58 protein-coding genes, 1 tRNA gene and 1 pseudogene are annotated in these 57,671 nt (G+C 35.8%); 41 read left to right on the top strand and 19 right to left on the bottom strand.

Annotated elements, in window-relative coordinates:
• Nucleotides 1-365 precede the first annotated feature (365 nt).
• The 6 genes from ACFQ18_RS12530 to ACFQ18_RS12505 all read left to right on the top strand — a co-directional run bounded on the left by ACFQ18_RS12530 (nt 366) and on the right by ACFQ18_RS12505 (nt 8,348).
• The gene (locus ACFQ18_RS12530; protein ID WP_047183922.1) at nt 366-1,829 is read left to right on the top strand and encodes an MDR family MFS transporter; all 1,464 of its coding nucleotides are present in this window, start codon (nt 366-368) and stop codon (nt 1,827-1,829) included.
• A 185-nt stretch (nt 1,830-2,014) separates the two neighbouring features.
• Nucleotides 2,015-2,965, top strand: a complete 951-nt coding sequence (hprK, locus tag ACFQ18_RS12525) for an HPr(Ser) kinase/phosphatase (RefSeq protein WP_047183923.1) — start codon at nt 2,015-2,017, stop codon at nt 2,963-2,965.
• A gap of 225 nt (nt 2,966-3,190) precedes the next feature.
• Complete coding sequence (locus tag ACFQ18_RS12520) at nt 3,191-4,630, top strand: PTS mannitol transporter subunit IICB (protein ID WP_204798425.1); 1,440 nt, start codon at nt 3,191-3,193, stop codon at nt 4,628-4,630.
• Nucleotides 4,631-4,645: 15 nt separating this feature from the next.
• Complete coding sequence (locus ACFQ18_RS12515; RefSeq protein ID WP_379566468.1) at nt 4,646-6,730, top strand: BglG family transcription antiterminator; 2,085 nt, start codon at nt 4,646-4,648, stop codon at nt 6,728-6,730.
• A gap of 19 nt (nt 6,731-6,749) precedes the next feature.
• Nucleotides 6,750-7,187 (top strand): PTS sugar transporter subunit IIA, encoded by a 438-nt coding sequence (locus ACFQ18_RS12510; RefSeq protein ID WP_047183925.1) that lies wholly within the window; start codon nt 6,750-6,752, stop codon nt 7,185-7,187.
• Nucleotides 7,188-8,348 carry a mannitol-1-phosphate 5-dehydrogenase gene (locus ACFQ18_RS12505; RefSeq protein WP_047183926.1) on the top strand — a complete coding sequence of 387 codons (1,161 nt, stop codon included), beginning with the start codon at nt 7,188-7,190 and terminating at the stop codon, nt 8,346-8,348. It abuts the gene before it with no gap.
• Nucleotides 8,349-8,458: 110 nt separating this feature from the next.
• Here the strand turns inward: ACFQ18_RS12505 and ACFQ18_RS12500 are convergent.
• The 7 genes and pseudogenes from ACFQ18_RS12500 to ACFQ18_RS12470 form a co-directional block, all read right to left on the bottom strand.
• Nucleotides 8,459-9,692 (bottom strand): annotated as a pseudogene (locus tag ACFQ18_RS12500) (MFS transporter).
• A gap of 14 nt (nt 9,693-9,706) precedes the next feature.
• Nucleotides 9,707-10,135 (bottom strand): MarR family winged helix-turn-helix transcriptional regulator, encoded by a 429-nt coding sequence (locus tag ACFQ18_RS12495; RefSeq protein WP_379566465.1) that lies wholly within the window; start codon nt 10,133-10,135, stop codon nt 9,707-9,709.
• Between the two features lie 281 nt (nt 10,136-10,416).
• Nucleotides 10,417-11,172: an amino acid ABC transporter ATP-binding protein gene (locus ACFQ18_RS12490; RefSeq protein ID WP_047183927.1), complete on the bottom strand. Its 756-nt coding sequence runs from the start codon at nt 11,170-11,172 to the stop codon at nt 10,417-10,419.
• A gap of 21 nt (nt 11,173-11,193) precedes the next feature.
• Nucleotides 11,194-11,910, bottom strand: a complete 717-nt coding sequence (locus ACFQ18_RS12485) for an amino acid ABC transporter permease (protein ID WP_225344073.1) — start codon at nt 11,908-11,910, stop codon at nt 11,194-11,196.
• A 12-nt stretch (nt 11,911-11,922) separates the two neighbouring features.
• Nucleotides 11,923-12,630 carry an amino acid ABC transporter permease gene (locus tag ACFQ18_RS12480; protein WP_047183928.1) on the bottom strand — a complete coding sequence of 236 codons (708 nt, stop codon included), beginning with the start codon at nt 12,628-12,630 and terminating at the stop codon, nt 11,923-11,925.
• A 21-nt stretch (nt 12,631-12,651) separates the two neighbouring features.
• Nucleotides 12,652-13,524, bottom strand: coding sequence for a transporter substrate-binding domain-containing protein (locus ACFQ18_RS12475; protein ID WP_047183929.1), 873 nt, complete (start codon nt 13,522-13,524; stop codon nt 12,652-12,654).
• A 214-nt stretch (nt 13,525-13,738) separates the two neighbouring features.
• On the bottom strand, nt 13,739-14,890 hold the full coding sequence (locus tag ACFQ18_RS12470; RefSeq protein WP_047183930.1) for an acyl-CoA dehydrogenase family protein: 1,152 nt from the start codon (nt 14,888-14,890) through the stop codon (nt 13,739-13,741).
• Nucleotides 14,891-15,116: 226 nt separating this feature from the next.
• Between ACFQ18_RS12470 and ACFQ18_RS12465 the strand changes: the two genes are divergently transcribed.
• Together ACFQ18_RS12465 and ACFQ18_RS12460 are read left to right on the top strand one after the other, a co-directional pair.
• Nucleotides 15,117-15,581 carry a flavin reductase family protein gene (locus ACFQ18_RS12465; protein WP_047183931.1) on the top strand — a complete coding sequence of 155 codons (465 nt, stop codon included), beginning with the start codon at nt 15,117-15,119 and terminating at the stop codon, nt 15,579-15,581.
• 163 nt (nt 15,582-15,744) lie between these two features.
• Nucleotides 15,745-16,287: an NADPH-dependent FMN reductase gene (locus tag ACFQ18_RS12460; RefSeq protein ID WP_047183932.1), complete on the top strand. Its 543-nt coding sequence runs from the start codon at nt 15,745-15,747 to the stop codon at nt 16,285-16,287.
• Nucleotides 16,288-16,389: 102 nt separating this feature from the next.
• Here ACFQ18_RS12460 and ACFQ18_RS12455 read toward each other — a convergent pair whose 3' ends face one another.
• On the bottom strand, nt 16,390-16,719 hold the full coding sequence (locus ACFQ18_RS12455; protein ID WP_047183933.1) for a hypothetical protein: 330 nt from the start codon (nt 16,717-16,719) through the stop codon (nt 16,390-16,392).
• A 126-nt stretch (nt 16,720-16,845) separates the two neighbouring features.
• Here ACFQ18_RS12455 and ACFQ18_RS12450 point away from each other — a divergent pair, with 126 nt between their 5' ends.
• The 4 genes from ACFQ18_RS12450 to ACFQ18_RS12435 all read left to right on the top strand — a co-directional run bounded on the left by ACFQ18_RS12450 (nt 16,846) and on the right by ACFQ18_RS12435 (nt 21,558).
• On the top strand, nt 16,846-18,549 hold the full coding sequence (locus ACFQ18_RS12450; RefSeq protein ID WP_204798424.1) for a sulfate adenylyltransferase: 1,704 nt from the start codon (nt 16,846-16,848) through the stop codon (nt 18,547-18,549).
• Between the two features lie 366 nt (nt 18,550-18,915).
• The gene (locus ACFQ18_RS12445) at nt 18,916-19,191 is read left to right on the top strand and encodes a hypothetical protein (RefSeq protein ID WP_047183935.1); all 276 of its coding nucleotides are present in this window, start codon (nt 18,916-18,918) and stop codon (nt 19,189-19,191) included.
• Nucleotides 19,192-19,456: 265 nt separating this feature from the next.
• Nucleotides 19,457-19,858 (top strand): hypothetical protein, encoded by a 402-nt coding sequence (locus ACFQ18_RS12440; protein ID WP_047183936.1) that lies wholly within the window; start codon nt 19,457-19,459, stop codon nt 19,856-19,858.
• Nucleotides 19,859-20,337: 479 nt separating this feature from the next.
• Nucleotides 20,338-21,558 carry a dicarboxylate/amino acid:cation symporter gene (locus ACFQ18_RS12435; protein WP_047183937.1) on the top strand — a complete coding sequence of 407 codons (1,221 nt, stop codon included), beginning with the start codon at nt 20,338-20,340 and terminating at the stop codon, nt 21,556-21,558.
• 40 nt (nt 21,559-21,598) lie between these two features.
• Here the strand turns inward: ACFQ18_RS12435 and ACFQ18_RS12430 are convergent, their stop codons facing one another.
• Nucleotides 21,599-22,012, bottom strand: a complete 414-nt coding sequence (locus ACFQ18_RS12430; RefSeq protein ID WP_225344071.1) for a VWA-like domain-containing protein — start codon at nt 22,010-22,012, stop codon at nt 21,599-21,601.
• Nucleotides 22,013-22,713: 701 nt separating this feature from the next.
• On the opposite strand from ACFQ18_RS12430, the gene ACFQ18_RS12425 reads away from it, so the two are divergent.
• Nucleotides 22,714-23,166 (top strand): nucleoside deaminase, encoded by a 453-nt coding sequence (locus tag ACFQ18_RS12425; protein WP_047184241.1) that lies wholly within the window; start codon nt 22,714-22,716, stop codon nt 23,164-23,166.
• Between the two features lie 245 nt (nt 23,167-23,411).
• Here ACFQ18_RS12425 and ACFQ18_RS12420 read toward each other — a convergent pair whose 3' ends face one another.
• Entirely contained in the window at nt 23,412-24,254 is an 843-nt protein-coding gene (locus tag ACFQ18_RS12420; RefSeq protein ID WP_047184242.1) for an aldo/keto reductase, read from the bottom strand.
• 188 nt (nt 24,255-24,442) lie between these two features.
• On the opposite strand from ACFQ18_RS12420, the gene ACFQ18_RS12415 reads away from it, so the two are divergent.
• The 7 genes from ACFQ18_RS12415 to ACFQ18_RS12385 all read left to right on the top strand — a co-directional run bounded on the left by ACFQ18_RS12415 (nt 24,443) and on the right by ACFQ18_RS12385 (nt 33,908).
• Complete coding sequence (locus tag ACFQ18_RS12415; RefSeq protein WP_204798423.1) at nt 24,443-26,710, top strand: YhgE/Pip domain-containing protein; 2,268 nt, start codon at nt 24,443-24,445, stop codon at nt 26,708-26,710.
• Nucleotides 26,711-26,851: 141 nt separating this feature from the next.
• Nucleotides 26,852-27,577, top strand: coding sequence for a GntR family transcriptional regulator (locus ACFQ18_RS12410; RefSeq protein ID WP_047184243.1), 726 nt, complete (start codon nt 26,852-26,854; stop codon nt 27,575-27,577).
• Between the two features lie 232 nt (nt 27,578-27,809).
• Entirely contained in the window at nt 27,810-29,006 is a 1,197-nt protein-coding gene (locus ACFQ18_RS12405; RefSeq protein ID WP_047184244.1) for a NupC/NupG family nucleoside CNT transporter, read from the top strand.
• Between the two features lie 61 nt (nt 29,007-29,067).
• The gene (locus ACFQ18_RS12400; protein ID WP_204798422.1) at nt 29,068-30,372 is read left to right on the top strand and encodes a pyrimidine-nucleoside phosphorylase; all 1,305 of its coding nucleotides are present in this window, start codon (nt 29,068-29,070) and stop codon (nt 30,370-30,372) included.
• Between the two features lie 134 nt (nt 30,373-30,506).
• Entirely contained in the window at nt 30,507-31,691 is a 1,185-nt protein-coding gene (deoB, locus tag ACFQ18_RS12395) for a phosphopentomutase (protein ID WP_047184246.1), read from the top strand.
• Nucleotides 31,692-31,697: 6 nt separating this feature from the next.
• The gene (locus ACFQ18_RS12390; RefSeq protein ID WP_047184247.1) at nt 31,698-32,513 is read left to right on the top strand and encodes a purine-nucleoside phosphorylase; all 816 of its coding nucleotides are present in this window, start codon (nt 31,698-31,700) and stop codon (nt 32,511-32,513) included.
• A gap of 96 nt (nt 32,514-32,609) precedes the next feature.
• The gene (locus ACFQ18_RS12385; protein WP_047184248.1) at nt 32,610-33,908 is read left to right on the top strand and encodes an NCS2 family permease; all 1,299 of its coding nucleotides are present in this window, start codon (nt 32,610-32,612) and stop codon (nt 33,906-33,908) included.
• 172 nt (nt 33,909-34,080) lie between these two features.
• Here ACFQ18_RS12385 and ACFQ18_RS12380 read toward each other — a convergent pair whose 3' ends face one another.
• Entirely contained in the window at nt 34,081-35,196 is a 1,116-nt protein-coding gene (locus ACFQ18_RS12380) for an NAD(P)/FAD-dependent oxidoreductase (RefSeq protein ID WP_047184249.1), read from the bottom strand.
• A 297-nt stretch (nt 35,197-35,493) separates the two neighbouring features.
• Here ACFQ18_RS12380 and ACFQ18_RS12375 point away from each other — a divergent pair, with 297 nt between their 5' ends.
• On the top strand, nt 35,494-36,423 hold the full coding sequence (locus ACFQ18_RS12375) for a manganese-dependent inorganic pyrophosphatase (RefSeq protein ID WP_204798421.1): 930 nt from the start codon (nt 35,494-35,496) through the stop codon (nt 36,421-36,423).
• A 390-nt stretch (nt 36,424-36,813) separates the two neighbouring features.
• The gene (locus ACFQ18_RS12370) at nt 36,814-36,963 is read left to right on the top strand and encodes a small acid-soluble spore protein P (RefSeq protein ID WP_047184251.1); all 150 of its coding nucleotides are present in this window, start codon (nt 36,814-36,816) and stop codon (nt 36,961-36,963) included.
• Nucleotides 36,964-37,004: 41 nt separating this feature from the next.
• Here ACFQ18_RS12370 and yidC read toward each other — a convergent pair whose 3' ends face one another.
• A complete protein-coding gene (gene yidC / locus ACFQ18_RS12365; RefSeq protein ID WP_047184252.1) occupies nt 37,005-37,814 on the bottom strand; it encodes a membrane protein insertase YidC in 810 nt (269 codons plus the stop codon).
• Nucleotides 37,763-38,128, bottom strand: a complete 366-nt coding sequence (locus ACFQ18_RS12360) for a hypothetical protein (RefSeq protein ID WP_047184253.1) — start codon at nt 38,126-38,128, stop codon at nt 37,763-37,765. The genes yidC and ACFQ18_RS12360 overlap by 52 nt, the downstream gene beginning before the upstream one ends.
• A gap of 208 nt (nt 38,129-38,336) precedes the next feature.
• Here ACFQ18_RS12360 and ACFQ18_RS12355 point away from each other — a divergent pair, with 208 nt between their 5' ends.
• Both ACFQ18_RS12355 and ACFQ18_RS12350 read left to right on the top strand, forming a co-directional pair.
• Complete coding sequence (locus tag ACFQ18_RS12355; protein WP_204798420.1) at nt 38,337-38,759, top strand: CotD family spore coat protein; 423 nt, start codon at nt 38,337-38,339, stop codon at nt 38,757-38,759.
• A gap of 84 nt (nt 38,760-38,843) precedes the next feature.
• Nucleotides 38,844-39,395, top strand: a complete 552-nt coding sequence (locus ACFQ18_RS12350; RefSeq protein WP_047184255.1) for an SLOG family protein — start codon at nt 38,844-38,846, stop codon at nt 39,393-39,395.
• 128 nt (nt 39,396-39,523) lie between these two features.
• Here ACFQ18_RS12350 and ACFQ18_RS12345 read toward each other — a convergent pair whose 3' ends face one another.
• Nucleotides 39,524-39,751, bottom strand: a complete 228-nt coding sequence (locus tag ACFQ18_RS12345) for a hypothetical protein (RefSeq protein ID WP_047184256.1) — start codon at nt 39,749-39,751, stop codon at nt 39,524-39,526.
• Nucleotides 39,752-39,950: 199 nt separating this feature from the next.
• Here ACFQ18_RS12345 and ACFQ18_RS12340 point away from each other — a divergent pair, with 199 nt between their 5' ends.
• Together ACFQ18_RS12340 and ACFQ18_RS12335 are read left to right on the top strand one after the other, a co-directional pair.
• Entirely contained in the window at nt 39,951-40,454 is a 504-nt protein-coding gene (locus ACFQ18_RS12340) for a GNAT family N-acetyltransferase (RefSeq protein ID WP_186301048.1), read from the top strand.
• A gap of 17 nt (nt 40,455-40,471) precedes the next feature.
• On the top strand, nt 40,472-40,936 hold the full coding sequence (locus ACFQ18_RS12335) for a YrvL family regulatory protein (RefSeq protein ID WP_204798419.1): 465 nt from the start codon (nt 40,472-40,474) through the stop codon (nt 40,934-40,936).
• A gap of 153 nt (nt 40,937-41,089) precedes the next feature.
• On the opposite strand, the gene ACFQ18_RS12330 is transcribed toward ACFQ18_RS12335, so the two are convergent.
• Nucleotides 41,090-41,257: a hypothetical protein gene (locus ACFQ18_RS12330; RefSeq protein WP_204798418.1), complete on the bottom strand. Its 168-nt coding sequence runs from the start codon at nt 41,255-41,257 to the stop codon at nt 41,090-41,092.
• A gap of 138 nt (nt 41,258-41,395) precedes the next feature.
• On the opposite strand from ACFQ18_RS12330, the gene ACFQ18_RS12325 reads away from it, so the two are divergent.
• On the top strand, nt 41,396-41,671 hold the full coding sequence (locus tag ACFQ18_RS12325; protein WP_204798417.1) for a hypothetical protein: 276 nt from the start codon (nt 41,396-41,398) through the stop codon (nt 41,669-41,671).
• Between the two features lie 15 nt (nt 41,672-41,686).
• Here the strand turns inward: ACFQ18_RS12325 and ACFQ18_RS12320 are convergent, their stop codons facing one another.
• Nucleotides 41,687-43,141, bottom strand: coding sequence for a processed acidic surface protein (locus ACFQ18_RS12320; protein WP_204798416.1), 1,455 nt, complete (start codon nt 43,139-43,141; stop codon nt 41,687-41,689).
• Nucleotides 43,142-43,324: 183 nt separating this feature from the next.
• Here ACFQ18_RS12320 and ACFQ18_RS12315 point away from each other — a divergent pair, with 183 nt between their 5' ends.
• The 3 genes from ACFQ18_RS12315 to ACFQ18_RS12305 are packed head-to-tail and all read left to right on the top strand — an operon-like array spanning nt 43,325 to nt 45,748.
• A complete protein-coding gene (locus tag ACFQ18_RS12315) occupies nt 43,325-44,611 on the top strand; it encodes a bifunctional folylpolyglutamate synthase/dihydrofolate synthase (RefSeq protein WP_204798415.1) in 1,287 nt (428 codons plus the stop codon).
• A 12-nt stretch (nt 44,612-44,623) separates the two neighbouring features.
• Complete coding sequence (gene folE, locus ACFQ18_RS12310) at nt 44,624-45,181, top strand: GTP cyclohydrolase I FolE (RefSeq protein ID WP_060667878.1); 558 nt, start codon at nt 44,624-44,626, stop codon at nt 45,179-45,181.
• A 9-nt stretch (nt 45,182-45,190) separates the two neighbouring features.
• Nucleotides 45,191-45,748, top strand: a complete 558-nt coding sequence (locus ACFQ18_RS12305; protein WP_379566478.1) for a 5-formyltetrahydrofolate cyclo-ligase — start codon at nt 45,191-45,193, stop codon at nt 45,746-45,748.
• 33 nt (nt 45,749-45,781) lie between these two features.
• On the opposite strand, the gene ACFQ18_RS12300 is transcribed toward ACFQ18_RS12305, so the two are convergent.
• Nucleotides 45,782-47,317 carry a DHA2 family efflux MFS transporter permease subunit gene (locus tag ACFQ18_RS12300; protein WP_204798414.1) on the bottom strand — a complete coding sequence of 512 codons (1,536 nt, stop codon included), beginning with the start codon at nt 47,315-47,317 and terminating at the stop codon, nt 45,782-45,784.
• A gap of 290 nt (nt 47,318-47,607) precedes the next feature.
• Here ACFQ18_RS12300 and ACFQ18_RS12295 point away from each other — a divergent pair, with 290 nt between their 5' ends.
• Both ACFQ18_RS12295 and ACFQ18_RS12290 read left to right on the top strand, forming a co-directional pair.
• Nucleotides 47,608-48,486, top strand: coding sequence for a TetR/AcrR family transcriptional regulator (locus ACFQ18_RS12295; RefSeq protein WP_047184263.1), 879 nt, complete (start codon nt 47,608-47,610; stop codon nt 48,484-48,486).
• A gap of 142 nt (nt 48,487-48,628) precedes the next feature.
• On the top strand, nt 48,629-49,114 hold the full coding sequence (locus ACFQ18_RS12290) for a GNAT family N-acetyltransferase (RefSeq protein WP_338111362.1): 486 nt from the start codon (nt 48,629-48,631) through the stop codon (nt 49,112-49,114).
• A gap of 57 nt (nt 49,115-49,171) precedes the next feature.
• Here the strand turns inward: ACFQ18_RS12290 and ACFQ18_RS12285 are convergent, their stop codons facing one another.
• Nucleotides 49,172-50,218 carry a C45 family autoproteolytic acyltransferase/hydolase gene (locus ACFQ18_RS12285; RefSeq protein WP_204798413.1) on the bottom strand — a complete coding sequence of 349 codons (1,047 nt, stop codon included), beginning with the start codon at nt 50,216-50,218 and terminating at the stop codon, nt 49,172-49,174.
• Between the two features lie 235 nt (nt 50,219-50,453).
• Between ACFQ18_RS12285 and ACFQ18_RS12280 the strand changes: the two genes are divergently transcribed.
• From ACFQ18_RS12280 to ACFQ18_RS12270, 3 genes are all read left to right on the top strand, one after another.
• Complete coding sequence (locus ACFQ18_RS12280) at nt 50,454-50,669, top strand: heavy-metal-associated domain-containing protein (protein WP_204798412.1); 216 nt, start codon at nt 50,454-50,456, stop codon at nt 50,667-50,669.
• A gap of 138 nt (nt 50,670-50,807) precedes the next feature.
• Nucleotides 50,808-51,047, top strand: coding sequence for a hypothetical protein (locus ACFQ18_RS12275; protein ID WP_047184266.1), 240 nt, complete (start codon nt 50,808-50,810; stop codon nt 51,045-51,047).
• A 101-nt stretch (nt 51,048-51,148) separates the two neighbouring features.
• Nucleotides 51,149-51,523: a hypothetical protein gene (locus tag ACFQ18_RS12270; protein ID WP_204798411.1), complete on the top strand. Its 375-nt coding sequence runs from the start codon at nt 51,149-51,151 to the stop codon at nt 51,521-51,523.
• Between the two features lie 145 nt (nt 51,524-51,668).
• Here ACFQ18_RS12270 and ACFQ18_RS12265 read toward each other — a convergent pair.
• Nucleotides 51,669-51,741, bottom strand: a tRNA-Thr gene (locus ACFQ18_RS12265).
• A 221-nt stretch (nt 51,742-51,962) separates the two neighbouring features.
• On the opposite strand from ACFQ18_RS12265, the gene ACFQ18_RS12260 reads away from it, so the two are divergent.
• From ACFQ18_RS12260 to ACFQ18_RS12235, 6 genes are all read left to right on the top strand, one after another.
• On the top strand, nt 51,963-52,523 hold the full coding sequence (locus tag ACFQ18_RS12260) for an NADPH-dependent FMN reductase (protein WP_047184268.1): 561 nt from the start codon (nt 51,963-51,965) through the stop codon (nt 52,521-52,523).
• Nucleotides 52,524-52,656: 133 nt separating this feature from the next.
• A complete protein-coding gene (locus tag ACFQ18_RS12255) occupies nt 52,657-53,385 on the top strand; it encodes a hypothetical protein (protein WP_047184269.1) in 729 nt (242 codons plus the stop codon).
• Between the two features lie 465 nt (nt 53,386-53,850).
• Entirely contained in the window at nt 53,851-54,705 is an 855-nt protein-coding gene (locus tag ACFQ18_RS12250; protein ID WP_052771646.1) for a transporter substrate-binding domain-containing protein, read from the top strand.
• 87 nt (nt 54,706-54,792) lie between these two features.
• Nucleotides 54,793-55,455, top strand: coding sequence for an amino acid ABC transporter permease (locus ACFQ18_RS12245; RefSeq protein ID WP_111014493.1), 663 nt, complete (start codon nt 54,793-54,795; stop codon nt 55,453-55,455).
• Nucleotides 55,452-56,174: an amino acid ABC transporter ATP-binding protein gene (locus ACFQ18_RS12240; protein WP_047184271.1), complete on the top strand. Its 723-nt coding sequence runs from the start codon at nt 55,452-55,454 to the stop codon at nt 56,172-56,174. Before ACFQ18_RS12245 ends, ACFQ18_RS12240 begins: the two co-directional genes overlap by 4 nt.
• 469 nt (nt 56,175-56,643) lie before the next feature.
• Nucleotides 56,644-57,285: a hypothetical protein gene (locus ACFQ18_RS12235; RefSeq protein ID WP_052771647.1), complete on the top strand. Its 642-nt coding sequence runs from the start codon at nt 56,644-56,646 to the stop codon at nt 57,283-57,285.
• The last annotated feature ends 386 nt before the right edge of the window (nt 57,286-57,671 follow it).

Below are 57,671 nucleotides of genomic sequence, written 5' to 3'. Positions count from 1 at the left end.
ATATAGCAAGAAATTTGTAAAAGTTTGACGATTCTTTTAAAGTTGCACAACTTGATATTGTTTATGAATATGATTTTACGTTTAAAAAATTTTTCCTTCCTATTAAATTACCTGTTCTAATTACCCCACCTAAATGGGCAGTAAGACTCCCACCTTAAACTTCTGGGGATACAAATAGGTGGGAGAACAACTGCCCGTAAAGGTTCGATAAGTGCCGACTAACCATCAGTGGGGGATGAAGGAAAGCCTCCGCTGATGGAAGTCTTCTTTATCTAGCTGAAATTTAGCAAAATTCCTATTTCCTTTTTACCTGAAATGCATTATAATTTATGAATTGTTATGAAGAAATAGGGGAGGGGAAGGATATGCAAACGGTAAGTTATAACCGAAAAACGATTGTCGCATTGTTGCTTGCTGGGGCATTTATTTCCATTTTAAATCAAACGTTGATGATTACTGCAATTCCCCCAATTATGGAGGAAATGGGAATTACGGCAAACACTGGTCAGTGGCTAACCACGGTGTTTATGCTTGTCAATGGTATTATGATTCCCATTAGTGCATTTTTATTAGAACGGTTTACGACAAGACAATTGTTTATAACGGCAATGAGTATTTTCGCTATAGGCACATTAATTTCTGGGATTGCGCCTAATTTCTCTTTCTTATTAGTAGGGCGAGTCATCCAGTCTGCTGGAGCAGGGGTTATGCTGCCACTAATGCAGACAGTATTTCTTTTAATCTTCCCAGTTCATAAACGTGGATCAGCTATGGGATTAATTGGTCTTGTTATATCATTTGCACCAGCACTTGGTCCTGCCATATCAGGATGGGTAACAGAGCATTATTCTTGGAGGGTATTATTCTTTATCATCCTACCAATTGCAATTGTAGATATTATCATCGCCTTTTTCGCATTGAAAAATGTAACGGAATTAAAGAAACCAAAATTAGATATTCCATCTGTTATTTTATCCTCTTTTGGTTTTGGTGGATTACTTTATGGATTTACTTCAGCTGGGAATAACGGTTGGGGAGCAAGTTTAACCATCATTTCACTCACTGTTGGAGTAGTGTCACTCTTTATGTTTATTTTAAGACAGTTAAGACTGCAGCATCCAATGTTAGAGTTCAGGGTTTTTACGTATTCTCTATTCCCACTAGCCGTTGTTATTGGAATCATTTCGTTTATGGGGCTAATCGGGACAGAAACACTTATCCCACTTTATATGCAAAACATGCGTGAATTCACTGCTTTTGAAGCGGGGATTGCGTTATTACCAGGTGCGTTGATTTCAGGGTTTATGTCTCCTATTACAGGTAGAATCTTTGATAGATATGGTGCGCGTAAGCTAGCGATGACTGGACTACTAATTGTCGCTGTCTCTTCCATTCCATTTACTAGATTAGATACGGAAACATCCTTGGCTTTCATGACAATCATGTACAGTATTAGAATGTTTGGACTATCTATGGTCATGATGCCAATTTCAACAGCGGCATTGAACCAATTACCAAAACGACTAATTCCACACGGGGCGGCAATGGATAATACAATGAGGCAGGTCGGCGCTTCTGTTGGAACAGCTATTCTTGTTACAGTTATGACAACAACAGGAGAAACGGCAGCTAGAGCAGATATTCCTAATCCAGCTATCTATGGAGTGAATGTCGCATTTATCGTGATAACTGTTCTTGCTTTTGTTGGACTATTGACCTCGTTTTTCGTGAGGGATAGTAAAACATCTCAAGAAGAAGTGGAGAAAAGAGATTTAGAGAGATTAAGAGAAAAACAACACGATAATCAGAAAATTTATCAAAAAGCTTAGATGATGGTAGCCCAATATTCATAATATTCATTATGAATATTGGGTTATTTATTTGGCAGCTAGGGGAAATCTTTCTCGTCCGGGGATTGCCGTAAAAATCTGCATAAGTGCAACTAAGGTGACTATTCTAATATTCTAAAGTATAATTCTATTCATTAATATCTTTATTGGACGGTGAATGTAGGATGAAACAAATAACAGTTGAGGACTTAGTTCATAAGTTTCAATTGAAAGTGCTTGCAGGAGAGAACCGATTACAAAATGTGATTACACAATCACGTGTGCATCGACCAGGATTAGAGTTTGTTGGACATTTCGATTTTTTTCCAACAGAAAGAGTTCAGATTTTGGGTAGAAAAGAAGTTACCTATTTACATAAATTAAGTGAAGAAGAACGAAAGATACGAATTGGAAATATCGTTCATTACCATCCACCATGTTTTATCGTAACTAGTGGTGAGGAAGGTTTAACTTATTTAACGCATCATTGTATAGAAGAGGGAATTCCATTATTAGTAACAAAACAACCGGAGATCACATCGGACTTTATCCCAAAATTAGATGCTTACTTAATAAAGCAATTAGCGGAGGAAATAGCCATACACGGAGTTTGTATGAATGTATCAGGAATAGGTGTTTTAATTCGAGGTAATTCTGGAGTAGGAAAAAGCGAAACAGCCCATACATTAATTCGTCGTGGTCATCGTTTAGTAGCGGATGATATCATCGTATTAAAAAAGCTTAGTCCACAAACAATCCTAGGTACCCATGATGAAAAAACCAAGGAGTTTCTAGCATTACGTAGTATTGGGTTAATGAATGTAGTGCGAATGTATGGACGCAGGGCTTTTCAAGATGAGACACGTATTACTCTTGATATTCATCTGACAAAATGGGAGAAAGATGCCTTGTATAATGAGTTGGAACAGGAAATTAGTTACACAGACTATATGGGCGTGAAAATTCCTTCTATGGAAATTCAGCTTCAACCCGGACGTGATGTGGCTGGATTAATTGAAGCAGCTGCGAATAATTGGTATTTAAAACAGCAAGGCTACAATGCAGCGGAAGAGTTTTATAGTAGAATTGAGGCGGATTTAGAGAAATCAGGGACGCAGGGTTCATCGTCTCAATAAATAGGTTAAAGGAAAGAAAATAAGATAAACTAAATTATTGTAAAGCTGACAGATTTGGAATTTCCAATCTGTCAGCTTTTTTAATTATAAAAACTCTCTTTCCATATACTAAATAAACTATTGTCAACATGAGACTTGTCAAAAATGCTTTTGGATGTCGTTGAATACGAAAATGAAGCAGAGTTACAATAATATATATGTTTCGATAAGAAAGGAGAGCTAGTAATGGCTGAAAATAAAGGAATGCGTGCCAAGATTCAGCGTTTTGGAAGCTATTTGAGTGGTATGATTATGCCGAATATTGGTGCGTTTATTGCATGGGGGATTATCACTGCCCTCTTTATAGAAGATGGTTGGTGGCCAAATGCAACGATTGCTACTTTAGTTACCCCAATGATCACATATTTGCTACCATTATTAATTGGTTTTACTGGTGGTCGAATGATTTACGATCTTCGTGGTGGTGTAGTTGGTGCCACGGCAACCATGGGTGTCATTGTCGGTGCAGATATACCGATGTTCTTAGGTGCCATGGTCATGGGGCCTTTAGCAGGATATTTAATGAAAAAAATTGATGAAGCATTTCAAGGGAAAGTCAGACAAGGGTTTGAAATGCTTTACAATAATTTCTCTGCAGGTATATTAGCAGCTATCCTAGCAATTGCTGCAGTACTTGGTATTGGGCCACTAGTTGAAGGCCTAAACCATGCTTTAGCTAGTGGTGTTGAAGTAATTATCGGTGCTGGTTTATTGCCACTTGCCAATATTATTATTGAACCAGCAAAAATTCTTTTCTTAAATAATGCGATTAACCATGGGATTTTAAGTCCTATTGGGGTTGAACAGGCTGCGGATGCAGGAAAATCTATTCTGTTCCTATTAGAATCTAACCCAGGACCTGGTTTAGGTATTTTGCTTGCATTTGCAATCTTTGGAAAAGGTGCATCCAAAAGTTCCGCACCTGGTGCAGCAATCATTCAATTTTTAGGTGGGATTCATGAAATTTATTTCCCTTATGTAATGATGAAGCCAATGTTATTTCTTGCGGTAATTGCAGGTGGCGTTAGTGGTGTATTCACGTTCCAATTATTTGATGCAGGACTTGTTGCAGCAGCTTCACCAGGAAGTATTTTTGCGTTACTTGCCATGGCTGAAAGAAATAGTTATTTAGGTATTATCCTAGGTGTTCTTGTCGCAGCGGCAGTTACCTTTATCGTTGCAGCATTTATTCTAAAATCAAGTAAACAAGAGGAAGAAGATTTAAGTGCAGCAACAGACAAGATGGAAGCGATGAAAGGGAAGAAGAGTACGGTTGCTAATGTCTTAAGCCAAGACCAAGTAGAGGAAAATCGACCACAAGAAGAAGTGAAAAAAGAAAAACAAGCGGAAGAAGTCAACAAAATTATCTTTGCGTGTGATGCTGGAATGGGATCTAGCGCGATGGGGGCTTCCCTACTAAAAAATAAATTTAAAAAGAACGATATTAACATCGACGTAACAAATAAAGCAATTAACGAAATTCCGAATGATGCGGATATTGTTATCACTCAGAAGGAATTAACTGACCGTGCAAAAGCGAAAATTCCGGATGCAGAACATATTTCAGTTGATAATTTCTTAAACAGTCCGAAATACGATGAGTTAATCGAACGGCTTAAAAAATAAGTGTAATCAAAAGGGGTGAGTGGTTTGTATATATCTGGTCGAGAACGGAAAATACTTTTACATTTGCTAACTACCATAGAGGAAGTAACGGTAAAGGATTTAGCCGAAATTCTTGAAGTCAGTGAAAGAACCATTCACCGTGATTTAAAAAAGATTGAGCACACTTTAGCTAACTATCATTTGAAACTCATCAAGAAAATGGGGCTGGGTTTACGTATTGAAGGAAAAAGTAAAGATAAAGAGCAGCTTCAATCTATCATTACAGGTGAAGCTACTACAGATTTTACACCAGAAGAACGAAGAGCAATCATACTTACGATGCTTCTTGAAAAGAGAGAACCAATTAAGTTATTCACCCTAGCACATGAATTGGGGGTAACAAGCGCTACCGTCAGTAGTGATCTGAAACATCTAGAAGATGAGCTTCAATCCTTTGATCTCATCGTTGTCCGAAAAAAAGGGTTAGGGATTACGATTGCAGGAAATGAAGCAAAAAAACGGTCTGCGCTTAGTTACTTAGTTTCACTAAACATTCCCCCAATTGGACTTGCAAATCAGTTAAGAAACCATATCCAACAAAACTCAAAACGCCGAAACCATATAACGGATCGATTAATGGATTTTGTAAATCCTAAACACCTAGTAATAATTGAAAAGCGAGTGGAACAAGCTAGTAAAGACCTTCCTTATGAACTTGCTGATAGCGGATATATTGGATTAGTGGTTCATCTTACTTTAGCGATACAAAGGATACAAAATGGAGATGTCATTCATTTCGATGATGATTATTTGCGAGAAATAGAGGGAACAGAAGAATATAGGATTGCAAAGAAAATCATTCAAAAATTGGAGTCCGATCTTTCCCTTAACATCCCAAATGATGAAATAGGATATATTACCATGCATTTACTTGGTGCAAAATTACGGACGGACCGGAATAATCTGATGGAAGATACTAGTTTGGATATAGCCTTAAAAGCAAATGAACTGATTCAAAGTGTCAGTAAACTGTTAAACAAAGATCTTACGGATAATAATAAACTATTACATGATTTAACCGTTCATTTAAAACCGGCAGTTTTTCGCTTAAGGCAGGGAATGACCATTAAAAATCCGATGCTAAAGGAAATTAAAAGGGATTACTTGGATTTTTTCCAAATGGTTCAAAAGGGTGTTGAAGAAACGTTTCCAGATATAAATTTTCCGGAAGATGAGATAGGGTACCTTGTGCTTCATTTTGCTGCAACGTTACTTCAAATAGAAGGAAAATCTAACTTGAAAGCACTTGTCATTTGTTCAAGTGGAATTGGTACATCTAAAATCTTAGCTACCAAGCTAATGCAGATAATCCCTGAGATCCGTACAGTTGAAAATAAATCGTTATTTGATCTTGAAGATGATGTGACGGAGGAATATGATCTTATCATTTCAACTATCCCGTTGGAAAGGTTTGAAGGAAACTATATTTTAGCATCACCAATGCTAACGGAAATGGAAATTCAAAGAATTAAGAAGGAAATAAGGAAAAAAACACTTATACCAAAGAAAAAAAGGCATAACGAAGAAGTGCATATTCAATCCCTAAAAAAATTAGAATCCATTCAAAGCTACTCTAAGGCAATTATGGATTTATTAGGGCACTTTTCTGTCAAACCTGTTTCTGAACGTAAGTCAATAGAGTCTATTTTAAGTTCTATTTGTATGGAACTAGAGGAATGTAAAATAATAGATAATAAAGAGGCAATTTTAGTTAAATTACTTAATAGGGAGAAATTAGGTGGTCTTGGTATACCAAATACATACCTATCCCTTTACCATGCGCGTTCAGAGCATGTTGTGATTCCGAACTTTAGTATTTACTCTTTAAAGAATCCATTAATTGTACAAGGTATGGATGGAGATCCTATGGAGATGCATCGAATTTTACTCATGCTTGCACCAGAAGCGCCCGATAATGAAGTGTTGGAAGTATTTAGTTATTTAAGTAGTTTAATGATACAAGAGCAGGAAACGGTCAAAATGTTTGAACATGAAAACGAACCATTGTTAAAACAGTTTCTTGCAAAGAAACTTTATGAATTTATAAAAGAGAAAATTTAACTTAGGAGTGTGTGACAACATGGCAAAAGAAATTTTAAGTAAAGACAATATTCATCTTCAAGTAAAACTAAATTCAAAAGAGGAAGCCATTCGCTATACAGGTAAGATCTTAGTCGATGGTGGTTATGTCGAAGAATCTTATATTGAAAAAATGTTAGAGAGAGAAGAAGTAACATCAACCTATATGGGAAATTATCTTGCCATTCCACATGGTACGGAAGATGGAAAGAAAAATGTATTAGAAACAGGTTTATCCGTTGTCACGGTTCCTGATGGGGTTGACTTTGGCGGTGGAAATATTGTCAAAGTATTAATCGGTATTGCTGGAAAAGGAGACGAGCATTTAGAAATTTTATCTAAAATTGCGATTATCTGTTCTGAAGTTGAAAATATTGAAAAAATCGTAAATGCAACATCCCAAGATGAAATTCTTAGCCTATTAGAAGAGGTGAATTAAATGCTAGCTGTACACTTTGGTGCTGGGAATATTGGCCGTGGGTTTATTGGCGCCTTACTTTACCAAGCAAATTATCATGCCACGTTTGTCGATGTGAATGAGACCATTATTAATGAAATCAATCAAAAACAAGAATATAATGTTGTCCTTGCTTCAGAAGCTAGTGAAACATTAACGGTTAAAAATGTTTCTGGAATAAACAGTGTTTCGAATCCAGATCAAGTAGTAGAAGCAATTACAAAAGCAGATATTATTACAACAGCAGTAGGTCCGAACATCCTAGCAATCATTTCTGAATTAATTGCTAAAGGATTAAGAGAACGTGCGAAAACCAATCCAAAGGAATTAAATTTGATTGCATGTGAGAATATGATTGGCGGAAGTGCTTTATTAAAGGAAAAAGTCTTTGAACATATTTCAGAAGATGAAAAAGCTACGTTTAATGAACTTTATGCCTTTCCAAATGCAGCAGTAGATCGCATTGTACCAAACCAGAAAAATGATGATCTCCTCCAAGTTTCCGTGGAGCCTTATTTTGAATGGGTAGTTGAGGAAACCGCCATTAAAGGAGATAAACCAGAAATTAATGGTGTTACCTATGTGAAAGATTTAAAACCATATATTGAGCGTAAATTATTTACCGTGAATACAGGACATTCCGTACCAGCATATGTAGGTCGTTACATGGGTTACGCAACCATTAATGAGGCAATGAAGGATAAAAATATTCAGGAGATTATTGAAGGTGCATTAAATGAGTCTGGTGAAGCATTGATTCAAACCTATCAATTTGATCGTACACAACATCAAGCGTATATTCACAAAATTATTGATCGCTTCAAAAATCCATATATATCTGACGAAGTAACAAGAGTTGCTAGAGGACCAATCCGTAAACTCGGGTCCCAAGACCGCTTAGTCAAACCAGCAACAATGTACCTAGATGTAACTGGAAAAGAGCCAATCTATCTAGCTAAAGTTATCGCAGCAGTCCTTGAATATAAAAATGAACAGGATGATGAGGCGCAAAAACTTCAGCAGATGATTACAGAAGATGGTTATGAAAAAACTTTACAAACAGTATCTGGACTAGAATCTGACCATCCATTAGTTAAGACAGTATTAAAGGAATTAGAGGAAATTAAGGAATTAAGAAAATAGTTAGGTACCAAATGAATAATAGTTATGTTATATAAATCAAAAGAGGCGATCAAACAGTGATCGCCTCTTTTGTTCTTTATATATTTATGAAGATATAAGAGAGTTAATCATTAAATCTCCTCTATCTCTCCTACCTTAGCTTTACTATCGCGCGGAAGAATAGAACCTTCCTTTCTTCCATGCATGAAATAATAAAGGATGGTAGTTGCTAGCACTAATATTCCCATTGTCACGTATAAATAACGATAACCAGTTAGTGGAATGATAAATCCTAAAACGTATGGTCCAAAACCAAGTCCTGCATCAAGTGCGATATAATAGGTTGATGTTGCAAGGCCAACACGCTCTGGAGAGGTCGACTTAACAGAAATCGCTTGAGCGGTTGATTGCATATTTCCATATCCGAGTCCAATTAAGGCACCAGCTAATAGTAATGGAATGCTTGTTGCTACTCCGCTTAAAAGTAGTAAACCTACCCCAAAAATTATAAAAGCTGGATACATGACCGAATTAGCGTCTTTTTTATCCATTAATCGGCCTGTGAAAGGTCGTGAAACCAATATAGCCACAGCATAGACAACAAAAAATAGACTTGCCACATTAACCAAGTCAATCTCCATTGCATAGAAATTAATAAATGATAGAACACTAGAATAGGCAAAGGATAGAATAATAACAACTAATCCAATTGGCAATGCCTTTGGTTCAATAAAATTGGAAAATTTAAACGCATGTTTATGTTTTTGTACTGTATCTTCCTCTAGCCTTTCTATTACTGGAATATTTACAAAGAGTGCGATTATAAAACTAATAATTCCTAACGCAGTACAAAAGCTAAAAATGGTTTGATAGCTTGTATGTTGCCCCATATATAGACCGAAGAAGGGGCCGATTGCTGTAGCTAGTGTAATACTCATGCTGTAATATCCAATTCCTTCTCCTTTACGTGACTCTGGAATAACTTCGGCTACAATGGTTCCTGTTGCAGTACTAGCCATTCCAAGTGCAAGTCCATGAAGAAAACGGGTTAAAAAGTAAGAATGTTATTCCGGATTCTACAAAATATAAGAGTGAAGTAATTATAAAAAAGATAAGTCCAAAATATAACATTTTCTTATTACCAATGGTGGTAATCAAACGTCCGAGAAAAAGTCGGCCAATTAATGTTCCGATAATAAAAATACCTGTTACAAGTCCAGCCTGACTCTCTGACGCGTTTAATTGATCTACCGCATAAGCTGCCATTGTTACTAATAGTAAATAAAAAACCAAATATAAGAAAAAGTTTGCAGTAGAAACGATAGTAAAGTCTTTGGTCCATAATTTTGCTTTCGATTGATTCACTAAAATCTAACTCCTTACTTATTGATATTATTTCTAATTACATCCATAATTCGAACGGCCTCTAACCGTTCCTCTTCAGTTATTCCTTTTAGAATACTCTCTTCAAATTGATCAATGGTAACACGAACATCTTCATAAATGTTCATACCGATTTCTGTATGCTTCATTCTTTTTTCACGCTTATCTTTTCCGGGAATTTGTTCCACATAACCCAATTCCTCTAGGCGGCTAACTGTTCTTGTGATGGTAGGTTTTTCAACACCTTGATAATGGGAAATCTCAACATTCGTCGCAGAACCATTATTATATAAATAGTAAAGCACAGTCCACTGTGCCCGATGTAATTGGTGTTTATTGAGTTGTTTATTGAGACGATTTTCAAATGGCCGATATAATAAAATAAGCTTGTGAAAAAACTTTTGTGAAGTCTTAATTGAAAGCACCTCCTTAAATAGTTATCTTCGGTAATAGTTATCATGGGTAACTTTTGTATTATACAATATGTTGAAAGAGATGTCTAGTATTCAAAAATTACTGAAATTCCTTATAAAGATTAGTCGCACTTACTGCACATTTAGGTGGGTTATCGTTAATGGAGGTCTGGTTAAAACGTTCTGTGAGGATTTAAAAAGGGAATGCCAGCCATCATATGGAATGATTGAAGCGCGTTGAAAGAATAAAACCCTACATATGTGACAAAAACACATTTGTAGGGTAAAAGTTCTTAAATATTATAAATGTAATCCTCAGGTAAAACTCTTCTTAAAAAACGTTGGGTTCGTTCTTCTTTCGGATTCTCAAAGAATTCTTTTGGTGAACCTTCTTCCACAACTACACCACCATCCATAAAGATTACTCTGTTCGCTACATCTTTAGCAAAAGACATTTCATGGGTAACGACTAGCATGGTTGTTCCTTCTTTAGCGATGGTTTTCATCACCTCTAAAACTTCACCGACTAATTCCGGGTCTAATGCTGATGTTGGCTCGTCAAAAAGGATGATGTCTGGATTTAAGACGACAGCCCTTGCTATCCCAACACGTTGCTGCTGTCCACCTGATAACTCACTAGGATAGGCATTGTATTTTTCAGATAATCCTACTTTATCCAATGCTTCTTTTCCCATTTTTATTGCTTTATCTTTAGGAATAGCTCTGCCAATAATAAGTCCTTCTGTTACATTTTCTAACGCAGTTTTATTATTGAAGAGATTGTAGTTTTGAAATACAAAAGCAGTTCTTTTTCTGATGGTATTTATTTGTTTTTTAGAAGCCTTATGAAGGTCTACTTGAATATCCCCAAAAATGGCTTTACCTTCATCTGCTTTTTCTAAAAAGTTAATGCATCGTAGTAAGGTTGTTTTACCAGAACCACTTGGTCCAAGGACGACCACCACATCGCCTTTCTCAATCTTTAAATTTACCCCATCTAAAACTGTGTTTTTTCCGAATGATTTTTTGATACTTTGAATCTCTAACATGATTTCACCACCAAAATAGATTTACGCAGCGGGAGCGATTTTGTATTTTCTTAATCGTTTTTCCATTCGTTTAAATCCGTATTCTACTAAACTACAAATAATTAGGTATATGATAAAAATATCCATGTAAGCCTCGATATAGTTGTAACTAGCATTTGCCGCTACTTGGGCTTTTAACGTGATTTCTGGTAGAGACATGGCATATCCTAAAGAAGTTGCCTTAATAAGATTGACGGTAGCATTACATATGTTAGGTAGTCCGACTACTAATGTTTGCGGAATAATAATTCTAATAAATGCTTGAACAGTCGTTAGTCCAACCGAATAAGCAGCTTCTAGTTGTCCTTTACTAACGGTATTGATCGCCGAACGAAATACTTCTATTAATGTTGCCGTTGTATTCAATGAAAAAACAATTAATGCATACCAAATAGGGTTGACATCATAAACATTCATTTGGATATTATATTTTTCAAATATGGTTGCGAGTAGAAGGGGAACACTATTGTAGATGATAAAGATCTGAACGATGACAGGCGTCCCTCTAACAAATGAAACGTAAACCCGAGAAAATTGACTTAAAATCGGCATTTTGTTGATACGTGTTAACGCTAGCAAAAATCCTAGTGGCAAGGCAATGAGTAATGAAATAACTGTAATAATCATGGCCACAGGAACCCCAGATAGTGCTATGAAAAAGGTATCTATTAGAAACTCAAAATCCAATCCGTTTGACACACTGTCACCCCCTTAAACTGTTTTCAGATTCTTCTTCCCTTTACTAAAAATTTTTTCCAGTTTTAAGAAAAACTGTTCTATTAGAATGGAAAGGATCCAATAAATGATAGAAAGTCCAATGTAGATTTCTAGTGCATGTGAATTATAGTTCCCTGCTATAATAAGATTTGCCTTACCCATTACATCGATTAATCCGATGGTGTAGGCTAGAGCCCCTTCTTTCATTAATTCCAATAAGCTATTTCCAAAGTTTGGTAAGGCTACTACAAAAGCCTGGGGGAAAATAATTCGCCAATATGCTTGAGTGTTACTTAAACCAACAGATACTGCTGCTTCATATTGTCCCTTATCAATAGATTCATAGGCTGATCGAATGACTTCAGACATGAGTGCACCAAATTGAAGGGTGAAAGTAATTACGACAAAAAAAGCTGCACTCATATCGTTCAGATTGATTCCAAAGTTTATAGCAATTGCTGGAACCCCATAATATATTAAAAATAGTAGAACGATGGATGGGGTACATCTTAATACGGTTGTATACCCATGGGCAATATTTTGGGAAATCTTGTTTTTTCCTAGTTTCATCACAGCTAAGATTAATCCTAGCAGGCTTCCGAATAGGACGGAAAGGCCTGCTACGATAAAGGTTACCTTTAAATAGGGGATGAGCGTAGGGATCGATTCCCATATATATGTGGCATCAAAATATTTCTCCATTTTGCACCTCTATTTTCTTGTTTATCTGTCCACAGATTCTAATACTTCGAATAAGTCTCTGCCATAAAATTCTTCACTAAGTTCATTCAGTTTCTTTTCCTCTTTAAGTTGTTTGATTGCTTCATCGTATGCAGCGGCGAACTCTTCTTCATTTAAATTGAATAATGGCCATGTTTTAATCACATCGAATTCATTGTAAACAACATTTTCTACTAAATTATGATATGGACCATCTTCAGCGATAACTTGCTTCTTAAAGGGACCTTCAATGATGACTCCTCCATCTACACGTCCTTCATTCACCCATTGCACCACATCAACAGTGAATTGATCTCCCGCATCTAATTGAACTGGATTGTCAGGGTTTTTTTGATTGTATTCATCAATGACAGTGTATTGTGCATTATTTGCTGCAATTGGTGCCAAAGTCATGCCATTAGAAGCAAAGTCTGATAAGGATTTGATATGTTCATTTTCTTTCTTCAGCACAAGACCGATGCTACTTAAACCAAGAAATTCTTCAGGATAGATAAAGTTTTTTGCCCTTTCTTCTGTCCAGAAAGCATTTTTAACTCCTACGTGATATTTCCCTTGCTGAACACCGATTAGTAAGTCATCGCTAGTTGTCCCTACATATTCAAATTCATATTCTGGTAATAGCTCATCAACTAATTTTAATACCTCAACATCATAACCGGTAGGATTTCCGTTATCATCCAACCAAGAAATAGGTTTAGAGGCTTGGTCGTAAGCTACTTTTACTGTTCTAACATCTGAATCCCCCGAATTGCCTGAATCCGTATTGGATGCATTATCTGATCCACCACAACCTGCTAACAAGGTGATTAAAGCAATTCCTGTTACTATCCCTTTTAGAAACTTCCCCTTTTTCATCTTTACATTCTCCTCATCCACTTTTTATTTTCATATTTATAGAGGTTGTTCAAAAAGTTCAGTGAAAAACACTTCGACGTTTCTCGTTGGCAATTTAGCCGACCTCGGTTCTTTTGAACAAACTTATATAATTAAAAATGAAATTATTATTATAATTTACCCCTGTTTAGTCGGATTAGTGACGAAGTGAGACAAGGGATCTGTCCCTCCGTCTCTAAAATTCAGCAATAGATTTTCCTGCTAATTGCATGATGGTCATATCATCCATAGGCGGGTTATGAAGTCCTGCTCGAACATCACGGTAGTAGAGTTGAAGATTACTTTTCTCTGAAAGACTTCTTGCACCAACAACTCTCATAGCCAAATCAACAACGTTTACAGCCTTGTTTACTACGGATAACTTAACAGCACCAAGTTCTGGTCCCATTGTTGCTTTTGTTTCTTCATTACTTTCATCCCATTTCTTCGCAACGGAGTACAGAAAATGTTTCGATTCTAATATACCAAGTTCCATTTCTCCTAATTTTTGTTTTACATTTGGTAATTCCGAAATAGTTCCTTTAATACTGTTTGGTGAGTAAGTAGTTGCGAACTCTAATGCAGCCTTTTGTGCAGCTTGTGCAATTCCTAAATAGCATGCAGGAATGTGTAAAAGCCAACCAGCAGGTGTCTTATTACCCGGTGTCATGATTTCAACAAGATCGTCTTTTTCCACATGAACATCTTCTAATACAAGGTCGTGACTTCCAGTTCCACGCATGGCAATAGAATCCCATGTTTCATCCACACTTACTCCTTTTCTATCACGCTTGATTAGGAAATTCCCCACATCATCCGTGCCATCAATGGACGCACTCACAATAAAATAACTAAGAATGGGGGATAGTGTTGTAAAAGTTTTTCTTCCGTTGATCACCCATCCGGTATCTACTTCTTTTGCAAAAGTTTCTGGTTTTCCCCCACGGGTAGGACTGCCTGTTGCTGGTTCAGATGCGGCACTATTTAGTAATGCACCCGTTTTTACAACATCACGAATAACAGACTCGTACTTTTCTTTCTTCCAGTTTCTTTTTTCACCCAGTTGTTTCATAAGTCCCATATGCCATCCTATGGAAAGGGCAGTTGATCCATCCGCTTTCCCAATTACTTCTTGGTAGCATAACATTTCATAAAGAGATATTCCTAGCCCACCGTATTCCTTTGGTACTGCTAATGCAGGGTATCCAATTGCTTTTAATTCCTTAAAGTTTTCATAAGGGAATGTTCCATTTTTATCATGGCCTAAAGCGCGTGCGGTAAAAGGTTCTACTGTTTTTGTTAATAATTCAATCCGTTCTTCCATTGTATTTAGTTCTAGTAAATTCATTGTTTTCCCTCCAGTGATGATTTAGTAAATTCAATCTGAATAATTAGAACTATTATTCCATTACTTATTAAACGATTTCATAGTATTTGAAAGAATTAACCATAGTTTGTAACTAGGAATAGTATATTATATGATATAATACTATATATGCAATGGTTTTGTATAGTGGGAATATTTTAAAATAAAGGGGATTATTATTTTTAAAGAAAGTGAAGGGGGATTTTTAATGGATGACAACCAATTTCGAAATGCAATGGGAAAGTTTGCGACAGGGGTTACAGTGGTTTTAACTGAGGTGAACGGGGCAGTTCATGGAATGACAGCAAACGCTTTCATGTCCGTGTCTTTACATCCAAAATTAGTGACTGTTTCGATAAGTGAAAATGCCCGTCTTCTAAATAAAATTAAAAGTAGTAAAGTATTCTCGGTTAATATATTAGCTTCCAATCAAGAAGAATATTCAAGAGTGTTTTCGGGAAAATTGAAAGATGATTTTCGCATAGAATTTGACTATCTAGACGGAAAACCAGTTTTACCAGGATCTTTAGCACAAATAACGTGTGAGGTCACTCAAGAACATACAGAAGGGGATCACATCCTCTTTATTGGAAAAGTGACTGATACTCATGTAGAAGAAAAGAAACCACTTATATTTTACGGTGGGAAATACCATTCATTGGACGATAAGTAATAAGAGGCTAACTATCATGAAGTCGCTCCCACCACTCTAAACAACATAGTTGAAAGAAAAAGCAATTAGGAGTTCCGCAACTCAAAAGTCCGGTGAGTGCCGGAATGCAAAGTTATGCATGAATTTATTAAACATAACAATCATTGGAAAAGGGGATGTAATAGTGAACATTGTTGCACTTGTTGGGAGTATTAGAAAAGAGTCGTACAATATGCAAATCGCAAAAATAATGCAAGAACGTTATAAGGATAAAATGAACATAAAGATAGCAGATATTCGTTCTTTGCCCCATTTTGATCAAGACGAGGAATTAGATCCACCGTCCGTCGTGAAAGACTTCAAACAAGAAATTCTTTCTGCCGATGGGATTATCATTGTAACACCAGAATATAATTGGTCTATATCAGGAGTATTAAAGAATGCATTAGATTGGGCTTCTCGTGGGAAAAGGGTGTTTATGAAGAAACCCGTGATGCCATTAGGAGCTAGTTCAGGAATGGTTGGAACGCTTCGTGCCCAAACACATTTACGACAAATTTTATCTGCACCTGGGATTCAGGCAAATGTTCTTTCCCCAGGTGGCAATGAAGTTCTTATTAATTTTGTTCAACAGAAAATCGAGGAAAATGGCCAGTTAGATGAGGATACATTAACATTTTTAGATAGTGTTATTGAAAAGTTTGTTGATTTAGTCAAATCCAATTAATCTAGTTTACCGTTCAAATCGGACTTCCTACACAAGTACAAACCTGTCATTCGCACATCCTGGATGGTGAATGACAGGTTTTCTAATTGTTCCCGAGGATGTTTAATCCGAATGTTCCATTAAAAATTTTTTATCATCTTTAGATAGAGATTGTCCGTTAATTTGTATATCTTCCTTAAGGAGTGCTTTCCCATCCATCAACATATTTTCCGATAATACACATGGAATTACCCATTTTATTGGTTTTCCTTCTAAATCATAAAATAAATAACCCTCTTTTTCATCATATATAAATGAATTGATTTTCATGTTTGGCGTAATGAATAGTGTTAACTTTTCATTGTCATTCCACATTATTTTAACCAATATTTTTTTCTTTGTTTTCTTTTCAACTAATGCTTTTAAAGTACTTATTGATGCCGATTCTACCATTATAAAACCTCCATAATAGGGTGAAATAATCTCGTTTAACAAGAACAGAGAACTTGTCCACTAGCTCTTATTTTTAGAATATAACAGTTTTTGTTTGAATATACAAAATAGTAGGGAGGGGATATAATGTCTGAAATAAATTTTGCGAGTTTTCCCCAGAAGCCTCATGGTGGAAAATTGGTAAATGGTGTTTTAACGGGAATAGAACTAGAAAAGGCTATGGAGAAAGCGAAGGAACTACCGATGATTATGGTAGACTTGGAGGCAGTTATTACATTGGAAATGATTGCAACTGGTGTTTTATCTCCAAATGAAGGTTTTATGGTTGAGGAAGATTACATTTCCGTTTTAACAGAAGGTCGTCTGAAAAATGGGGTTGTTTGGCCAGTTCCTTTAAGTTTTGCTCCAATTGGAGATCGAAATAAAGAAGTGATAAAAACGTTGTCCGTTGGAGATGAAGTAGTGTTAGCGGATGAAACGAAGGAACCGGTCGCCATTCTTAAATTAGATGATATTTTTCATTATGAAAGAGATTTTCGGGCTACACATCTATTTGGTACGAAGGATCGGAACCATCCAGGTGTAGATTCTATTTATAGAAGGATGGGGGATACGGCTTTAGGTGGGCCAATTCAATTACTTAGAAGGGTGCATTGGGGACCATTTGAAAACCTTAGAATGGAACCAAAGGATACGTGGAAATTGTTTTATGAACAAAAGAAATTTCACTCTGTCGGCGGATTTATTACTGGAGCAAATCCACTGCACCGTGGTCATGAGTATATTCATAGAAATGCACTTGAAGAATTGGATGGTTTATTTGTACAGCCCTTAGTAGAAATGGCGAAACGTGAGTACACAAGGCATGAGTTTCGCATGTTATCTTATCGTAGTGTGCTAGATACGTACTATCCGAAAGACAGAACCGTGCTTGCGCCATTGCGTGTTACGTATATTTTTGCTGGTCCTCGTGAAGCGGTTCTTCATGCGTTAATCATGAAAAATTATGGATGCACACATGCGCTAATTGGCCGCGACCATGCAGGTATTGGAGATTATTATGATAAATATGCAAGTCATTCCATTTTCGATGAATTCACAGCCGATGAGTTAGGTATTGATATTCGATTGTTCCATGAAGTGTTTTATTGTACGCGATGCGATAACCCTGCAACGGAGCAAACATGTCCGCATGGTAAACAATATCGCATAAATATTTCTGGAACTGGAATCAGGGAGCTTCTGCGTTATGGGGTTCTTCCACCGAAAGAAATCGTTCGTCCGGAATCAGCTCGGATTGCGATGCAAGGGGTGCAACCTAAAGGGGTGGATGAGAACAATCAGGCAATTAATCCAGTTGGAAAAACAATTAAAAGTATTTTCCCTTATTACTTAGAATCTTCACGGATTGGAGGGCCGAAGAGAAAAAGTCCTCTAAAAGTTGAAGAATTAACGATTGAAGACTTGGAAAATGTAATTCGTGATGTTCGTACTAATGCAGACCGAGTTTACAAAGGAATATTTGATGAATTTAGTTATGTAACCGATACATTGCGTTCCACTCAAGATGATTGGGTTTCAGAAGCGCGTGAGTCTATTTATAAACAACAGGAAATGGTTGTAGAATATTTGGAAGAAAAAGTGAATAAAGCACCAGAGAAGGCTTCAGATGAATTTATGTATCAAGATCGGGGAGAAGCCCAGCACGAACTTGAAGTAGCACGGAAAATTTTTGATGATATCCCAGCAGCATTACGTGAGAAAGACTTAGAATACCGCATTTGGAATCCATTACTGTACAAGCGTTATCGTGGTAGTGATGAAGAGTAGGGAAAATAGTAAATAATAATGAAAGTGCATGGCAGTATCTACCATGCACTTTCGAAAATGTTAACGCATTCAATTACTTTTACCTCATATTTTCTTGAATGTTTATCTCGCCTCAAACTTCTGGGGAAACAAAGAAGGTAGGTGGGAGGTCAACTGCCCATAATGGCCCAATAATAACTATCAGTATGGGATGAAGGGAAACTCCCACTGATGGAAGTCCCTTTATAATATCTGCCTTTACTTCATGCATTCTTCTAAAATTTATTTGCTTCATCATCTTTTCTAATCGGTCATTTTCGAAGTTTATATTTAACCCAGATGGATAAAATGATTAAAAAATCCTGTGTATTTAAGGAGGCGCTATCCATGGAAGAAACCATCGTAAAGCTACTTGGTTTAGAGGATGATTATAAGCAGATAGATGATGAGACAGAAGAAGTATTTGCTGCCTATTTAGGCGAAAACAATAAGAATCACTTAATTTTTTTGCGAAACGAGCGGACAGATGATCCTATTAAGATGCTAGCTCTAATACCCAAGATTAAACGGAAGTATTTGTATCATAGATTAAACAATGAAATGGGACTAAGCGTTGAGATTAGTCAACGACCTGATAAAAGTATGGATTATAGGTTTCTATAAAAGGATGTACAAAAACTCCGGTGAAAATGACACATCGACGTTGGCTTGCTTTTCCTAGTAAGTCGTGGAATCAAAGAGGCTTTTTCTAGTGCTCAAAGCTACGCCGTCTCGAACTGCGACGCACAGGAAAAGAATGAAGGAAGTCCGACTAAAAACAGCCTTTGTGGCTAACGCCGGCAATATCCGCAATGGACATTGTGCATTTAGCCGACAACAATCCTTTTTGAACACGCATTATTACAACGATGACAAGGACGAATAATCAATGAGACTAACAGGACTTAAAGATGATTTCCTTTTACTATCGAAACAGTCAAACGGACTATCGATATATTCTGGAAAAAAAAACAGTAATATTCTTATTTTTCATCCGATAGAGGAACTAATGAAACCAACTGAAATATTAGATAATATTAATGACGAAGAAAGAAATTATTTGTTTGATAAATTAAATAATGAACATGAATTAGTTGTCTATATTCGGAAATTACCAATTATAAAAAGTTGCTATACCCTGTTTTATCATGTTTTTGATGATGTACTTCGTTTTGTGTTTCATTCCATGCATTATGAGTTGTTGGAATATATAAAAGAAAAAGCAAAACTCCCCAATTTCAAATATACTGTAGTGAAAGACGGTGTTATGAAAGAAGTTCCATATTTTTAATTGGTGAGAAAGTAAAAGACGCTTGGGACGTTTTAAATGCCCAAGCGTCATTCTTTTTGTAAGAATTATAATAAAAAATTATTTTATAAATCATATCATAAGGAAGGCCATTCGGTAGTGAATAAAATTTACTTTATCCCACCTTGAGCTTCTGGGGTAACAAAGAAAGCGGGTGGGAGATCAACTGCCCGTAAAGGCCTAATAAAAAAGACAAAAAGATGTTCTATTATATCTTCGTTTTTCGTATTAATATATAATATTCACAATACATGGCCTGGTACACGCTACATTCATGTTTAGTTGCTGCTGGAATTGTAACCGCACTCAAGTCAGTGCGGGGAATGAATTCAATTCAACTAATGAAGGGAGGTGTACTTTTTTATTTAAAGAAGTTATAAAAAAGTTAACTAAGAAAACGTCCATTAAACTGCCATTCTGGTTAAATTCCCAATTTTGTTATAACGAAAGGTGGTAGTAAAATGAGTTTAACCAAAAAGATTTTAATTGCCCTTGTTCTTGGTGTGGTAACGGGTATCATATTAACTTTTGTGCCAGAAGCTGTTTTTTCTAAATTAGATACGTATCTTTTAACTCCAGTTGGTCAAATATTTATTAATCTAATCATGATGCTTGTAGTACCAATTGTTTTTGTTTCCATCGTTCTTGGGACAGCTGGTTTAGGAGAACCGGCAAAATTGGGGAGAATTGGAATACAAACGATTACTTTCTTCCTTGTAACAACTGCCATAGCATTATGTATTAGTCTAGCGTTAGCATTTGCTATTAAACCCGGTACTGAAGGGGTTTTTGATGTAAGTATCGCGGATTATGAAGTAAATGAAGCCCCTCCAATTATGGAAACGCTCGTAAATATTATTCCAACGAATCCGGTTTCTTCTATGGCCGCTGGTGATATGCTACAAATTATTGCCTTCGCTATCTTTGTCGGAATTGCTCTTGCCATTTTAGGAGATAAAACCAGCGGGATTCACCGTTTATTTAATCAAGCAAATGAGGTTTTAATGTACCTGGTGAACGTAATTATGAAAGCAGCTCCATATGGTGCGTTTGCATTGATTGCTTCCGCGATTGGGGGAGCGGGTTTAGATGCCATTGGATCGATGGGTGCATATATGGGGACTGTTATTTTAGGTCTGTTTATTCATGCGGCTGTCACGTATACGATAGCTATTTGGTTTCTTGGTAGGGGAAATCCGATAACTTTTTATAAAGGATTCTTTCCGGCGATGTCGGTTGCTTTTAGTACTGCTAGTTCAAATGCAACTTTACCAATTTCCATGAAAGCGGCCCAGGAGAATCTTGGAGTTAGTAAAAGTATTAGTAGTTTCGTCCAACCATTGGGGGCTACTGTTAATATGGATGGAACGGCTATCATGCAGGCAACAGCTGCAGTATTTATTTCCCAGGTCTATGCTATACCTCTTGATTTTACCGACATTATTTTGATTATTATTACTGCTACTTTAGCTAGTATTGGAACTGCTGGTGTACCTGGTGTTGGATTGATCATGCTTGCCATGGTTCTCACACAGGTTGGTCTCCCAGTGGAAGGGATTGCGCTCATTATTGGTATTGACCGTTTATTGGATATGCTTAGAACTTCTTTAAATATAACCGGGGATGCTGTATGTGCCTATATTATTTCGGAAAATGAAAAACGTAAAGGTAAAGTTAGTTAAATGAATAAAGCCGCCTTATTTAAAAGGCGGCTTTATCCTATTAAACCAAATTCAATGTTTTTCCAAACGGAACTTGTGGTTTAAATTTGTCTGGAATTAACCAAATCACTTCATAGTCAATTTTTAGCTCATCCCAAAAATATCCGGTGACATCTGTAATGTAAAAGAAAGTTTCAATCCCATTTTCTTGTCCCCATTCTAATGCCTCCGTATAGGAAGCTCTTCCATGCGTATGAAATGTAATGTTTTTTGCTTGTTTTGTGTCTGTTACTTCTCTAAGTTTAAAATCAGCTAAAACGAGAGGAGTCTCTGCTCTCACTTGCTCAAATAATTCAATGATTTGACGTATTGTTTCAATTGGGTATTCGTCTGTGGATACATCAACACCTAGAGCAATTTTCTTATCCTGTGATTTGTTGATTAAATCTAATAATTGCTTTTGCCATTTCAACATTCCCACCGTCCTTATTCATGATGTAAACAATTGTATTATATGGAGTAATTTAATAGTTAATTGTGGAAAAAATATCTAATGTCTCGATTGGTTCAAGTTAGCACCGTGATACGTTATTGGAATATTATTTTTGTCTAATATTGATTCTAATTGTTTATAAGGCGAATAACTTAGAAACAGTGAAAAAAATCCTTCATCAAGTCAATGAAGGACGGAATAACCTAAAAGTACAATGGAAAGCCCTTCAATAAACAGATGAGGATATTTAGTATCTTTATTAGATGATGTTCAAAAAAACCGGTGAAAATGACATGCCACTAAAAAAGGAGAGGCGTGAGTTGGGCGCAAAGCCCGTTTTTAGTCGGCCTTCCTTTAAAAAAGTTCGTTGGCTTGCTTTTCATCCTCTTTTTTGAAAACACACTATCAGATATTAAAAACAATGTTTAACTATAAAGTTTATTACATGGTAATATAAACTACTCACTTTTTATTATAATACTTATTGGGCAGCAATTCCACCATCCATTACTAATTCTGAACCAGTACTTAGCTTGATTCATCGGAAGCAAGATTTAAAATAAGATTGGAAACTTCTTTTTCTAAAGGCGTATATCATTAATGCCTTATGAATAAGTTGCTTTCTTTTATGGATGGTTTTTAGTAGTTTATTAATAAGGAATGAATACAAGGGAGGGTTTAGTATGGATAAATTTATGAACCGAGCAGTGGAGTTAGCACTTCAAAATGTAGAAGAAGGTGGACAGCCTTTTGGTGCAGTCCTTGTAAAAAATGAAAAAGTGATTGCAGAAGGAGTCAATGAATTACACAAAAGACATGATGTGAGTGGACATGCAGAGTTACTTGCGATTAGAAGGGCGCAAGAGAAGTATCAGGTAAATGATTTGTCAGGGTTTACGATGTACGCAAGTGGGGAACCCTGTTCGATGTGCTTAACAGCGATGTATTTTGCCGGAATAGAAAAGATTTATTATTGCCAATCCGTTGATGATGCGATGGCAGTTGGACTAGGTAAATCTAGTTTCATTTATAATGAATTAAAGAAACCAAAGGAAAACAGAGAAATAAAAATGATACAAGTTCCACTAAAAGAAGCTCAAGAAAACCCGATGAAAAATTGGAAAGCAAAACAATAAATAGGAGAGGGAAGGTTAGGCGTAAATACACCTGTCCTTACTTCTTCTCCATAAGCACAATATAGATATTCGCCAATCTAATACCGAGTGCCAAATTAAATCGAACAACCTTTATCCACCTAAATGGGCAGTAAGACTCCCACTTCAAACTTCTTAAGAAGGTAGGTGGAAGTCATACTACCCATAAAGGTCCGATAAGTGGGGGATGAAGGAAAACCCCACTGATGGTTAGTCTTCTTCATTGCTTAAAACTCTTCGTAAACGGCTGGGTCTTGATTTTTAAGTCTTCCATCCGCACGTGTTAACTGTAAGATGGTGTTCATTTCATCATCATCTAAAGCGAAGTCAAATATGCTAATATTTTCAAGTTGTCGTTCAGGTGATGAAGATTTTGGAATGGAAACTGCTCCAAGTTGATAATGCCAGCGTAAGATAATTTGCGAAATGGTTTTAGAATGGTTGTCGGCAATTTTTCGCAACGTTTCATTACGGAAAACATCATTTGCGCGTGCTAATGGACTCCATGATTCCGTTACGATTCCGTGTTGTTCGTGCCATTTTCTTTGTTCTTCTTGATTGAAAAATGGATGTAACTCAATCTGATTGATGCTTGGTTTCACGCCAGTTTCTTTTTCAAGTCGTTCAAGATGTTCTGGTAAGAAGTTACAAACGCCAATCGAACGAATCAGACCCCATTTCTTGGCATCGATTAATGCCTGCCATGCTTCTACATAAACATCTTGTTTTGGATTTGGCCAATGAATTAAATATAAATCGTAATAATCTAGATTTGCTCGATATAGAGATTCTTGAATAGTAGTGACAGCTTTTTGGTATGAATGATAACGACCTGGTAGTTTTGAAGTGATTCGTAGATCTTGTCTTGGAACAGAACTCTTCCGAACCGCTTCTCCAACGGTACCTTCGTTTTCATAATTATAGGCTGTATCAATTAAGCGATAACCGATATTTATCGCACTTGAAATGGCAGCGGCCCCATCACTCCCGTTAAGCTTATACGTACCAAATCCAATAGATGGTATCGTCATTCCATCATTTAAAGTTATTTCTGGTATGGACAAACTCATACATGAACACCCCTCTTTTTTATTGTAATCACTATAAATAGATTATCACCTCCCACATTATCATGACAATTATTTTGCAGGATATAGAAATATTATAGTAGAAAAGCGTCACAGAATTTGTGAAAGTAAATGTGCGTTGCTATAATTGTATAAGTTTTAGGGGAAAATAACGAAAAAGGAAGATAGATATGAAGGCTATTTGGAAGATATTTATAACGGACTTGAAAAATATTGGTACAAACTGGGTTGCTATGGTTCTTATCGGGGGATTAATCATTTTACCTTCACTTTATGCTTGGTTTAATATAGCAGCATCATGGGATCCATATGGCAATACCGATCAAATTCCAATTGGTATTGTGAATGAAGACGAAGGCGCAACGGTTCGTGATCAAGAAATTCATGCCGGTGATGAAGTAGTCAAATCGTTGAAAGAAAATCGCTCACTGGATTGGAAGTTTGTTGACCGCGAAAAAGCCATGGATAAGTTGGAATATGGGGATTATTTTGCAGTCATTGTGATACCAAAAAACTTTTCAGAAAGTCTTGGTACAGTTATTAGTGACCAACCAGAAAAAGCAGACGTAGAGTATTATGTAAATGAAAAGATTAATGCCATTGCACCTAAAATTACGGAAAAAGGTGCAAGTGCCATAGTAGAGCAGGTAACTAGTAATTTTATTTCTACAGTAAATGAAATTATCTTTGAAATATTCAATGATTTAGGAGTTGAAATTGAGAAAAATCTTCCTGATATAGAGAAATTTGAAGATTATCTATTCACATTGGAAAAAAACTTGCCAGAAATCCATGATAAATTGAATCAAACGTCAGAAGATGCAAATAGCGCAGGTGATTTAATCAATAAGGCTCAAGATGTGTTACCAAGAGCAAAAGAGGTAACATCAAGTGGGCTTAAAACGATTGATAATACGACAAACTTTTTGAATCAAGCTGAGGATCGCTTGAATAAAATCTCTCCACAAATTGATAAGGATTTAGAAAAAATTCAAAAGATGGTATCAGACACCAATTCATTTGTTCATGAAATCGATACATCCTCTATCGAATTTGGTGAGGAAAAGCAAATAAGTGATTCCATAAATAGCCAAATTGAAAAGACATTGCAATCGATTGGTACGATAAAGGGAGCACTTAAACAGGTGCAAGAGCAGAATATTTCCAATGCACCATCAAATGAACAGGAAAATCAGCCTGATGAAGGAGAAAATGAAGAAGAAAACGAAAATGAAACGGAAAAAGAAACGGAAAACAATATTCAGGTGAATCCTAATCAAGAAACGATTAACAAAGCGATCAGTGAATTAGAAAACATGGAGCAACAATTAACCAACTTGCAAACACAGGGAAGTGAAATCAAATCCTTAGCAGAAAAAAGAAAAGGGCAAGTAGAAGAAGCTTTTTCATCCATAAAGGAACGTGCGGAAACGGTTAATGAACGTGTGGATGCTTTTGTTAAAGAATATAAGGAAACGATTGAACCGACTGTAAGAAATGAAGTAGCAAGTGCAAAACAAACACTAACAGAAGCGAGAGAAATTTTAGTTGGTATTCAGTCAACGATTCCTGAAGTGGAAAGTATCTTAAACCGAACAGAAGGTAATTTGGGGGATGGAAAAGAAACCTTGAATAAGGTTCTTGGAGAATTTCCTTATATAAATGATAAGGTAAATGAATTAGCGAATCGAATACGAAATATACAAAAGGATACCGATATTAACGAAATTATTCAGCTCCTCCAAAACAACCCAGAAGCTGAAAAGGGATTTTTTGCGGAACCTGTTGTACTTAATCAACATAAAGTTTTCCCTATAGAGAATTACGGAACTGGTATGACCCCATTTTATACCGTATTATCTCTGTGGGTAGGTGGTTTGCTATTAATTTCATTAATGTCAACAGAAATCCATGGTCCACAGGCGGAAAATTATACAGAAAGACAAATTTACTTTGGTAGATTACTTACATTTCTGAGCATAGGACTTTTCCAAACGTTAATTGTAACTTTGGGAGATCTCTATCTCCTAGATGTAAATATAAAAGAACCACTTTGGTTTATCCTGTTTGGAATATTATGTAGCGCTGTGTTTGTTACGATGGTGTATACAGTAGTTTCCGTTTTCGGTGATGTAGGAAAAGCAATCGCCATTATCATGTTAGTACTACAAATTGCTGGATCAGGTGGAACATATCCGGTTGTATTACTTCCTAAATTCTTCCAAGTGATTAGCCCATTCTTACCATTTACGTATGCTGTGGGAATTATGAGAGAAGCTGTAGGTGGAATTGTTTGGGAGAAAGTAGCTCATGATGTAGTATTTCTTGTTATATTCGCGATACTCGCCCTAATATTAGGAGGAGTACTTAAAAATGCAATCAATAAGACGACACATGTGTTAGGTGAAAAAGCTAGAGAATCTGGACTCTTTCACTAAAGAAAAAAGTCAATGGTGATAAAAAATCATCATTGGCTTTTTTTACATTTAAAAGTCTAACAAAATCTAGAAGTGCCACTAATCAGCTTGACGCGTTTTATAAAAAATGTAAAATGAGAAACATAAAAGGAGTGGGAAGGTATGAACAACTATAATTTTCAAACACCACGTTATCTTGTGGTGATTGAACAAATAAAGGAAAAGATCAAAGAAGGAAAGCTCGAGGCAGGTGAACGTTTGCCTTCTGAAATGGAGTTGGCAAAGGAATTAGGTGTTTCGCGTAACACACTACGAGAAGCTTTACGGATTCTAGAAGAGGAAAATATCATTATCCGTAAGCATGGGGTTGGGACGTTTGTGAATAATAAACCCATATTCTCCGGTGGAATAGAGGAGTTATTTAGCATTACAGATATGATAGAAAGACAAGGGAAAAAGTCTGGAACAGAAATTCTTTTTACGGGTTATGTTGATCCACATGGCGATGACATTAAGGAATTAAACTTGGAGAAAAATGAACAAGTATTTTTAGTTAAGCGAGTTCGAACAGCGGATGAGATACCGCTAGTTTATTGTATTGATAAAATTCCAGCGAATTTACTTGAAAAAGGGTATAAATTAAACCAGGAGTCAATACTATTATCGCTAGAAGAAGTAGGGATCACGATTAGTTATGCAAAAGCAGAAATAAAAACAATGAGCTATAATGAGGAAATCTCTGATATTATGAATTGTGATCAAGACACACCACTCTTAATTTTGCGTCAAATTCATTATGATTTAGATCATAGACCAGTTCTTTACTCCATTAACTTCTTTAATTCTAATCAAATATCATTTAATGTATTGCGCAAACGTAACATTTAGGGAAAAAATCTAGTTAAAGAATAACCAAAGAAATGTCAGAAAGAATTTTTAATCGTAAAATCCACAACAATATTCGACAATATTTTAAAAAACAATTGACTTGTTGGACGTCTAACCTTACAATGGAATTGTAATCAATATGAAAGGGATTACAGTGTAGGTTTTATGTTGGACGTTCTATCTATTTTAGGAAAAAATAAAATATCCAATAATCGAAAGAGGAGAGTGTTATATGAATATCCTGTGGGGTATCATGGGAGTGGTTGTTGTTTTAGGAATAGCCTTTCTTTTTTCCAATAAAAAGAAAGCGATTAAACCGAGAACCATAATTGGTGGTTTAGTTATTCAAGTTGCATTTGCATTTATTGTATTAAAATGGGAAGCGGGAAAGGAAGGCCTTCAATGGTTTACGTTAAGGGTTCAAGATGTTATTAATTTTGCTAATGAAGGAATTAGCTTTTTATTTGGATCATTAGCGGATAGTGATCAGTTTGGCTCTATATTTGCTTTTCACGTATTACCAATTATTATTTTCTTTTCAGCATTAATTTCTGTTTTATATTATCTTGGTATTATGCAATGGTTTATTAAAATTATTGGTGGTGCACTATCTAAATTACTAGGAACAAGTAAGACCGAATCCATGTCGGCTGCAGCTAATATTTTTGTTGGGCAAACAGAGGCGCCACTTGTAATAAGACCATTTTTAGAGAAAATGACAAAATCTGAGTTATTTGCTGTCATGACTGGTGGACTGGCATCTGTTGCTGGTTCAGTATTGGTAGGATATTCTTTATTAGGAGTACCACTAGAGTATTTACTTGCTGCAAGTTTCATGGCGGCACCAGCAGGATTGATTATGGCGAAAGTGATGATGCCGGAAACAGAAGAAGCGAAGATTTCGGATGATATTCAATTGGAAAAAGATACAGAAACAGTCAATGTCATTGATGCAGCTGCAAAAGGTGCGTCGGACGGTCTGAAATTGGCATTGAATGTAGGTGCTATGTTATTAGCATTCATTGCACTTATTGCCCTAATTAATGGGATTTTAGGGATCTTCGGTGGAATTACGCTAGAACAAATTTTAGGATTTTTATTTGCTCCAATTGCTTTTGCTGTAGGTGTACCATGGTCAGAAGCAATACAAGCTGGCGGTTTTATTGGGCAAAAATTGGTAGTTAATGAATTTGTAGCATATGCCTCCTTTGCGCCGGAAATTGGAGTATTATCAGATAAAACGACACTTGTTGTAAGTTTCGCTTTATGTGGATTTGCAAACTTGAGCTCCATGGCAATCCTATTAGGGGGATTAGGTGGTATAGCACCAAGTCGTAGAAATGATATTGCTAAAATGGGATTGAAAGCAGTATTGGCCGGAGCATTGGCCTCCCTACTAAGTGCAGCAATAGCAGGTATGTTCTTTTAAATAAATATAAATCCGAAAAAATTTGAGAAACATCGATAGCCTGAAGGAAAGGGTGACTATGATGAGAATGATAGATATTATTGAGAAAAAACGTGATGGACATTCGTTAACGAAGGAAGAGATCGATTTTGCGGTTCAGGGTTATACAAAAGGGGATATACCGGATTATCAAATGTCCGCATTAGCAATGGCTATCTTTTATCAAGATATGACTCCAGAAGAACGAGTCCATTTAACGATGGCAATGGTAGAGTCAGGAGATCAAATTGATTTATCTGATATTGACGGTATTAAAGTGGATAAACATAGTACGGGAGGGGTAGGTGATACAACAACACTTATCCTTGCACCACTTGTAGCTTCTATCGGTGTCCCTGTAGCCAAAATGTCTGGCCGCGGATTAGGACATACGGGCGGTACCATCGATAAACTGGAATCCATTAAAGGATTTCAAGTAGAAATGGATAGTAAAACATTTAATGAATTAGTTAACAAGAATAAGATTGCTGTTGTAGGTCAAAGTGGAAATTTAACTCCTGCAGATAAAAAACTATATGGACTTCGTGATGTAACAGCGACAGTAGATTCCATCCCACTCATTGCAAGTTCGATTATGAGTAAGAAAATAGCCTCAGGTGCCGATGCAATCGTACTTGATGTAAAAACAGGTTCAGGGGCTTTTATGAAAGATCTTGACAGTGCAAAGGAATTGGCAAAAGCTATGGTTGAGATTGGTAATGGGGCTGGTCGCAAAACCATTGCCGTTATTTCCGATATGAATCAACCATTAGGATTTGCCATCGGAAATGCCTTAGAAGTGAAAGAAGCCATTGATACGTTAAAAGGTAAAGGTCCGAAAGATTTGGAAGAGTTATGCTTAACATTAGGAAGCCGAATGGTTTGTCTAGGAGGAAAAGCAGAAACAGTAGAAGAAGCACGAGAAAAATTAGTGGATGCCATGGAATCTGGTAAAGCCATTGAAACATTTAAAACCTTTGTTGCAGCACAAGGTGGAGATCCATCGATTATCGATCAACCTGAAAAATTGCCAACCGCAGCCCACACATTTGAAGTGGAAGCTAAACAGGATGGATATATTTCAGAAATTATCGCGAACGAAATAGGAATCGCAGCAAGCCTTCTGGGCGCAGGTCGTGTGACAAAAGAATCTCAAATCGACTTGGCAGTAGGTCTTGTTTTAAATAAAAAAGTCGGGGATCAGGTTCGAAAAGGTGATTCACTAGTAACCATTTACAGTAATCGGGAAGATGTAGCGGAAGTAATTGGGAAAATATATGAATCCTATTCGATTTCGAGCGAACCGGTGGATAGCAATCCATTAGTATACGATGTTATTTCTGAATAATTATCCACATGCAGCAGATTTTTTAATTTTCTAAACCAGCTTAAAGGGGTCCAAAATTTTTGGACCCCTTCTATTGACCTTTAGAGGTTGGACGTCTTACAATAAAGCTAGATTATAAAGGAGGAACTAGAGGTATGAGTAAAACATCACCTTTTAAACGAGTATTCCTAATTGTCATGGATTCAGTCGGTATTGGAGAGTCCCCTGACGCAGAGAAGTACAATGATAAAGGAGCGGATACTTTAGGTCATATTGCAGAACATATGAATGGGTTAAACATGCAAAATATGGGTGCCCTTGGATTAAGTAATATTCGTGAATTAAAAGGCATAAAACCAGCAGATAAACCTCTTGCACATTATACAAAAATGCAGGAAGCCTCAGCAGGAAAAGATACGATGACAGGACACTGGGAAATTATGGGGCTTCAAATTGATACCCCTTTTAGAACTTTTCCCGATGGATTCCCGGATGCAATTATTAATAAGCTTGAGGAAGAGACCGGTCGAAAGGTTATTGGAAATAAACCAGCATCAGGAACGGCAATCTTAGACGAGTTAGGTGAAGAACATATGAAAACTGGAAGCCTAATCGTCTATACTTCAGCTGATTCAGTTTTACAAATTGCCGCTCATGAAGAGGTTGTTCCATTAGAAGAACTTTACGATATTTGTCAATATGCTCGTGAATTATTAAATGATCCCGAATATATGGTCGGACGTGTTATTGCTCGCCCATTTGTCGGAGAGTCAGGTCATTTTGAACGTACACCAAACCGACACGACTATGCATTAAAACCGTTTGGTCGTACAGTTATGAATGAGTTAAAAGATGCGGATTATGATGTCATCGCAATTGGAAAAATTTCTGATATTTATGATGGCGAAGGGGTAACCAAGTCACTAAGAACAGTATCAAACATGGATGGTATGGATAAATTACTAGAAACAATGGACATGAATTTTACTGGATTAAGTTTTTTGAATTTAGTAGATTTTGATGCGAAATATGGCCATCGTCGTGATCCACAGGGTTATGGAAAAGCATTAGAAGAATATGATGCAAGATTACCCGAAGTATTGAGAAACCTAAAAGAAGACGACTTATTGATCATTACTGCAGACCATGGGAACGATCCTATCCATCACGGGACAGACCACACGAGAGAATACGTTCCATTACTTATACATCATAAAGGAGTTACGGAAGGAAAATCATTACCAATAAGAAATACGTTTGCGGATATTGGTGAGACCATTGCGGAAAATTTCCAAGTTAAAAGTCCACAACATGGAAAAAGCTTTTTGAACGAAATTTGAAGGAGGATGGGTATGAGTAAAATCGAACGTGCAAAAACTTTTATAGAAGAAAAAATTTCCTCAAAACCCAAAGTTGGCCTTATTTTAGGCTCAGGTTTAGGGGTATTGGCAGATGAAATAAACAATCCGGTAAAAATTAAATATGAAATGATTCCTGGATTTCCAGTATCGACAGTGGAAGGTCATGCTGGACAATTGGTGGTCGGAGAATTAAAAGGTGTTACGGTATTAGCTATGCAAGGACGTTTTCATTACTATGAAGGATATCCTCTAGATGAGGTAACTTTCCCTGTTCGTGTAATGAAAGCCTTGGGTATTGAAATGCTTGTCGTAACGAATGCTGCTGGTGGTGTAAACCAAAGCTTTACTCCTGGGGATTTAATGTTAATTAATGACCATATTAATAATGTAGGAGCAAATCCATTAATCGGTCCAAATGACAGTAAATTAGGTGTACGTTTTCCTGATATGTCAACTGCTTATACACCTTCTTTACAGGAACTTGTACGTGAAGTTGCTAAGGATTTGAACATTACACTAAAAGAAGGAGTCTACGTTTGGAATAGTGGACCGAGCTATGAAACACCGGCAGAAGTACGTATGCTAGAAAAAGTCGGCGGAGACGCAGTTGGGATGTCAACAGTACCAGAAGTTATTGTTGCTCGTCACGCTGGAATGAACGTTATTGGTATTTCTTGTATTACGAACATGGCTGCAGGTATTTTAGACCAACCACTTAGCCATGAAGAGGTTATTGAAACTACAGAAAAAGCGAAGGAAGATTTTTTAAACTTAGTAAAAGGTGTAGTGGAACGTCTATAAATCGAATGGATTAAAAGGTAAATCATTTTTGGTCTTTTTAACAAATTGTAATAAAAGACTGGGTGGGTGAGGGAGATTAATAAAGAAGGAAGTAAAATGAAAGAAAAGATAAAAAACCTCACAAATCTTTCTGAAAAAGGAACCACGATGAAACAAGAGATTCTTGCTGGTTTCGTTTCATTCTTTACAATTGTATATATTATTGCTGTCAATTCAACTATTTTAGCAGATGCAGGTATACCAATGCAGGCTGCGGTTTGGGCAACTATCCTTACTTGTGTAGCGGGGTGTTTAATTATGGGGATATGGGGGAATTTGCCCCTTATCCTTGTCCCGGGTATGGGTGTCAATGCAATGTTCTCTTATACCTTTGTCCATTCCATGGGCCTAACATGGCAAGAAGCGCTGGCAGTAGTATTTATTGCTGGATTATTATTTGTTATCATTGCCTTTACCCCACTGTCCGATATACTCACCACCGCAATTCCTAGTTCGTTGAAGGATTCTATTAGTGTTGGTTTAGGATTATTTTTAGCCTTGCTTGGATTAGAAAAAAGTCAATTGGTTGTTAGAGGTGAACATTCTTTAATTAGTTTAGGCGACATAAGTAGTCCCACAGTGCTTGCGTTTATCCTAACGCTGATTCTTGCTGTTATTTTATTTTTACGAAATATTCCAGCCAACTTCTTAATCACTATTTTTGTTGGAACAATAATTGCTTGGATGTTCGGGCTTGTGGATATGAGTTCATTAAAGAACGGCTTTGGAAGTTCTTCTGGTGATTATGGATCTGTATTTGGTGCGATGTCATTTGGAAATATAGCATCCACCACGTTTTGGATTGCTGTGTTTTCCTTAACAATGGTACTTGTCTTTGAAAATATTGGATTGATTAGTGGACAGTTAGGACAGCTAAATCAACATGAAAAATATGGTAAAGCCTTTCGGGTTACCTCAATTTCTGCTGTTCTAAGCGGTATATTTGGTTCTAGTCCTACTGTTTCAACAGTGGAAACTGCAGCCGGAATTACTGCAGGAGGAAGGACGGGAATTACGTCTATTGTAACAGGCCTGTTATTTTTATTGTCGATTTTCTTTATTCCGTTTGTAACCATTATACCGAGTAGTGCAATTGCACCAATTCTAATTATTATTGGTGGTTTAATGCTACAAAATGTGAAAAGTATTAATTTCGATGATTTATCAGAAGTAATCCCAGCTTTTTTTATTATCATTATGATTCCTTTTACGTATAGTATTGCGGATGGAATCGCATTTGGATTTATTGCCTATCCAATTGCAAAATTAGTAGTTGGAAAAGCATCCCAAGTTTCCATCCCGCTATATATTATCTCAGGTTTATTTTTATTGAATTTCATATTGCACGGTGTCTAAAAGGATTAAGCCTTGTTGCTTGATCCTTTTTTTAATAAAGAATTTGGAAGAAAGTGTTTTTCTGGGTTAGAAAGCTTGACATATTCTTGCTGCATAAATGAATTACAGGCATTCGCTAAGGTGTTAAGCGAATGCCAAATTTTAAATGTAACTTTCATCATGTATGAATAGCTTAGTTAATTAAAGCACCGCTCACGGGGTAATCAGTAATAGCTATTTCAATTTCATTACCCAATGCTAAATTTGCTAATTGTTTTCCTACAAAAGGACCGGTAGTTAATCCCGATGAGCCTAGCCCATTAGCTAACAATAATCCTTCAAAACCAGGTAAATTGCCAATTACAGGTAAAAATCCTGGCGTGAATGGGCGAAAACCAACTCTTGATTCTAGAATAGTACTATTACTCAAGGTAGGGGCGATTTCTAAAACATTAGATAAAATGTCGTATAAACCACCGGCTGTTTTTTCAGAATTAAATCCCGATTTGTTCTCATGAGTACTACCTAAGACGATATGGTCATCAAAGGATAATATATATTTATTCGTTGGTGGCATAACTACGGGCCAATTCGAAGTATCCATATTCGGCATTTTCACGTGAAGGATTTGCCCTTTTTGAGGAACTACATCAAATTGGACACCCAAAGGTTCTAATAGTTCATTCATCCATGCTCCTGAAGTAGCGATAACTTTATCAGCTTCAAACATATCATTTCCAACGGAAGCCCCCACTACTTTTTCTCCATTTGCTATTAATTTGGCATCTCCAAAAATCACTGTGGCACCATACCTTTTTGCTCCACGGATGAGTGAATCTCTCATAGCTCTACCATCTACTCTAGCTCCGCCAGCAATATGAACGGATTGAAATCCCTCAGCGAGCAATGGGAATAATTCTTTTGTTTTAGTTTCATCAAGTATAGTGATTTCACCGATTTCCGGGGCTGTTTCCCGACGTTTTAATGCTCGTTCCTTCATGCCAAAAAGCTTTTTCTCATCGGTATGGATACTAATAGCACCAACTTGGGAATAACCTGTCTCAGTTTCTCCATCCTTTTCCAATTCCTTTACTAGTTTGGGGTAAAGTTTTGCACCACCCTTTGCAAGGTTATACCATGCTTTGTTTCTTCGTTGAGAAACCCAAGGACAAATCATTCCAGCAGCAGCATCTGTGGCTTGTCCAATGTCCTTTCTATCGATTACCGTTACTTTTGCACCGTTTTTTGCTAAGTAATACGCAGTACTAGCGCCTAATATTCCAGCACCAATGACAATATATTGATTCATTTATAACATCTCGTTTCTTTTTGTTCTTTCTTTATCCCGCCACAAGCTTCTGGGGAAACAAAGGAGGTATGTGAGCTCAACCGCCCGTAAAGGTCCGACTAACCATCAGTGGGAAATGAAGGAAATCCCCATTGACGGTAGTCTTCTTTATAACTATAAAAAGAAAAAAATGAAAAGTAAAATGGTACGGATGTAACTTCCTAATATTGAAGTACAAATCGCCTTATGATAAAATTTGTAAGGAATCATGAAAATATTTTAATTGTGACAAGCATATACATAAAAGGAGAAATAACTATGGCAAAAACACTTATTTTTGGACATAAAAATCCAGATACCGATACGATATGTTCTGCACTTTCCTATGCCGATTTAAAAGGAAAGATTGGCGAAGATGTTGAAGCTGTGCGGCTTGGACAAGTTAATAAAGAAACACAATTTGCATTAGATTACTTTAAAGTGGATGCACCCGCATTAATTGAAAGTGTGGACGACGGACAAGAAGTTATCTTAGTCGACCACAATGAATTCCAACAAAGTGCGGATAACATCGAAAATGCAAAAATCAAGGAAGTCATTGATCATCACCGTGTTTCCAATTTTGAAACAAAAGAGCCTTTGATTTTCCGAGGTGAACCAGTTGGCTGTACGGCAACGATTTTAAATAAAATGTACAAAGAAAATAATATAGAGGTTTCCAAAGAAGTTGCTGGACTTTTATTATCCGCTATTATTTCAGATTCTTTGCTATTAAAATCACCAACATGCACACAGCAAGATGTAGATGCTGCTCATGAACTTGCAGAAATTGCCGGAGTTAATTTAGAACAGTATGGTCTTGAAATGCTTCAAGCAGGCGCTGATTTAAGTGATAAATCTGCCTTAGAACTTGTAACAATGGATGCAAAAGAATTCACAATGGGTAATGCGAAAGTTGAAGTTGCTCAAGTAAATGCTGTTAATACAGCAAAAGTTTATGAAAATCAAGCAGAAATAGAAACAGAAATTAATAAAATTATTAATGATAAAGGGCTGGATTTATTCCTGTTCGTTGTAACCGATATTCTAGAAAATGATTCTGAAGTACTTGCTCTTGGAGAAGGAAAAGGTAAAGTCGAATCTGGATATGGTGTAACGTTAGATAACAATAATCGCGCGCTTCTTAAAGGCGTTGTATCTCGTAAGAAACAAATCGTTAACGTACTTACTGAAGAATATACGAAATAAGTAAAACAGGCAAAAACCTAATAGATGGTTTTTGCCTGTTTTTTAATTTTTATAAGTAGCATGCTGATATCCTGGAAAGCGTGCTGATATCTTGGAACAAATGCTGATATCTAGGAAAGCATGCTGATATCCTGGAAAGCGTGCTGATATCTTGGAATAAATGCTGATATCTAGGAAAGCATGCTGATATCTAGGAAAGCGTGCTGATATCCTGGAAAGAATGAATACTGATATCCCAGAAAGTGCGCTGATAACCCGTGATGAGTGCCGATATCACAATAGTTTATTAAAGATTTCCAAGTTACCTCTTGAAATGATTAGCTATTTGTTTACCCTGCATAATTACTTAAATATCCTCAAACAATAAAATAAGTGAAAGGAGGAGTATAAATGGTAAATCCAAAAGGACCAAAACAACAAGAACGCCCTCGTCTACCACAAAGTCCACAACAGGGATATGGTGAGCCACTAAGCGGTTCGAAAAAGGCTAAAAACGCAAATCATTCAAGACAAAAACATAATCCTAATCACGATATGTAACAAAAAACTTCCATCCTTAGAACGATGGAAGTTTTCTTAAATTATTTGCTTTCTGTAGAATTAGAAGCAGATGCATAAATTTTTCTTGAAATAATGGTTTGAACAATCATAAATAGTCCACCGACAGTCCAGTAGAGAGGTAATGCAGCTGGTGCTGATAACGAAATAACCCCAATCATAATCGGAGACATAAGTCCCATTATAGCCATTTGTTGTTTAAGCTTTGGATCCATACCAATTTGAGAAACTTTAAATTGAATAAAATAAATGACCACAGCTAAAATAGTCATTACCATATCACTTTGTCCTAAATCAAACCAGAGAAAAGAATGAGTGGCAATTTCCGGAGTTCGGCGAATAGCATAATAAAAAGCAATTAGTATAGGAAATTGAATCATGATTGGTAAACAACCACCCAAAGAAGCTAAAGGATTCATATTATGCTTCTGATAAAGCTCCATCATTTCTTGTTGCATTTTAGTTTTTGATTCCACATCTTTTTTATCTTTGTATTTTTCTTGTAATGCATTAAGCTCAGGTTTGATTTTCTCCATTTTTTCTTTCATCTGTACACTGTTTTTCGTTTGTTTCAAAATAAATGGCATTAATAATAAGCGAATAACCAATGTGATGATTATAATAGATAATCCATAGTTGTCATTAAAGAATCCTGCTATTCCTTTAATAAGTAATGAAAAGGGATAAACAAAGTTATGATCGAAAAAACCAGTAGAATTAGCGTTAATCGGTTCAAATGTTGCACTTTGACATCCTGAAAGTAACAAAAGGGAGAGAGCCCCTAAAAGAATGCTATATTTTTTAAAGAAAGTGAATACAGATTTTGATTCCATTTTTTTCCTCCTTGTCTTTTTATCATTATGTTGACAGAAAGGGAAGGAGCTTCGGAATCATCTACCGATTCGGTTTTCTTCGTAATTGTACATATCCAAGTTCTTAATTCTATAATCCGCGGTGTTATTTTTAGTTTTGGCAATAAACGAAATTGAACATTGTGACACTTGCGAATGTAGATTTGGTTTTCAAAGCTGCGATATTGTAATCCAAATTGAAGAAATCCTAGATGAAAGTTGGAAATAACTAAACTTAAATAAAGATAAAATGGTGATAAGTCATTTAAAAGTTCATTTAATAATTCGAGTAACATCTGTATTCACCTCCTTTTTCGTTCTGCATTTAATACGTTTCTATCGTATGACAGGTTTCATTTTTTTTCAATGGAAATAGTAGTAAATTTAAAAAGAGGCAAATGCCTAGATTTATTAAACTTTATTAAAAAATGGGTACTCGTTTATACACAACCAATACAGATGACATAGGTTATTAGTGTATTGAAACTAGAAAGGGGAATGTATATGAGACGTCATCATGGACCACATTGTGGATGTCCAATATGTGTTTATCCGACTAAAGTTAATAACGTGCATACTTGTTCAGAAAGTTGTGTAAAACATATTCATCCATCTCACACAAATGTAATCAACCATCATACAGTTAAGAATATTCACGAGTTTCCACACTCCACTTCTTTTCACAATGTAACAAATAGTGTTGACATTGAAGGACCATCTTATGAAGTTCCAGGCCCAGGACCAGGAGTAATGGGAGCATCTACTGGCCCAGGATTTGGTCCAGGACCGGGAGTAATGGGAGCTCCTACCGGCCCAGGATTTGGCCCGGGACCAGGAGTAATGGGAGCATTTGACCCAGGCTATGGACATGGAAAGTACCATGGACATGGAAAGCACCACCCCCATCATTGCGGATGTAAAAGATAAATGATTTTTAAGAAAGGCTAGCTATTAGTTGCTAGCTTTTCTTTTTAATCTTATAATGGCGGTATTTATGGGGAGGACTTACATATGAAAAGTTTAGTCGTATCAGGATATAAATCCACGGAGCTTGGTATTTTCAAAGAAAATGATCCACGAGTAGCTTTTATTAAGGCTGCAATCGAGAAGCGTTTAACTAGCTTTATCGAACAAGGATTAGAATGGGTTATTATTACCGGACAATTGGGTGTGGAAATGTGGACTGCCGAAGTTGTACTAGATCTTAAAGAAAATCATGATATAAATATTGCTTTGATTCCACCATTTGAAAATCAAGAAAAACGCTGGCCAGATCCTCTTAAGGAGAAATATCAAGAATTAACTTTTATAGTCGACTTTTTCCAACCATTATATAAAGGAGATTATAAAGGACCATATCAATTCCAAGCAAAAAATAAATGGTTAGTAGAAAAAAGTGATGGGTGCATCATTCTAATGGACGAAGACAATCCGGGCAGCAATAAATACCTATATGATATAGCAAAGGAAAAAGAGGGATATCAAGTCGATTTGATAACTCCTATGGATTTAGAAGATATTGTGGAAGAGATTAGAATGAAAGATCCGGATTATTGGGGGTAACGGTTGATTCAAGCAAAATGAGGAATAAGGTAACCCCTTACTCCTGCCATAAATATTCCATTATTTCCTCTTGAAAATAAGGGTCCGATAAGTGCGACTAACCAGCAGCGGGAGACGAAGGAAAACCTTCACTGATGGAATTCTTCTTTATCTTGATTATCATTCTTATTGGACTGTTCATCATCGGAAGATTCTTCATTATTATCCTCCTCAACCAACGTTAGTTCTGAAGGTTTCCTGTCATCATTCCCAATTTCTTCGTTTTTTGTTGGTGCAAAAAGAATATAAATGATTAGGAAAGTGAGTGCGAAGAAGGTAGTTAATCCCCAAAGGGTGAAAGCAAAATACTTCTTCATCTGACGTTTTACACCTCCTTGTTTCGCATCTAATGCAGTATATTAAGAGGGAATACGAGGTGTGCGGATGAAAACAAAATGATTTAAGAGAAACTTGGCATTCTCCAACCTAAAGAGAATACCAAGTTCCTAAAAACAGAATAAAAGTGTTATAATGTTTAAAACTGTTATATTTCACTAATTAAAAGGGTGATTAATGGTGGATTATACTATTCGGTTAATGAAAAAAAAGGATATTCCACAAGTGCAGCGCGTTGCAAAGGTGAGTTGGAATAGTACATATGAAGGAATTATCCCACATGAGATTCAAAATAATTTTTTGAAGAGAGCTTACAGTTATAAAATATTAAAACGTAGATTGAAATATTCGATGATGTTAGTGGCTGAAGTTCATGGTAAAATTGTAGGATTTGCTAATTATTCCTACGTGTCCTCAGAAGGTTCGACTCAACTTGGGGCCCTTTACATTTATCCAGAATTCCAGGGCTATGGCATAGGTTCTGCTTTTTTAAAAGAGGGTGTAAAAATATTAGATGACATAAAGGAAATCCAACTAAATGTGGAAAAAAATAATTTGGTTGGTATGAGATTTTATCAAGCAAAAGGTTTTGAAAAAATAAGTGAAACTGAAGAGGACTTTAACGGTCATACGATACATACGATAAATATGAAATTGAAAATAAAGGAAAATATGAATGTGTAAAATGTTAGGATGTTTAGATGAAGAAAAATGGTTTCTTTCGTGGATTTAAAATTTTTGGTGGAAACTTAATTGCTATAGCGCTATTAGGTTTAGTTATAATTGGTTCCTTATTATTGGGTATTGGTACATATTTTTTGGGGTTTGCAGGCTTTTTTTATATATTTAATGTGGAATATGATTCATTATATTATTTACTTTTATTTCTTATCTTCTTTTTCATTTTAAGTTATTTTACTAAGTTAATTGCTAAGTTATCTCTTATTATTTTCGGCCCTTATTTAAAAACGAAGAAAAGATTTATTGGAATGAAATTCATTTTAATTACGATTGCCTTGTGGCTAGCTATCTTTATAATAGATGAAATGATGGTTGAAATCACAGTTCCTATTTGGACAGAAATTCTGGGAGCATTACTACTGTCCATTGCGGATACCGCATTCAAAGGAAAAATGAAAAAAATCGTTATTATCAAGAAAAAGTAATTTTTATTCCTCCTAAACGAAAAGTAAGTACCCCACCTCAAGCTTCTAGGGAACAAAGAAGGTAGGTGGGAGATCAACTGCCCGTAAAGGTCTGATAAGTGCGATAACCATAAGTGGGGGATGAAGGAAAACCCACACTTATGGAAGTTTTCTTTATGGCATTTCATCTGCTTTTGGTCGGTTTTTAAAGGCCTCGTGTGTGACAATATCTTCTTGCTGTTCAAATTGTCGGCTATGTTCTTTTTTTTCCACCATATTATGATCAGGGAAGCTATTTGGATTACCCTTCTTTTTATGGTTAAAAGCTTTTCCACGTCCCATCATAGCACTCTCCTTTCCAATCATTCCTAGTTAGTTTACGCATAAATGTGCTTTACCATTCAAAATACATACATCAGCTCGAATAAAAATAGGGAAATGAAGACATATTACTGATAAAAAGGAATGGAGGTACATAAGATGGCATACGAAAATTTACATGAGGAATTACAACGCGCAAGTGCGCTAGTAAACGCTGCACAAGAAGCAGTAATCCAAGCTCAAGGACAAGACATGGAAGTGTTGGAACAAGCGGAACAACAGTTAAAGAGTGCTGAACAAACGTTAAGAAATTTACAAAGACAAGCTGGAACAGAAGCTACACAGAATTCACAATTCCAACAAGCATTTGAAGAATTACACGATGTACGTCAACAAGTGCAAGAGGCACAACAAAACATAAATGATATTTTATAATAAATAAGTAGGGGATTAGCCCCTACTTATTTTCACATAACGACGATAGACAATAATACCTGTTATTAAAAGGACGGAACCAAAGAACAACATATTAAAAATAGGAGAAGCGGTTTTTGGTAATTCCTCACCATCTGCTTTATCAACAACGGAGGGTTCTGGTTGTTCTGCACGGTCGGTGGTTTTATCGCTTGTTACCTTTTCTACTTCATTCGTTTCTTTCACCACTTCACTCTTCTTTTTATTCTTTTCCTTTTCTACATCATTTTCTGTATCCTTTTTCTCATTTTTTGTTCCAACCATAATACTTTCTACTTGTTCGATTTCATCCTTTGCTTCTTCTATTATTTTTTGGAAATCAAATAAATCAGAGTATAACAATAAATCCGCTAGTAATTCCCCGTTTTTGTTATAAATTTCTAATAGCAGGTCATACCCATCTGTACTATACATTGTCATTAAAGCATCAAAGGAGACCGGCTTTTTCTCGTTATCCTTTACGAGATAATACTTGATATCAATTTGGAAGAGTTCTAAAAGTTGCTGATAAATCTGTTTAAATTCAATGATTTGGCTTTTAGAAAGTTTATCGACATTTTCTAAACTTTCAAATGATGCTAATTGATCCTGAAGTTCCAAAAGCTTATCCAAAAATGCAGAATCCTCTATATCTAAACGAAGAAAGTGTTCCAGAAGTTTTCCGATTTCCGCATCAGATAAACCTATATCCGGTAAATCAGGGTATATTTCATCAAATTCAACTTCGTCCTGATAAAAGGAAATAGCATCCTCTAATTCCTCCATATACTTGAAATATTCCATTGAATCTCCGTGATCATTTAAAAATGTTTCTAATTCTTCTTTTGAATTAAATCCATAACGCTTAAGAAGCTCTTGGAAGTTTGTATCATTGATGGGTGTTAGTGATAACTCATAAAGATATAGGTCTACAATGGATTCTAAATTCTCAAGATACTTATAATTTTCAAGGGAATCGTCAAACTGAACTAAAATATTTTCCAATTCCTGTTTGGATGCAATTTCATAGGATGTTAATAGGTCTTGAAGGTTTTTCTCATTTATAAGGGTGTAATCGTCTAAATAATGTTTTACATAATCATGCAAATCTTCCGCGAAAATAATCAATTCCCCTTGTAACACGTCTTGCCCTTTTTCCAAGTCACCAAATTCTATTAATAAGGTATTCAATTCTTCACGAGTTAAATTGAATTTTTTAAGCACAGATTGAACATCTTTTTCGGTTAGTGGTGTACCTAATTCATCGCCAGAATCAAAATAATCTAAATCCCAATCTTTGCTTTTAAGATAATCTAGGTAGTCCTGTTTATCCCAACCAATTTTCTTTAGAAATGCTTCAAATTGTGGGTCATTTGCTTTCATTGCAAATGTTGAAACGGGAATAAAAGTTATTAAGAATACAGTGAATAAAACAACGAATAATTGCTTCAAATTCTTTCCTCCCAAAGTGTGATATAAACATGAGAATATTATAATTTGAAACAGTAAAAAAAGATAGTATTATTTGATTTTTGTTACAAATTAGGTTTCTTTGTCGAAATATGTATCCATGCCTTATAATAAAAGGATATTCTAATTTAGAGAATGAGCAGGACATAAAGGAGCTTAAATCGCATGAATTATGAGGAAGCATTACAATATATTCATAGTCCAAAGTATAGTAGAATGAGTCTAGGTTTAGATCATATTCGCTCATTAATGAACGCTTTAGGAAATCCGGAAAAGAAGTTAAAGTTTGTTCATATAGCGGGAACGAATGGTAAAGGCTCTGTCGCATCCTACCTTTCACATATTTTAGGAAAGGCTGGCTATAAGACAGGACTATTTACCTCACCGTATATTGAACGATTTAATGAACGAATTAAAGTAAATCAAGAAGATATTTCAGATGATTCTCTAGCGAAAATAACGGAAATGATTAAGAATAAAATAGAGGAAGAACAAATACCTACGACAGAGTTTGAAATCATGACGGCAATTGCTTTTCAATATTTTTACGAACAACAATGTGATATGGTAGTACTTGAGGTTGGATTAGGGGGAAGACTTGATTCCACGAATGTAATTGAATACCCATTACTATCCATTATTACTTCGATTAGTTACGATCATCAAGCATTTTTAGGCTCCACTTTGACTGAAATTGCTGGCGAAAAAGCTGGAATCATTAAAGAAAATACTCCGGTACTTTTATATTCACAAGAAAAAGAGGCGGAAGATGTCATTTACCGTGTTGCTCATGAGAAAAATAGTCCAGTTTTTCAACCAGACTTTTCCCAAATAACGAACATATCAGCAGACTTAAGTGGACAGTCATTTGATTATAAATCATTAAAAGATATAAAAATCACATTATTAGGTGAACATCAACTTAAAAATGCGGCTGTTGTGTTAGAAGCGGTGCAGCTCCTTAATGAAAATGAAATTCATATTGATGAAAATGCACTTAGGTTAGGTTTAGCCGAAACAACATGGCCAGGTCGATTTGAAATTATTCACCAAAATCCAATTGTCGTCATTGATGGCGCCCATAATATTGACAGTATTAATGCTTTAGTGGATAATTTAACGAAGTATTTTCATAATAAAAAAATAATAGCCATTCTTGGTATTTTAAAAGACAAAGATGTTGATCAAATAATTGAGAGGGTTTCTCCAGTTATGCATTCTTTTATCACAGTCACTCCTGGTAATCCAAGGGCAATGAAGGCAGAAGATTTAGCTCTTCGTTTAGCTGATAAAAATCAGATAGTCAAGGCTAGTCAGGGGTTTGAGGAAGCAATTGATCTAGCCTTAGAAGAGGCAGGAGAAGACGGTATAGTTTGTAGCTTCGGATCTCTTTACTATATAGGAGAAATCCGAAAAATCATGAGGTCAGAAAAATACGATAGTCAGAAATGAGGCTTTAAATAAATGGATAAGGAAAAAATTCAATCAGCAGTTCGACAAATTTTAGAAGCAATTGGGGAAGATCCAGATCGTCAAGGTTTATTAGATACACCAAAACGAGTAGCAAATATGTATGAAGAAGTTTTTTCAGGACTATCCAAAAACCCCGCTGTCCATTGTGAAACGGTGTTTGAAGAACAACATGAGGAAATGGTACTTGTGAAAGATATTCAATTCTCCTCCATGTGTGAACATCATTTAGTGCCATTTATCGGTGTTGCGCACGTTGCATATATTCCGAAAAATGGTCGTGTCATAGGTTTAAGTAAAATGGCAAGGATTGTGGATGATATTAGTAAAAGACCGCAATTACAAGAGAGAATCACCAAATCTGTTGCAGATTTATTAATGGAAGAATTAGATCCAGTTGGTGTCATGGTTATTTTGGAGGCGGAACATATGTGTATGAGTATCCGTGGTGTGAAAAAACAAGGTTCCAAAACTGTAACGAGTGCCGTTCGTGGGTCATTTAGAGAAAATAGTAAATCAAGAAATGAAGTACTTGCTTTAATTAGTAAATAAAAGTAGGGGATTTCACTGAATAAAACAGAACTACGAAAAAGAACAATTGCTAAGTTAAAAAGCCTGTCGAAGGATAAAAAATTAGAAATAGAACAGCAATTAAGAAATAAATTATTAGACTCTGATCTTTGGAAAAAAGCAAAAACAATCGGAATTACCATTTCACAAGGGTGTGAATGGGATACAAAACCCATTATTGAAAAGGCATGGGATGAGGGAAAAGCTGTCTGTGTGCCAAAGTGTCTTCCGAATAGGGAAATGGTATTTTATCGAATCCATCATTTTCATCAATTAGAAAAAGGATTATACGATATTCCAGAGCCAAGTCCTGGAAAGACAATAAAAGTAAAAAAGTATGATATTGATTTGTTAATTGTTCCAGGTGTTGTTTTTGATCCAAATGGGTATCGAATTGGCTTTGGTGGAGGATACTATGATCGCTTTTTAGTTGATTTTCCAAATGAATCGATTTCTTTGGCAAGCCATTTCCAAGTAATCCAGCGACTTCCCATTGATTCCCATGATCTTCCGGTTAAGTATATAGTTACAGAAACAAATAAGGAATAGAGAACATGATCTCTATTCCTTATTTGTTATAGATTAATCAGAAACTGTTACTGATTCAGAAGACGTATTTGATTTTCCCTTTTTCATAATTTTCCCATCTGGTCCAACTCTTCGAATGAAGAAGGCTAGGATTAGTGCAAGTATGGCAATAAAGGTTGAGACAAGGAATGAAAAATTAATTCCATGTAGCATCGCTTCATTTAAAATATGTGTTTTCATTTCTGCCAGTCCTTGTTTGGATGTCATAGCAGATGAATCCATATTTGCCATAGCATCCTGCATTAATTCCTCGGCTTCCGCTTTGCTGTGCTTATTCATGATTGTAATTAATAGCGCAGAACCGATGGCACCGGAAACTTGTTGTAGCGTATTGTTCATCGCAGTTCCATGTGGATAATCTTTTTGTGGTAGTTGGTTTAAGCCATTTGTCATAATAGGCATCATTACCATTGACATACCAAAACTACGGATTGCAAAGAGAATCATTAGCGATACAAAGGAAATTTCCATATCTAATTTACTAAAATAAAACGTAGTTACAATTGTAATAATTAACCCAATAATACCTAAAGTCTTTGCCCCATATTTATCAAATAATCTACCTGTGATTGGGGACATGAATCCCATCACAAGAGCCCCTGGGAGCATTAATAATCCGGCATCCATTGGGCTAAATCCACGAATCGTCTGTACATAAATTGGAAGAAGAATCATTCCCGAGAACATCGCAATTGCTAGGACAATGGAAATAGCAGATGATAGGGCAAACATGGAGTATTTATAGATTCTAAATTCAAGCATTGGTTCATCCATACGTAGTTGACGAAGAATAAGCCCGATAACAGAGATAGCACCTATAATGATCGATCCATAAACGAATGGATTCGTCCATCCATCACTTCCTGCTTTACTAAACCCATAGAGAAGTCCGCCAAAACCAAAGCTGGATAAGATGAGTGAAAAGATATCCACTTTAATAGCTCGCTGGGGTGTCAGATTTTTTAACTTGAATATACCGATTACTAAGGATAATATCGCAATTGGTATAACAATATCGAATAACATTCTCCAGCTGTAATGTTCTACAATCCACCCTGATAAAGTTGGTCCTAAAGCAGGAGCGACAATCATTACCAGTCCAAAGGTTCCCATCGCTGCTCCTCGTTTTTCTACTGGGAAAGCAACAAGCATGACATTCATTAATAGTGGCATCATGACAGCAGAACCTGAAGCTTGAATCATACGTGCAGCTAAGAGCACTCCAAATGTTGGTGATATGCTAGCTAGGATGGTACCTATTGTAAATAAAGACATTGCTGTTAGGAATAAACCTCTATTTGTAAAGCGTTGAATAAAGAACGCACTCGCTGGAATTAGTATCCCATTAATTAACATATATCCAGTTGTTAACCACTGTACAGCAGTTGCATCGACCTTGAACTCTGTCATAATGGAAGGGAGTGCAACATTTAACAACGTTTCATTTAAGATAGCAACAAACGCACCAATAAAAAGAATGGCTATCATTCCATAGGGTGGTTTATGATGCATTGTATTTTCTTGTGACATATTTTACCTTCTTTCTATTTATTAAAAAACGAAACACGAGCACGTAGGTTTAATTTATACCCAGCACATTAAATTATTACTACGTCTACCTTATAGTTTCTTGTGCAAAAAAATGAGTCCCCACCTTAACCAAAAAAAAGTGGGGTCCATTTAGATCTATATTTGACTTTATACATTCTATACCGATAGTACAAAAATATCAATCATTATTTCCAATAAAATATAAACATTGATATATTAATGCTTAAGTTCTAAAATAAAAATAGACTAATGTTCTAAAGGTGGATTCTATGAACGATAAGGAAAAGCAAATTATCAATGCGGCTCAAAAACTTTTTATTAAAAATGGGTTTCAAATGACTTCCATTCAAGATATATTGAATGAGGCGAAAATTGCAAAAGGCACATTTTATAATTATTTTAATTCAAAGAACGAATGTTTAATGGCCATTCTAAGTGCGGTTTATGAAGAGGTAATAAATGAAAGAATGGAACTTGCTTCTTACGGAGAGTTAGATGATGAAAAATTGTTCGTTAAGCAAGTGGATGTTCGCTTTAAAATGGATAAAAAACATAACTTAATGGCTTTATTTAATTCCATCCCAATATCTGATGATGAGGGTTTGAAATCGTTAATGAAAAAACAATATGAATTAGAATTAGAATGGGTTTCCAAAAGACTTATAGATCTTTATGGTCCAAATATCAGTAAACACATAATGGATCATTCGATTACATTTTTAGGAATTCTTCAACATAGCATGCATGCAATAAAAATGTATAAAATGGAAACGAAAAAGACAGAAAATGTAATAGAATTTGCCCTTCGTCGAACTAAAATGATAATCCACTCTAACTCTGCGGATGAGGTGTTTTTTCATAAGGATTATTTATATTCATCCAATCAAAATAGAAATAGCGAAGAATATAAGGAAGAGTTAATTGATCAGTTACAAGAATTACAATCTACTATAAAAAATGATAATCATTACGTTGATTTTTTAATAGATGAATTGCTAGAGGAAGCACCCCGGCTTTTCTTGATTGAAAGTGTGTTTACATCTTTGCGGAAAGAAGAAAAGGATGTAAATGTAATAAATAAGCTTAATGAAATATCACAACTTTTATTACGTTTTATGGAATGTTGGGAAAGTGAAAATGAAAAATAAAGAAAATTTCCACCAATGGGGTTCTTACTGCCCGTTTAGATGAAATAAAAATTTACTGTCCAAATATTTGGGCAGTTTTTTGTCAATGATTCCATTATGATAAAATAGTAGAAAATGGTTCAATTTAGACTGGAGAGATAGGATGATGCCTTTATTTATAAAAAGGATGACTGAGAAATATGCAGTCGATGCACTATGCTGGAAATATGAAAAGCCATATGATTTTTATAATAATGTATTATCGGGAAGTGCCATTATGGAGCTTCTTACATATAGATATTTTGCGGTTGTTAATGAGAAGAATCAATTAGTTGGATACTTTTGTATTGGAAAATCAGCGCAAATTCCATCTGGTGATCAAAAAGGAATATATAGTGAGGATTGTATAGATGTTGGTATAGCGATGAAGCCAGAACTTACTGGAAAAGGGAATGGATATCTCTTCTTCTCCCATATTCTTAAATATATTATGAAACTTGAGAAAGAAAAAGATATTAGACTAACGGTTGCAACGTTTAATCAACGAGCCATCCAATTGTATAAGAAATTAGGATTTGTGAAACTAAGAAAATTTAAAAGTGATCATATCGAGTATCTTCTGATGAAGAAGGAAGTTAATGGAGAATGACAGGCAAAGAAGATATGAAAAAGTGCAACTCCTAAATAGAGTTGCACGAATTGCTCGTTATATTTTTTCCATATGGGCAAAACTTAGGTTCGTGTCTATCTCCCCAGTTATTTGGTTTAAAGAGATATCATTTCCATCTATCCATTCTTGGAAATCAAAGATAATAGGTTTTTGGTCACCACCTAAAGCGAACCATACCTTCAATTCATTAGGTTGGTAGGTTGAAGTATGGATCGTACCTCCCCAATTTTTATACTCCTTAGAGAACACTCCTTTATCCGTATCGTTCATCATTCGAAATGCTTGATAAACATCTGTTGCTTGATTTTGATGTTTTTTCATAGCTTCTAATCGACGGTAGGAATCATCTAGGTAGCGTTTATTTTCGGATTTTTGCAGTTCAAAATGATTCGTACACATATTCGATTGACGAATTTGCACAGACCTGGGACTTGCCTCAACGATATATGCTTCTCCTTTTTTATCAAGAACGATGTAACTAAAAGAATGACGATGGGGAATTTCTTTTAGCATTGCTATTGCTTCATCTACATTTGCGCAGTTTTCTAATACCATTCTGCTAATCATGTGGCAAACAAATCCATCTTTTGGTTTTTTTCTTTGGATAGAATTATAACCTAAGGCGAGCCCCTTTTCATTCATTCCATCCATTCTCCCAGTAACTCGTTGCTGTGGACCAACCGTGGCAAAACCATCATCATAAGGTTGGAAAAAGCTATATCTTCCTTCATAGGTTTTAGGATGATAATCATAGTTACGGACCATGAAATCCTTTCCTGTAAAAATCGAGCAACCACTTTTTTCTATTTCTACCCGATAGCCACCATAATCTCTTAAAATAGATTCTATTGGTTCCTCTAACGCATCATGTAATCCCTCGAGTTCTTCCCAAATTCCAGGGGCAAACTCATTTAGAATTCGTTGCGTGTCTGATGGATCGATTCGAAATTTAGGTTCTCTTAATTTCCAAGCCTTTTTACGGTTTTTAACAATAAAAGAATCCTTTAATTGTTTTCCTTGCATAAGTCCAAAGTCATAATGACTCCCTCGAAACTGTATAATGTCGCTATAAATTTGTTTCATTTTCCACTTCCTTACCAACATAAATTATTCTTCCTAGACTAATTTTACAACTTAATTCTCTTTAAGAAAAACATTTCAAGTCTTACTGGAAATTTACAATTTTCGCACTAATAAAACGTTGGTATGTTAGAGTTTATCATAATTGTGAACAATTTATGACATCTTAATATTAAGGTACATTTTTACAGTGAAAAGGGTTAAAATCAAGTTGATTAATTCTTAGGGGGAAACTAATTTGCATAAAGCAATCTTTGAACTAGAACCATTAACATGCCCATCTTGTATCACTAATATTGAGGATACGCTTAATACCACAAAAGGAATTTATTCAGCCAATGTATCTTTTAGTTCAAAAATGGTGGAAACACAATATGATGAAGGTAAAATTAAAGCAAAAGAAATTGAAGGCGTTATTCGAGATTTAGGGTATCCAGTATTATCAGTAAAATAATATTTTGATTTTATATATAGTAATAAAGAGCACTTGCAGTTCAGTTTGCAAGTGCTCTTTATTTTTTTAACCTGTCCATACAAAAGATTGTCAACTGAATATTATATAAAGAACGTATTAGGAAAGGAGGGGTCTACATTGTTTGAAGTTTATGACATTGCGATTATTCCACTTATACTAGGGGTTGTTGAGTTATTTAAGCGAGGGGGGTTACCTGTAAAATATTCCCCTTTTGTCGCTGTAGGTGTCGGGCTGCTTTTTGGATTACTTTATCTCGATACAGAAATAAAACAAAGAATTATCATTGGGTTGATGCTTGGTTTATCAGCAACAGGTTTATACAGCGGTAGCAAAAACATTACACAAAAAAAGGAGTAACTGTATTCTTTTACACCTAAAAATAAGAATAAAAGCCTGAAAAGCTAAAAATGATGTAAATAACTACGTGACCAGTCCAAGCTTTTTTTTCAAGTATACGTATGCTAATAACGAGAAGGGAGGGGATTATATGTGTTATCACGATTCAGGTAGACATCGTCATAGTTCTTGCTGTAGGGAACACCATCACCATCATAGATGTAGAGAATGGGACCATCATGATGAACGTAGAGGATGTCACCACCACGATGATAGACGTGGAGGATGGAACCGTCATGATGATGAATGTAGAAGATGTCACCATCATGATGATAGACGTAGAAGATGTCACCATCATAATGACCACTTTGGACCTATCTATCATGGTAAGAGAAATAAAAGGGAATTTTGTCATTGCTGCAATAGATATTTCTAAAACAGACGGTTTTTTGAGTTGTGGTTTGGTAGATCAAGGGCTAGAGTTTGGAGAACTCTAGCCTATAAATTTCCTGGCTTTTCTACTTTATTTGTCTGGTTAATATCGTTTCGCAGTCAAAATGGTCGGCATTTGCATTTAGAAAAAGTAAAAGAGCAATTCTCGAGGTATCTCAAGAATCGCTCTATGTCAGGGTTTAAGGTTAATGCTGGTGAGAGGACTCGAACCTCCGACCCCTTCATTACGAGTGAAGTGCACTACCAACTGTGCTACACCAGCAAATAGCGAAAGTTTAAAAAGTACACTAAAAATAATAATCCTTTTTAATTATTAGTTCAAGTCTTTGAATAAATGTTTGAAGATTTAAATTTTAAATTTCCTAAAGACTAGAAGAATTATCCATTATGTGAAACAAACGTCACTTGATGTTGAGGGGATTCTTTGGAATAATAGATTTATAATTAATATAAGAATGAATATACATATGGAGGATTAAATGTATGAAAATAGTAGCAATGGTCGGAAGTGTTCGGAGAGAGTCTTATAACATGAAATTAGTTCGGTATATGCAAGAAAGATATTCGAATAAAGTAGAAATCGAGATTCTTCCTATAAACGAACTTCCTTTCTTTAATGAGGATGAAGAATTAAATCCGCCTGAACTTGTGAAGATATTAAGGGAAAAGATAAAAGAAAGTGACGGTATTTTATTTGCCACTCCTGAATATAATGCCTCCATTCCAGCTGTCTTAAAGAATGCTATCGATTGGTTTTCAAGAGTGGAACCGGTCTTAGTGAATAAACCAGCAATGATTGTTGGGGCATCCATAGGAGCATTAGGTACCGTGAAAGCTCAACTACACCTTCGCGAAATCTTAAATGCTAAAAATGTTTCAACAAGAATATTACCAGGAAATGAAGTTTATGTAGGCTCCATACATCAAAAAGTGGATGAACATGGTAATTTAACGGACGGGGGTACCATTCAATTTATTGATTCTGTGATGGATGAATATATAAAATGGGTTGAAAGAACAGTTGAATTAGAGACTTCTTATTAATAGATTGAAAGATGATTGGAACGCTTGGATTTTTTTATGATCCCAGCGTTTTTTTATTTATCCCTTAATAAATACATTTTCATTTTCTTCTAGGGCATACTACTTCATGAAAATACATTTAGGGGTGAGTAAATTGAATAGGTATTTAATTTTATTAACCAGTTTGGCGGTACTAGGTTTGTGGGCGGTTCCGTTTGCCTCTGCAGAATCCAATCATCCTTTTATTGAATCTGTTTTGGGAACAGAACATAAAATGGAAGAAAAAAGAGGGGATGGACATTTTCTCTCCGATTCGATGGTAAAGTTACATGCGAAAGAGCTTGGAATAGAGATAGAAGATAAAGATATGGAAACATTAAAAGCTGAGGTTCAGGAAGCTTTAATAATGAATGCTGCTGAAGAAATGGAAGTAGAAATAGAGCTGGAAGATACGAGTATGGAAGATATAAAGAAAAAAGTTCATCAAGCGAGAATAGTAAAGAAAGCGGAAGAACTAGGAATTAAATCTGATGATACGGATTCTAAAACACTCGCCAAGATGGTTTATGAAGCCGATATAAAACAGGAAGCAGAAGAATTAGGAATTCCGACTAAAGATAAGGGAAGTAAAGAACTTAAAAAGATAATCATGGAGAAGAAAATAAAGCAAGAAGCAGATGCTCTTGAAATTCATGCAGATGGAAAAGAGTTGCGAGAATTGGCAAAGGAGGTACAGGAAGCAAAAGTATTGCAAGCAGCTAATACACTTGGAATCGACACGGAAGGAAAAAGTGTAGAAGAAATTCTAGATACTATCATTACAGACTATTATGATGAAGCAAAAAGTATAGGAGTGTATCCTTTTGAAGGGGAACTTCATTAGAAAAGAAAGATAAGGCGCTTCGTTTTTGGCTTAACGGGCTTTTCCTTTGAAGTATGAAACACAAATAGAGTAATGAAAATTACATAATGAACCCAACCAGAATAGCAGAGCAATTCGTAAAAGAATTTGCTTCTGCTTTTTTTATGAATAGGCATTCTCACGGACGTTTGAAGCAAAAAGCAGCGGTGTTTTGTCCGTGACAAGGGCACTCACGGACGTTTGAAGCAAATAGCAGCGGTGTTTTGTACGTGACAAGGACTCTCACGAACGTTTGAAGCAAGAAGTAGTGGTATTTTGTCCGTGATATACGGTCTATTATTTTTTAAAGAATATTAGTACTTAATCTCAATAACTAAAGCTATTTCAAAATCAGAAGTATAAATAGGATTCTTAAAATTTATTGGTATTAGTTTTCCGGATTGGTTATATAAATGAGATAAGAGATAAAATAAGGGGGTCTATTAATTGGGAGGAAGTAAGTGGAAATTAATTTTAACATTATTGGTTTCCCTAATGTTTGTTCTATTCCTTGCAGCGTGTGGTGGGAATGATGCTACTTCAAGTAATGAAGGAGAAGAGGCAAACAATGGGGAAGAAACAGCTAATACGGATGGAGAGGCTAGTTCTAATGAAAGTGAATTAGAAGACACGTATACCGTTGTTAGTGATACATCTTTTGTTCCATTCGAATTTAAAGGTGAGGATGGAGAATATACCGGATTTGATATTGAGTTAATTAAAGCTATCGCTGAAGAAGCTGGATTTGAAATCAATTTAGAAACAACAAACTTTGATGGAGTTATTCCGGGTCTTCAAACTGGTCAATTTGATATTGCTATAGCTGGAATTAGTATTACAGAAGATAGAAAACAAGTCATTGATTATAGTGATCCTTACTATGAATCCGGTTTACAAATTGGGGTTGCAAAGGATAATGATGAGATTCAAAGTATTGAGGATTTAGAAGGAAAAATAGTTGCAACACGTATGGGATCAACAAGTTCACAATTTATTAAAGATAATATTGATGGTGCAGAGTCTAAAGAATATGAACAACTAGATCAAGCATATTTAGCGGTGGAAAATGGAAGTGCAGATGCCATTCTATATGATGCGCCAAACGTAAACTATTACATTAATACAACAGGAGAAAAATTAAAAGCGGTTGGTGAACTATATCAAGCAGAAGACTATGGGATCGCGGTTACGAAAGGTAAGGAAGAATTAGTTACTGCAATTAATGATGCACTTGCAACACTAAAGGAAAATGGAACATATGACGAAATCTATGAAACTTGGTTTGGTGCAAAACAAGAATAATAAAAGAGGTACGCTTCAATTGAAAAATCTAAAATAGGGCTTATCTCGTACTAGATAAGTCTTATTTTTACTTTAAGAGGTGTGAATATGGAAGGTAGATTTAATTGGGCTGGTGTGATTGACTTTTTGCCAGAACTTGGCACAGGTCTTTATTATACATTACTAATTTCAATCATAGGACTTATTATCGGTTTTGTATTAGGAGCTATATTTGGGCTTGGACGTATATCAAAAAATAAAATATTTTATGGTATTTCATCCATATATATTGAAGTCATCCGAGGGACACCTGTACTTGTACAAGCAATTTGGATTTTCTTTGCGTTACCACTGATAACTGGATATAATATGGCATCCGTGACAGCTGGAATTATCGTGATCGCTGTTAACTCAGGAGCCTATATTGCCGAGATTGTACGTGGTGCGGTCCAGTCCATTGCGAAAGGACAAGTAGAAGCAGGACGATCACTTGGTTTAACCCACAATCAAACGATGCGTTATATTGTGTGGCCTCAAGCATTTAAACGAATGATCCCTCCACTAGGAAATCAATTTATTATTAGTATTAAAGATACTTCCCTTTTATCTGTTATTCTTGTTCCGGAATTAATGTTTCAAGGAAGATTAATTGCATCTAACTATTTTAATGCAGTCGAAATTTATACAACGGTTGCAGTCTTTTACTTAATTATTACCTTAACATTATCGTATATATTACGAATGATTGAAAAGAGGTTGGATGTACAATGATTAAAGTAGAAAATTTACACAAAAGTTTTGGGGATCATGAAGTGTTAAAAGGAATAGATTGTGAGATTCAATCCTCTGAAGTTGTTTGTGTTATTGGGCCAAGTGGATCTGGAAAAAGTACATTTTTACGTTGTTTAAATATGTTAGAGTCTATCACGAGTGGACAGGTGACTGTAGATGGCTTCAATTTAAAAAATAAAAAAACAAACATTAATATGGTTCGAACAGAAGTGGGGATGGTATTCCAGCAATTTAATCTGTTCCCGCATAAGACGGTTATAGAAAATATTATGCTCGCTCCAATGAAGGTTCGAAAAATCTCTAAAAATGAAGCGAAGGAACGTGGACTAAAGTTACTTAAGAAGGTAGGTTTATCAGATAAAGCCAATAAATATCCATCATCTTTATCAGGGGGACAACAGCAACGTGTTGCGATCGCTAGGGCACTTGCGATGGAACCCAAATTGATGTTATTTGATGAACCAACTTCGGCGCTCGATCCTGAATTAGTTGGGGAAGTGCTTGAGGTAATGAGGCAACTTGCTATAGAAGGAATGACGATGGTTGTTGTGACACATGAGATGGGTTTTGCAAGAGAAGTAGCAGACCGTGTTTTATTTATGGATGAAGGGATTATTATGGAGGAGGGTCGCCCAGATGTCATCTTCTCAAACCCGACATCAGGTAGAACAAAGGAATTTTTAGATAAAGTATTGTAAGGTGTGTTCAAAAAGGATGATAAAAAGGAATGGGTCGGCTAAGAACACAACGTCCTGGGACTAAGATTACTCGTTCCGCCGTAAAGATTTGTTGTAACGTTGTCCCTACACAGCGGCATGTCATTTTTACCGGCCTTTTTGAACAACCTCTTACTATTTAGGTTAATTTTCCAATGGTTAAATAAAGGAATATATGTTATTCTAGAAATGCGATGAGCTGATTTGTGTAAGTCGAAAGATAATGAAATAAGTGATGTGAACACTTAGTTCTTTCGCCACAAATATATCGAAGGCGCCTATACTATTGACGTATGGGCGTCTTTTTGTACATAAACTATATAGAATAGTCACCAGTTTACCTCCTGGGTAATATGTTATCATGAAGGCTTTTATCCATCTAAACGGTTTATAATCGGCTTTTACAGATAACGAATTAATTGTTTTTACCTTATAAACAGGAGGAATACGAATGTTTCCATATTATTTTTATTATTTGCCTTATTACGTGAATTCCTTTCCATATCAACCCGAATTACCATATGAAAGAAACACTGCATTTGCTTATGATGAAAGACAACCGGTTCATGGTCAAGTTACTTGGACTTATGGAGGGCCAGTGACGAAATGTGAAATGCCTTGGTCAGAAAACAATTATATGACTGTAGCTGTCGCAAGAAATTCTCCTTATCGATGTGGTCAATTTATAAGATTAAGAAATATACAGGCGCCATATGGGAGGGAAGTCGTTGTAAAGGTAGTGGACGAGGTGGAAGATTATCCACCTAATAGATTAAATATTCACCGTAATGCGTTTGAAGCATTAGGAGTCAATCCGAACGTTGGAGTATTAAATGTCGAAATTATCCCGGCCTCCGATTCGCAAATGGAAGGGTGGGGGGCACGCTTGCTACACGTGGTTGAAACTGCATATCCAGGATATCGAATAGCGGAGTATCATTTATTAACCAAAACCAAAATATCGAATACGGCAATGAAAGAAAGCTATTCATTCAAGTTGCAAAGTTCTCAAGGGAATCTCGACATTCAAGGGGATATTATCTACAATCCGAAAGCAAATCGACTTAGTTCTTTCCAGATAAAAGAAATATAAAAGCTATGTAGTGTAAACATTATGTGTTTGCACTACTTTTATTTGTACGTAAGTAAAGAAAATTTTAGCTGAAGTTGATGGGACGTCGTGCAGCAAGACTATTTAGTGAAGAAGCACTCCTTGTAAGTAGTATTTCAATCCATGGACTTATTTCACTAAAGGACAAGCAAATGTTATTTTTCAAAAGTAGTTATAAAACTCTAAATTGGGGTACATTAAAACTGTTCTCTTCAAAATACGGAATGATGAACAAGAACCATAATAAATATTAGGGATTTTGAATATAATTTTTAAGTTTACCTAAAAATAATTTAAGTTTACCTAAAAATAAAGATTGACTTCCAACAAAAAACAGGCATTGAAAAGTTCAACCTAATAAATGGACT

The organism is Oceanobacillus caeni, assembly GCF_042678465.1.
Classification (GTDB): domain Bacteria; phylum Bacillota; class Bacilli; order Bacillales; family Amphibacillaceae; genus Oceanobacillus; species Oceanobacillus caeni.
The sequence above is the reverse complement of the archived record's forward strand: the minus strand, read 5'-3'. Positions and strand labels throughout refer to the sequence as shown.

Coding starts and splice junctions, on each gene's coding strand:
- ACFQ18_RS12260 (WP_047184268.1), top strand. CDS start 51,963: ATGAAAATAGTAGCAATGGTCGGAAGTGTTCGGAGAGAGTCTTATAAC.
- ACFQ18_RS12270 (WP_204798411.1), top strand. CDS start 51,149: ATGCTAATAACGAGAAGGGAGGGGATTATATGTGTTATCACGATTCAG.
- ACFQ18_RS12345 (WP_047184256.1), bottom strand. CDS start 39,751: ATGAAGAAGTATTTTGCTTTCACCCTTTGGGGATTAACTACCTTCTTC.
- ACFQ18_RS12455 (WP_047183933.1), bottom strand. CDS start 16,719: ATGGTAGAATCGGCATCAATAAGTACTTTAAAAGCATTAGTTGAAAAG.
- yidC (WP_047184252.1), bottom strand. CDS start 37,814: ATGGAATCAAAATCTGTATTCACTTTCTTTAAAAAATATAGCATTCTT.
- ACFQ18_RS12385 (WP_047184248.1), top strand. CDS start 32,610: ATGAAAGAAAAGATAAAAAACCTCACAAATCTTTCTGAAAAAGGAACC.
- ACFQ18_RS12480 (WP_047183928.1), bottom strand. CDS start 12,630: ATGGAGAAATATTTTGATGCCACATATATATGGGAATCGATCCCTACG.
- ACFQ18_RS12290 (WP_338111362.1), top strand. CDS start 48,629: ATGATGCCTTTATTTATAAAAAGGATGACTGAGAAATATGCAGTCGAT.
- folE (WP_060667878.1), top strand. CDS start 44,624: ATGGATAAGGAAAAAATTCAATCAGCAGTTCGACAAATTTTAGAAGCA.
- ACFQ18_RS12355 (WP_204798420.1), top strand. CDS start 38,337: ATGAGACGTCATCATGGACCACATTGTGGATGTCCAATATGTGTTTAT.
- ACFQ18_RS12380 (WP_047184249.1), bottom strand. CDS start 35,196: ATGAATCAATATATTGTCATTGGTGCTGGAATATTAGGCGCTAGTACT.
- ACFQ18_RS12285 (WP_204798413.1), bottom strand. CDS start 50,218: ATGAAACAAATTTATAGCGACATTATACAGTTTCGAGGGAGTCATTAT.
- ACFQ18_RS12400 (WP_204798422.1), top strand. CDS start 29,068: ATGAGAATGATAGATATTATTGAGAAAAAACGTGATGGACATTCGTTA.
- ACFQ18_RS12370 (WP_047184251.1), top strand. CDS start 36,814: ATGGTAAATCCAAAAGGACCAAAACAACAAGAACGCCCTCGTCTACCA.
- ACFQ18_RS12405 (WP_047184244.1), top strand. CDS start 27,810: ATGAATATCCTGTGGGGTATCATGGGAGTGGTTGTTGTTTTAGGAATA.
- ACFQ18_RS12420 (WP_047184242.1), bottom strand. CDS start 24,254: ATGAGTTTGTCCATACCAGAAATAACTTTAAATGATGGAATGACGATA.
- ACFQ18_RS12430 (WP_225344071.1), bottom strand. CDS start 22,012: ATGTTGAAATGGCAAAAGCAATTATTAGATTTAATCAACAAATCACAG.
- ACFQ18_RS12375 (WP_204798421.1), top strand. CDS start 35,494: ATGGCAAAAACACTTATTTTTGGACATAAAAATCCAGATACCGATACG.
- hprK (WP_047183923.1), top strand. CDS start 2,015: ATGAAACAAATAACAGTTGAGGACTTAGTTCATAAGTTTCAATTGAAA.
- ACFQ18_RS12325 (WP_204798417.1), top strand. CDS start 41,396: ATGGCATACGAAAATTTACATGAGGAATTACAACGCGCAAGTGCGCTA.
- ACFQ18_RS12450 (WP_204798424.1), top strand. CDS start 16,846: ATGTCTGAAATAAATTTTGCGAGTTTTCCCCAGAAGCCTCATGGTGGA.
- deoB (WP_047184246.1), top strand. CDS start 30,507: ATGAGTAAAACATCACCTTTTAAACGAGTATTCCTAATTGTCATGGAT.
- ACFQ18_RS12315 (WP_204798415.1), top strand. CDS start 43,325: ATGAATTATGAGGAAGCATTACAATATATTCATAGTCCAAAGTATAGT.
- ACFQ18_RS12530 (WP_047183922.1), top strand. CDS start 366: ATGCAAACGGTAAGTTATAACCGAAAAACGATTGTCGCATTGTTGCTT.
- ACFQ18_RS12330 (WP_204798418.1), bottom strand. CDS start 41,257: ATGGGACGTGGAAAAGCTTTTAACCATAAAAAGAAGGGTAATCCAAAT.
- ACFQ18_RS12350 (WP_047184255.1), top strand. CDS start 38,844: ATGAAAAGTTTAGTCGTATCAGGATATAAATCCACGGAGCTTGGTATT.
- ACFQ18_RS12505 (WP_047183926.1), top strand. CDS start 7,188: ATGCTAGCTGTACACTTTGGTGCTGGGAATATTGGCCGTGGGTTTATT.
- ACFQ18_RS12445 (WP_047183935.1), top strand. CDS start 18,916: ATGGAAGAAACCATCGTAAAGCTACTTGGTTTAGAGGATGATTATAAG.
- ACFQ18_RS12435 (WP_047183937.1), top strand. CDS start 20,338: ATGAGTTTAACCAAAAAGATTTTAATTGCCCTTGTTCTTGGTGTGGTA.
- ACFQ18_RS12360 (WP_047184253.1), bottom strand. CDS start 38,128: ATGTTACTCGAATTATTAAATGAACTTTTAAATGACTTATCACCATTT.
- ACFQ18_RS12510 (WP_047183925.1), top strand. CDS start 6,750: ATGGCAAAAGAAATTTTAAGTAAAGACAATATTCATCTTCAAGTAAAA.
- ACFQ18_RS12335 (WP_204798419.1), top strand. CDS start 40,472: ATGAAGAAAAATGGTTTCTTTCGTGGATTTAAAATTTTTGGTGGAAAC.
- ACFQ18_RS12390 (WP_047184247.1), top strand. CDS start 31,698: ATGGGTATGAGTAAAATCGAACGTGCAAAAACTTTTATAGAAGAAAAA.
- ACFQ18_RS12425 (WP_047184241.1), top strand. CDS start 22,714: ATGGATAAATTTATGAACCGAGCAGTGGAGTTAGCACTTCAAAATGTA.
- ACFQ18_RS12470 (WP_047183930.1), bottom strand. CDS start 14,890: ATGAATTTACTAGAACTAAATACAATGGAAGAACGGATTGAATTATTA.
- ACFQ18_RS12410 (WP_047184243.1), top strand. CDS start 26,852: ATGAACAACTATAATTTTCAAACACCACGTTATCTTGTGGTGATTGAA.
- ACFQ18_RS12415 (WP_204798423.1), top strand. CDS start 24,443: ATGAAGGCTATTTGGAAGATATTTATAACGGACTTGAAAAATATTGGT.
- ACFQ18_RS12520 (WP_204798425.1), top strand. CDS start 3,191: ATGGCTGAAAATAAAGGAATGCGTGCCAAGATTCAGCGTTTTGGAAGC.
- ACFQ18_RS12235 (WP_052771647.1), top strand. CDS start 56,644: ATGTTTCCATATTATTTTTATTATTTGCCTTATTACGTGAATTCCTTT.
- ACFQ18_RS12295 (WP_047184263.1), top strand. CDS start 47,608: ATGAACGATAAGGAAAAGCAAATTATCAATGCGGCTCAAAAACTTTTT.
- ACFQ18_RS12465 (WP_047183931.1), top strand. CDS start 15,117: ATGGATGACAACCAATTTCGAAATGCAATGGGAAAGTTTGCGACAGGG.
- ACFQ18_RS12490 (WP_047183927.1), bottom strand. CDS start 11,172: ATGTTAGAGATTCAAAGTATCAAAAAATCATTCGGAAAAAACACAGTT.
- ACFQ18_RS12475 (WP_047183929.1), bottom strand. CDS start 13,524: ATGAAAAAGGGGAAGTTTCTAAAAGGGATAGTAACAGGAATTGCTTTA.
- ACFQ18_RS12300 (WP_204798414.1), bottom strand. CDS start 47,317: ATGTCACAAGAAAATACAATGCATCATAAACCACCCTATGGAATGATA.
- ACFQ18_RS12240 (WP_047184271.1), top strand. CDS start 55,452: ATGATTAAAGTAGAAAATTTACACAAAAGTTTTGGGGATCATGAAGTG.
- ACFQ18_RS12245 (WP_111014493.1), top strand. CDS start 54,793: ATGGAAGGTAGATTTAATTGGGCTGGTGTGATTGACTTTTTGCCAGAA.
- ACFQ18_RS12440 (WP_047183936.1), top strand. CDS start 19,457: ATGAGACTAACAGGACTTAAAGATGATTTCCTTTTACTATCGAAACAG.